This is a genomic window from Flavobacterium sp. ST-158, from assembly GCF_058309975.1.
Genome location: NZ_JBZEEN010000005.1, coordinates 115344 through 173014, shown reverse-complemented (window position 1 = coordinate 173014; position 57671 = coordinate 115344). Strand labels below are relative to the sequence as shown.

Genomic DNA, 57671 nt, shown 5'->3' with positions numbered 1-57671 from the left:
AAGGAAATGGTAAATTCTTAAAATTAACTGGGGCAACAGGAAATAATTTAAAAAATGTTTCTATCGAACTACCTCTAGGTAAAATGATTTGCGTGACTGGGGTTTCGGGTAGTGGAAAATCAACTTTAATTAACGAGACGCTCTACCCTATTTTGAACGCTTATTATTTTAACGGGGTCAAAAAACCACAGCCTTATAAAAAAATTGAAGGACTAGAACATATAGACAAAGTAATTGATATTGATCAAAGTCCAATAGGTAGAACACCTCGTTCAAATCCTGCAACTTATACAGAAGTATTTACCGAAATTAGAGCTTTATTTACTAAAACGCCCGAAAGTATGATTCGTGGTTACAAGGCAGGTCGTTTTAGTTTTAACGTAACTGGTGGGCGATGTGAAACTTGTCAAGGTTCTGGAGTACGCACGATTGAAATGAATTTCTTACCAGATGTATATGTAGAATGCGAAACTTGTCAAGGAAAACGCTTTAATAGAGAAACATTAGAAATTAGATATAAAGGAAAGTCAATTTCAGATGTATTAGAAATGACAGTGGACGAAGCCGTTCCTTTTTTTGAAAATATCCCGAAAATTTACCGAAAAGTAAAAACCATACAAGATGTGGGCTTAGGATATATCACATTAGGACAACAAAGTACCACACTTTCTGGTGGCGAGGCACAACGTATCAAATTGGCCGGAGAATTATCCAAAAAAGATACTGGAAATACTTTTTATATCTTGGACGAACCCACAACAGGTTTACATTTTGAGGACATTCGTGTACTGATGGAAGTAATTAATAAATTAGTTGATAAAGGAAACACAATCCTAATTATCGAACACAACATGGACGTGATCAAACTAGCCGATTATATTATTGATATTGGTCCAGAAGGTGGAAAAGGTGGTGGAACTGTCGTGGCTAAAGGAACTCCTGAGGAAGTTGCCAAAGTCAAGAAAAGCTATACTGCAAAATTCTTGAAAAAAGAGTTAGAATAACTGCTATCACTTAGAACATAAAAGAGCACGATTAAAAGTGGCTTAATCAATTTAAAAATTACAATTGATGAGTCACTTTTTATATTTTCTATAACTAAAATTATTTCATTATACACCTAATAAACTAAAAACACTTCTTAATTTTATATCTTTTCAAAGTCAAATATTTATCTTACAGAAAGTTATAACTCCCATGGAATTTGCCTTGAAAATTATAAGCTCTTATTATAGCTTTTATAAGTAAAAAGTCTTACTTTAGTAGTAAGACGTTCAAAGTAAAAATAGAAAAAACTAGACTTTAAATCTTTTGTTTATATGTAGAAATAGTACTAAACAACAGATTTAAATACCAAAAAAATAATTGTACTAAAAGAAATAGACGATGAGATTAGAAGATTTTGATAATGACGAAGAAAAAATAATCCAAGATAGACTAAAACAAAAAACGTGGAATGAAATTCGAACCAACGACAGTTGGGCAATTTTTAAAATCATGTCTGAATTTGTGAATGGTTATGAAAATATGGGACGCATTGGACCATGTGTTTCTATTTTTGGATCGGCACGTACCAAACCCGACAATAAATACTATCAATTAGCCGAAAAAATTGCTTTTAAAATTAGTAAAGCGGGTTATGGGGTAATTACAGGAGGAGGTCCAGGAATTATGGAAGCTGGGAATAAAGGTGCTCATTTGGGTGGAGGAACTTCTGTGGGACTCAACATTGAATTGCCTTTTGAGCAACATTTTAACCCGTATATCGACCATGATAAAAACTTAAATTTTGATTACTTTTTTGTTCGAAAAGTAATGTTTGTCAAATATTCGCAAGGTTTTGTTGTTATGCCTGGAGGTTTTGGAACCTTAGATGAAATGTTTGAAGCTATTACCTTAATTCAAACCAAAAAAATTGCTAAGTTTCCTATTATTCTTGTTGGAAGAAGCTATTGGTCTGGATTAATAGATTGGATAAAAACTGTTTTAATTGAACAAGAACAAACCATAAGTCCTGAAGATTTAAATTTGATAAAGATTGTTGATAACGAAGACGAAGTAGTAGAAGTTTTGGATACTTTCTACAAAAAGTACACTTTGAAACCCAATTTTTAAAAGCTGTTTTTTACAGCTTTTTTTTATTTTCATGTTCGATGTAAAATAAAAAATGTATATTGAAATGCTATTTAAAACCAAAGTTTCCCTTGAATACAACCTACAAAATTTTATTCTTCTTTGTTGTTTATTTTACTGCCGTAAATAGCAATTTCGCACAACATCACAACCATATCGTGGTGGATGTTGACACCGAAACGCATACATTAAACATCAAACAGGAAATAGATTTTTTTAATTCTTCCACCGATAGTATTTCAACAATTGTTTTAAACGATTGGAACCATGCTTATTCGGATGTACAAACTCCTTTAGCACTCCGTTTTTCGGACGAATTTTATCGTGGATTTCATTTGGCTAAAGCCGAAGAAAGAGGAAAAACCTATGATATTGCTATTTCTAACAAAGAGCATCCCTATTTTCTTTGGACAAGACCTAATGAACATCCAGATCTTATTAACGTAAAACTAGCCGAAAAACTAGGTCCAAACCAAAAAATCAACTTAAAACTAAGTTATAAAGTAAAAATTCCAAGTAATAAGTTTACCAAATTTGGTTATGATGAATTTGGCAATATGAATTTAAAATCCTGGTTTTTAACTCCTGCACGTTATGAAAATCATGATTTTGTAAAATATAGCAATGAAAACTTAGATGATATTGCAAATGCCATAACTGATTTTGATATTGAATTAAAAGTAGCACAAGATTTTGATGTCACTACCGACTTAGATACTACAGAAGAAATTAATAATGATGATTTTGCGGTTTACAAATTAAACGGTAAAAACAGAGTTGATTTTAGTCTTTTTATTGAGCCAAAATCAAATTTTACCGTTTTTAAAAGTGATAGCTTTGAAGTTTTAACCAATATTGATGGTGATAAAATTACACCAATAGCCCAGGCAGAAGCCATAGATTGCGTGGTTCGATTTGTTAAAAATTTAGTTGGCGATTATCCTTTTAAAAAAATTGTGGTTTCTCAAACTGATTACGAAAGAAATCCGTTTTACGGACTTAATCAATTGCCTTCGCTAATTAGACCTTTTTCGGATGAATTTACCTATGAGATAAAATTTTTAAAAACCTATTTAAATACTTTTCTAAACAATAGCCTTTATATTGATAATCGAAAAGAAAGCTGGATTCACAATGGAATTCAAGTTTATGTAATGATGAAATATATTGAAGAAAACTACCCCAACACAAAAATGTTAGGAAAAGCTGCTTCATTCAAACTATTAAAAAGCTTTAATCTTACCAACTTAGATTTCAACGAACAATACAGCTATTTTTATATGCTAATGGCTAGAAAAAACCTAGACCAACCATTAGGTGCTCCAAAAAATACTTTAATAAAATTCAACGAACAAATAGCTAGTAAATATCGCGCAGGATTAAGTTTGCGCTACTTAAATAGTTACTTAGAAAACGATGCTGTTTCGAAGAGTATTCGAGAATTTTATACTTCAAATCAAGAAAAACAGACCACTGCAGTAGAATTTGAAAATGAGCTAAAACAACAAACCAATAAAGACATTAATTGGTTTTTTAATACAATCATTAATTCCAGAGCGCTTATTGATTATAAATTTAATAAAGTAGAAAAAACCAACGATAGCATACAATTTTCATTAAAAAACAGAACTGGAATCAACGTTCCTATTCCTGTTTATGGCATTAACAAAAAAGAAATCGTTTTTAAAAAATGGATTGAACCTTCAAACAATGATAGCCTTTTTAGTGTAGCCCGAAATAATGCTTCAAAAATTGTATTGAATTATAAAAATGAAGTTCCCGAATACAATCTGAGAAACAACTGGAGATCATTAAAATCATTTTTTCCAAATAACCGCCCTGTTAAATTTGTATTCATGAAGGATTTAGAAGATCCTTTTTACAATCAACTATTGTATGTCCCAACATTAGAATACAACTTATATGATGGATTAATTCCTGGAATCAGGCTACATAACAAAACTATTTTAGATAAACCTTTTGTTTTTGACATCAATCCAGCCTATTCTACTAATGCCAAAACACTTTCGGGATCTGGAACTTTTAGCATTAATCAAAATTATCGTAATAGCAGACTTTATAATGTAAAATATTCCTTTTCAGGTTCATACTTTCATTACGCTCCAGATGCAACTTATACTAAATTTACTCCAAGTATACAATTACGAATTAGAGAAAATGATTTTAGAGACAATAGAAAACAATTAATTTATATTCGTCAAGCGCTTGTAAATAGAGAAAAAAGTGCAATAATCACTGATAATTCAACCGAAAACTATTCAGTTTTTAACGTTAAATATTTTAATACAAAAACAGAAGTTACACAGCATTTTAATTTCATTAGCGATATTCAATTTGCTAATAAATTTGGAAAAATAGCCGCCGAAGTTGAATACCGAAAACTCTTTGAGAATAATCATAAAATTAATTTTAGACTGTATGCCGGAAGTTTTTTATACGATAAAAATCAATCTGATTTTTTTAGTTTTGCCTTAGACAGACCTACCGATTATCTTTTTGATTATGGTTATTATGGAAGGTCAGAAGACAGTGGTTTTTTTAGCCAACAATTAATATTAGCCGAGGGCGGTTTTAAATCTAAATTAAAAACACCTTATGCTAATCAATGGATTACAACATTAAACGCAGGTTATAATATTTGGAATTGGATTGAAATTTATGGCGATGCAGGATTTATTAAAAACAAATACCAAAATCCTAATTTTGTTTTTGACAGTGGCATTCGATTGAATTTGGTAACCGATTATTTTGAATTATACTTTCCCGTTTATTCTTCAAATGGTTGGGAAATAAGTCAAAACAAATACAATGAAAAAATCCGATTTATCATTACTTTTTCCCCAAAAATACTTATTAATTTATTCAACCGAAAGTGGTTCTGAGTAAATCACTTAGTTTTTAACATTACAGAAAAAACATTATTTTGCATTAAAAATTATTTTTTAATAAAAAAACAAGTTTTTTTTTGAATAAAAACATCGATTTACAGGCAGTTTTTATTTTGATAGATTATGATAATAGCTAGTTTTTAAGTAAATTTGCGCCAAAGAATTATAATCTTTCAATTATGATAAAAGAACAAACCAATACTACATTGACATTTGAAGATTTCAAGACAGAAGTATTGAATGATTATAAGATAGCCATAACTAGTCGAGAATGCAGCCTTTTAGGACGCAGAGAAGTATTGACTGGTAAAGCAAAATTTGGAATTTTTGGAGACGGAAAAGAAGTGCCACAAATAGCAATGGCTAAGTTTTTCAAAAATGGAGATTTTCGTTCAGGCTATTATCGTGATCAAACTTTTATGATGGCCATTGGCGAATTGACGATAGCTAATTTTTTTGCTGGGCTATACGGTAATACTGACATCAAGCAAGAACCGATGTCGGCCGGAAGACAAATGGGAGGTCATTTTGTTACCCATAGTTTAAATGAAGATGGAAGTTGGAAAAAACTAACGCAACAAAAAAATTCAAGCTCAGATATTTCTCCTACAGCGGCTCAAATGCCACGTTTATTAGGTCTGGCTCAGGCTTCAAAAGTATATCGAAAACTAAATAATATTCCAAAACAAGATCATTTTTCAATAAATGGAAATGAAGTGGCCTGGGGTACAATAGGGAACGCCAGTACTTCAGAAGGAGTGTTTTTTGAAACTATAAATGCTGCTGGTGTATTACAAGTTCCAATGATTGTAAGTGTTTGGGATGATGAATACGGAATTTCAGTACATGCCAGACATCAAACTACGAAAGAAAACATCTCCGAAATCCTTTCTGGATTTCAACGCGATAAAAACAATGACGGAATTGAAATTATAACCGTAAAAGGTTGGGATTATTCTGATTTAATTTCAACTTACGAAAGAGCTTCAAGAATTGCCCGTGAAAAACACATTCCTGTATTAGTTCATGTTACAGAATTAACACAACCGCAAGGACATTCCAGTTCTGGTTCACACGAAAGATACAAAAGTACCGAGCGACTGAATTGGGAAAAAGAATTTGACTGTATCAGACAGATGCGATTGTGGATGATTGCTATCAATATCGCTTCGGCCGAGGAACTTAATGAAATTGAATCTACAATTAAAAAAGAAGTTTTAGAAGCAAAAAAAGCGGCTTGGACTTCATTCATAGCTCCTATTGTCGAAGAAAAAAATGAATTAGTAGGCATTTTAGAAAAAATTGCTTCTTCCAGTAAAAATAAGGAGCAAATTTTAAAGCTTTCAAACGCACTAAAAACAATTAAGGATCCTTTGAAAAAAGAGATTCTGGTTGCTGCCAGAAAATCACTGCGTTTACTTATTCATGAATCTCACAAAATAGAGTTAGCTGACTGGATTCAGAAATACTTTCAAAAAAACCAACCACTATTCAGTAATAATTTATATTCTGAGACTAAAAACAATATCTTTTCTGTAAAAGAAGTTGCACCTGAATACGAAGTTGATGCCAGAAAAGATACAGATGGCAGAATGATTATTCGTGATAACTTTGATGCTTTATTTTCTAAACATCCTGAAGTACTCATTTTTGGAGAAGATTCTGGAAATATAGGTGATGTAAATCAAGGTTTAGAAGGCATGCAGGAGAAATATGGAGAAACTCGCGTTGCCGATGTCGGAATTCGCGAAGCAACCATCATTGGCCAAGGAATTGGACTTGCCTTAAGAGGATTAAGACCCATTGCCGAAATTCAATATTTGGATTATTTATTATATGCTATTCAGATTTTAAGTGACGATTTAGCTTCTTTACTATATAGAACAGCTGGGAAACAAAAAGCACCATTAATCATTAGAACACGTGGTCATCGCTTAGAAGGTATTTGGCATTCAGGATCACCAATGGGAATGATTCTTAATGCCTTAAGAGGAATTAACATTTTAGTCCCAAGAAACATGACAAAAGCCGCTGGATTCTATAATTCTCTTTTAGAATGTGACGAACCTGCTTTAGTTGTTGAGTGCTTAAACGGTTATCGATTAAAAGAAAAAGCTCCATTAAATTTTGGTGAATTCAAAACACCTATTGGAGTTGTAGAAACTATTGAAACCGGAACAGATATTACTTTAGTTTCTTACGGTTCCACATTGCGATTAGTACAACAAGCTGCTAAAGAATTACAAGAAATAGGAATTAAATGTGAAATAATTGACATTCAGTCTTTAATTCCTTTTGATATAAACCATGATATTGTTAAAAGTATCCAAAAAACGAATCGTCTTTTAGTAATTGACGAAGATGTTCCTGGAGGTGCTTCGGCTTATATTTTACAAAAAATTATTGAAGAACAAGATGCTTATCAATATTTAGACAGCAAACCTCAAACTCTTTCAGCTCAAGAACACCGTCCTGCTTATGGAACAGATGGTGATTACTTTTCGAAACCATCTATTGAAGATATTTACGAGAAAGCCTATAGCATCATTTCAGAAGCTAATCCTACTCAATATCCAAAATTATATTAATATATAAAAAATCCCATCAAATAAATTTTGATGGGAATAATAAATAAAAAGTCCCGAATAATCGGGACTTTTTATTTACGCTTTATTTTTAATTACCAAACGGAAACCTTCACCGTGGATATTTAAAATTTCAACATCTTCATCTAATTTTAAATACTTTCTTAATTTAGCAATGTAAACATCCATACTTCTGGAAGTAAAATAATTATCATCTCTCCAAATTTTTGTCAATGCTAATTCTCTTGGCATCAAATCATTTTCATGAAGGATTAACATTTTTAATAATTCATTCTCTTTAGGAGATAGTTTTACAGGCTCTTCACCGGCATAACTTAAGAAACGTAACTTAGAATTCAAATGAAACTTTCCAATTGTGAATTCAAAAGGAACTTGCTCTGCTTTGACATCAGAAGCTTTTCTTTGAATAATTGCTTTGATTTTCATCAATAAAACTTCAGAGTCAAATGGTTTGTTTAAATAATCATCTGCTCCGGCTTTATATCCTTTTAAAACATCCTCTTTCATAGATTTTGCTGTAAGAAAGATAATAGGTACTTCGGCGCTTTTCTCTCTTATTTCTTTCGCTAATGTGTATCCATCCTTATAGGGCATCATTACGTCAAGAATACATAAATCATAAGAATCTTTTTTAAATTTTTCAAAACCTTCCATTCCGTTTTTTGCTAAGGTAACGTCAAAGTCATTTAGCATTAAATAGTCTTTAAGAACAGCTCCAAAATTTAAGTCGTCTTCTACTAAGAGAATTTTTTTATTTATATTTTCCATATACTAATTAATTAGAGGTAATTTTATAATGAAGGTACTTCCTTTTCCCTTTTCACTTTCTACATAAACATGTCCGTTGTGATCCTCAACAATTCTTTTTACATAAGCCAAACCTAAACCATGTCCTTTAACATTATGTAAATCACCTGTGTGCTCTCTATAAAATTTCTCAAAAACCCTTTTTTGAGCCACTTTACTCATTCCCAAACCTTGATCTTTTACTTTTATCAGAATCATATCTTTAATATTCTCTGTATAAATATCAATTATTGGTGCCTCAGGCGAATATTTTATTGCATTTTCTAAAATGTTCACAATCACATTCGTAAAATGCACTTCGTTGATTAAAACGGTGGTTCTTGCCGCATCAAAATGATTACTTATTTGCCCTCCTCTATCTTGCAAAATTAAATTCACATGTTCGATAGCATCATAAATCACTTCTTCTACATTACTAGAACCTTTTTCTATATCTAATTCTTTCTTTTCTAATTTTGAAATTCGCAATACATTTTCTACTTGTGCATGCATTCGCTTATTTTCATCCCGAATCATTTGCAAATACCTGAAAACTTTTTCTTTGTCTTCAATTATTTTTGGATTTTTAATTGCATCTAATGCCAGATTAATAGTAGCAATAGGTGTTTTAAACTCATGCGTCATATTATTGATAAAATCCGTCTTTATCTCTGAAATCTGACGTTGACGAATCAATTGATTTAACGCACTTGAATAAGCAATTAAAATAATTAACGTAAATACTATCGATAAGATTGTAATACTAACTAATTCTGATAATAAAAACTTTTTCTTATGTGGAAAAGTTAACAATAATTGATACTTTTCATTTCCTTCATTATCTGCAAATATTGGTATCGAATATGTTGCTTCTTTATCAAAATGGAAACCATCCGATTTTATTTTAGTTGGAAGATTCTTATTGTAAATTCCAAATTCAAATTTGGTATTTACTCCAAATACTTCTAATTCTTTCTTAATTAATTTTTGTAATGTTTCCTTCGAAACTCTTTCTTCTAAAGGCATTGCAGCTGCAATATCTTTAAAGAAAATTTCAAATTGAGCATTTCCAAGAATGTCTAAATTCCCCGATTTTTCAAATTTTTCATCAGGAATTAAACTTTGTTGTAAACTTGATTTATCAATAGAATTATTATTGTAAACCTCTGTTACCCTTTTTGAATTAAAATTTTTAAAACGTTCACTGCTAAATTTTTTATTAAACAAAGCAGATGAAATATTATAATCTTCAGAGATTATACTATTTGAGTAAATAATTGTTTTATTAGTTTTAGGATCCCTCTGTATGTAAGAAAACTCCAATAAATCATCTTTTCTAGGGATTTTTCCTGTACTATCTTTGTAATGATTATACCTATCATAAAATCTAAAAGCTTCTTGTTTTTCAAGTTTCTCAGCTACATTATCAATAACCTGAGTTACGTGATATCCAAATTGCTCATCATTATTTTTAAATGAAGTATTGAACCAATATACCTGAACGAGTATTATCCCTATCAAAGACAAACTCATTAATAAAACCAGAAATCTAAAAAACAATTTATTCATCAAAACAAAATTAACATTTTAACATTATAGTTGATAATGTATTAACCAAACATTAACACCTAGAACTCTTATTGCTTAATCGATAAAATTTTAAGAAAACTATCCATTTTTGCCTTTGCTAAGTTGACATCTATATTTTCAATTACAAAATCACTTTTAGAAATTCGTTGCTCGTCTGTCCATTGTGCTTTGATTCGTTTCAAAACATGTTCTCTTGTAGTATTATCTCTTTGCAAAACTCTAGATATTCTTATTTCTAAAGGGGCTATCACACTTACAATTGCATCAAAATCGATATAACTACCACTTTCAAATAAAATAGCCGATTCGTAAAAAACAAGTGGTGCTTCCTTATTTTTAGCCAGCCAAATATTAAAATCTTTTCTAACTGCCGGATGCACAATACTATTAAGTTTCTTTAATTGCTCTGGATTATTAAAAACAATTTTTGCCAATTTGGCTCGATTCAATTGATTATTATCAAATATCTCAATACCAAATTCTTCTTTAATAGCTTGCAAAACCTCATGCTCTTGCATTACTTTTCTACCTGCATCATCAGCTATGTAAACAGGAATTCCTAGAGTAGCTATGTAATTAGCTATTGTGGTTTTGCCACTTCCTATACCTCCTGTTAATCCTATAACTTTTGACATCATTATACTTTGAAAAATAATTCAGGAAAAGCTACTTCTGGCTTTTGTTTTAAAACAATTACTTTTATATAAGATTCTAAAAATCCAATGCCATATCCTAAAAATTGTTTCCAAACAGCCGTTACCGACAAATAACCTATTTTAATACTCCTATTTTGATAACTTGAAACTAAAAAAATCATAAAGAAATAAACACAATACAATTTAATCAAAAAATCGTAAGTAAACACTAACAAAGCAACTGAAAGTGCTAATCCAATAATAAATGCAGACGGAAAAAAGAAAGTCAATTTATTATATTGTGGATACCAACTGTTCAGTATTGGCCTTGCCTTACCAAATTTATTCACCTGAATAGAAAACTTATCCCAATCAATTCTTCTTTTATGATATACGTAAGCTTTAGAAAAAAGTTTTGTTTCAAAGCCTAAATTCCACAAACGAATTGATAAATCTGGATCTTCCCCCGGATGAATATTCCCGAATCCTTTAGATGCTTCAAAAGCTTTTCGGGAAATCCCCATATTAAAACTACGAGGTTGAAATTTCCCGATTTTTTCAGATCCACCGCGAATCCCTCCTGTAGTTAAAAAAGAAGTCATCGCAAAATTGATTGCTTTTTGAATATCTGAAAAACTATCTAAAGCTCTGTCTGGCCCTCCAAAACAATCTACATAATGAGACTTTAATGCTTTATCAACCTCAGTCAAATATTCTGCAGGAATAATACAATCGGAATCAAAGATGATAAAATAATCACCTTTAGCCACTTTCATTCCGTAGTTTCTTGAATCACCGGGACCTGAATTTTCTTTATAATAATACGAAATTGACAATTGGTTTTTATATTGCTGAACAACCTCTTCACATTTTACAGAAGAACCATCTTCTACAATTACAACTTCAAAAGCTTCTTTATAATCTAATTGAGACAAACTCTCTAAAAGTTCATCTACTTCATCAGGACGATTATACACAGGAATAATCAAGGAAAAATACATATTCTTAAAAAGGGTATTAATGATACAATATAAATGTAATTTTTTAACAAAGATAGGCTTTAAACAACAATACGCCTTAATTTCAAATGCTTTTTAGACATTCAAAATTAAGGCGCAGTTGTTAATTATAGTAGTAATACTTTATTAGTAAAATATTATTCAGCTATACTTTGAACCTGAACCATTTCATCAGCTTCTGCTTTATAATCTACTCCAGCCAAATCGAATCCGAATAAATTGTAGAAATCTTTTCTATATCCTTCTAAATCTCCTATTTCAGCAAGATTCTCGGTAGTAGCTTCTCCCCATAATTGAGCCACATTAACCTGAACATCTTCACGCATTTCCCAATCATCAATACGAATTCTTCCTTTATCATCTACAGGAACTTCCGAACCTGTAAATAATCTTTGTTGGTATAAACGCTGAATTTGCTCAATACAACCTTCATGAATTCCTTTTTCTTTCATTGTTTTGTACAATAAAGAAATATATAAAGGAATTACTGGAATAGCCGAACTTGCCTGAGTAACTAATGCTTTGTTTACCGAAACATAAGCTTTCCCATTAATATCCGCTAAACTATCAGAAATAGTAAAAGCAGTAGCCTCTAAATGATCTTTAGCACGGCCAATTGTTCCTTTTCTGTATACTGCTTCCGTAACTTCAGGCCCAATGTATGAATAAGCTACGGTTGTTGCTCCAGGAGCTAAAAGATTTTCTCCTTTTAAAGCATCCATCCACATGGACCAGTCTTCACCTCCCATTACAGCTATTGTATTCTCAATATCATCACCAGAACAAGGCTCAATAGTAACTTCAGAAACTTTTCCCGTATGAAAGTCTACTGTTTTATTTGAAAAAGTTGCTCCGATAGGTTTTAAAACTGAACGGTGTGTAACTCCCGTATTAGGATTAGTACGAACTGGTGAAGCTAAACTATAGATTACTAAATCCACCTGACCTAAATCAGCTTTGATTAAGTCTAATGTTTCCCTTTTTACTTCATTAGAAAAAGCATCTCCATTAATACTTTTTGCATATAAACCTGCTTTATGTGCTTCTTTTTCAAAAGCAGCAGAATTGTACCAACCCGGTGAAGCTGTTTTTCCTGGCATTGGTGGTTTTTCAAAAAACACTCCAATAGTTGCTGCATCAGAACCAAAGGCACTTGAAATTCTTGAAGCCAAACCAAAACCTGTAGAAGCACCAATTACCAGTACTTTTTTAGCACCATCAATAGCACCTTTTGATTTAACATATTCAATTTGATTTTTAACATTTTGCTCGCATCCAGTCGGGTGAGCTGTCAAGCAAATAAATCCTCTCATTCTAGGTTCTATGATCATAATGTATCAATATTATATTTTAATTATTTTTAAGCGAATACAACAACTTTATTCAGAAAAAGCTATTATTTTGGAAGGCAAATATAGGGCATTTTTTTAGTTCAACAAGGCCTTTGCGTGATTTAGAGCCGAATCGGAAATTACAGCTCCCGATAACATTTGCGCAATTTCGACCACGCGTTCTTCTTCTGTCAACAGTTTTAATTCTGATTGGGTATCATCATCAACGGTTGATTTAGATACTTTAAAATGAGCATCACCTTTAGCTGCTATTTGTGGTAAATGCGTAATAGCAAAAATCTGCATCGTGGCACTCATTCCTTTCATAATCTCTCCCATTTTTATAGCTATTTCACCAGAAACACCTGTGTCAATTTCATCAAAAATCAATGTAGGTAATTTAGAATATTGTGCTAAAATAGCTTTCACAGCCAGCATAATACGAGACATTTCTCCACCAGAAGCTACTTTTTTCAACAATCCAAAATCAGTTCCTTTATTGGCAGAAAATAAAAATTGTAATTCATCTTTTCCATTAGCAAAATAACTGTCACTTTGAGAAACTTCAATATTAAAACGCGTATTTGGCATTCCCAAAGTAGCCAAAATAGCAGCCATCTTCTCCGATAAAACCGGAATTGCTTCCATCCTTTTATTATGAATAGTAGTCCCTAATGCATCTAACTCATTCATTTTTTCAGCAATTGTTTGATTCAAAAGTGCAATTTCTTCTTCTATATTACCTAATTCAACTACTTCGTTTTCTAAGTTGGTTTGAATTTGCAATAATTCATCAACGGTTGCCACCTGATGTTTTTTTTGTAAATTATAAATCAATTGCAACTTCTGATTGGTTTGTTCCAACTGTTCTGGATCAAAAACAATTTTTTCTGAACAACGATTCATTTCATCTGAAATATCATCAAATTCAATTGCCAAACTAGTAATTCGCTCCAATAACTCTTGATATTCTGAAGAAAAAGTAGCGATTTTTAGTAGAGCCGTTTTTATTTCTTTTAAATTATTTAAAACACCAAATTGTTCTTCATTGGCAATAGCCAAAGATTTATCTATGGCTTCGCGAATACTTTCCACATTATTGAGTTTCTCAAAAATATTTTCCAATTCTTCCTGCTCCCCTGTTTTCAATTGGGCAGCTTGTAATTCATTCAATAAAAAAGTATGGTATTCTTTTTCTTTATTAGAGTCGCTTTGCTTTTTAAGTAAGCTATTCAATTTTGTCTTATCCGATTTATAACTTTTAAGAAGCGTTTGATAATCAGAAATAATTCCTGAATTTGCAGCAATAGCATCAATGATGTCAAATTGCACGTTTTCATCAGTCAATTCTCGGGTTTGCTGTTGCGAATGAATATCAATCAAAAACAATCCCAAATCCTGCAATTCCTGAAGATTTACTGGACTATCATTAACAAAAGCTCTCGATTTTCCCGAAGGCAGAATTTCTCTTCTAATAATTGTTTCAGCTTCGTAATCCAAATCATTGGCTTCAAAAAAAGCAGCCAAATTGTATTTTGAAATATCAAATTGAGCTTCAATAATACATTTTTCTTCTTTGTTTTTCAACGAAGTCAAATCGGCACGTTTTCCTAAAACTAAGCCCAATGCACCTAAAATGATAGATTTTCCCGCACCTGTTTCTCCTGTAATAATCGAAAATCCTTTTGAAAAATCAATAGTTAATTTCTCAATTAAAGCATAGTTTTTTATAGATAGTGCCGTAATCATTAATGATATTTATTATGAATTGTATGAAGTAATCGCTAAAAATAAAAAGAATTAAAATTTCAACATAGCCCATTTACTGGAATTCAATGGAGAAATTTTATTTAAATTATCAACTAAATCCGTAATCGATATACTAGGTCCACCTGAAAATACTGAAGTAATTTCATCTGATTTAGCATCAAAAAACACTCTCGTTAAATAGGCATTAGGTTTAGAATTGTATAATTTATTCAAAACTAATAAAGAGGATTTCATCTTTTCTTTTGCCGATTTTGTATTATCAGTCATCAAATCTAACCCTTGATGATAATCAAAAACCGTTTTTCTAATTTCAAGATATGTTGGCGACAATAAATCATTGATTAAAAAATATCTGTTTTGATTCCCATCTTGCTGACTCCAACCTCTATTATTACTTTGTTGTGCAACTGTTGCTATATTTTGTGCCGTTTGATAATAAGAATCACCTGATTTAAACTCAAAACTATCTCTGTCAAATCCTATAATTACATAACTGTAAAAAGAAATAACCGAAACTAAATTAGACTGAAAAGAATTAGCATTAAAAATCAAATTTTCAAATTCAGTATAAGTAAAAGTAAAATCCTTATCGTTTATATTTAGAACAGGTGTTTCATAAGATGAATTAAAAACAGGGCGTGAAGATTGTACTTGTATAGTAGCCGAAAATTGATCTGAATTATTCGAAAGTAAAGTAATATACATCGAACAGTTAATCTTTTCTTGTTGTTTATAACTTTGACCTGTCCAATCTGTTTTATTAACAAATTCATTCAAAGAAGTCTCTAATGTTTTGTATAGTTGCTGATTAGGATTACCCATCTTCTGAGCATTGACCGTAACTGTACAATTCAATTGTTGTGCTTGAACAAAACCAAAGCTTAATAACAAAAAAAATGCAATTATTTTATTCATAAAAATGGGCTATTACTTTATTTAATATATCGTCAGCAACCGCTTCTTTGGATTTTAACTCCATCGGTTCTATATTAAAATCTTTATCAATAAAAGTAACTTTATTGGTCATTTTTTGAAAACCAGCTCCTTCATCTTGCAAAGAATTTAAAACAATCAAATCTAAGTTTTTTTTCTGAATTTTAGCCTTTGCGTTCTCAATTTCATTTTCAGTTTCTAAAGCAAAACCGATTAAAAATTGATTTTTTTTACTTTCTCCCAATGACAATAAGATATCTTTTGTCTTTTCGAGTTCAATAACAAAATTATCTGCTGCTTTTTTTATTTTCTGCTCGGCAACTTTTTTAGGTTTATAATCCGCTACTGCTGCTGCTGCAATAGCCACATCAATAGTATTGTAATATTGATGACAGGCATCGTACATTTCTTGTGCTGACATAACTTTGATTACATTTATCAGAGCATGATTAGCTACACAATGTGTTGGACCAGAAACCAAAATAACGGAAGCACCTAAATTAGCAGCACTTTTTGCAATATCAAAACCCATTTTACCTGAAGAATGATTTCCAATAAAACGCACTGGATCTATTGCTTCATAGGTGGGGCCTGCAGTAATTAATATTTTTTTTCCTTTTAAAGGCAATTTACTTTCTAAATCAGCTTCCAGAAAAGCAATAATATTTTCTGGTTCAGCCATACGTCCTTCACCAGATAAACCACTGGCCAATTCACCGCTTTCAGCAGGAATTATGGCGTTTCCAAATTGAGCTAAAGCTTTAAAACTAGCAATTGTAGAAGGATGCTTGTACATATCTAAATCCATTGCTGGAGCAAAATAAACAGGACATTTTGCCGAAAGATAGGTTGCAATAAGTAGATTATCACATGTACCATTTGCCATTTTAGACAAGGTATTGGCTGTTGCTGGCGCAATAATCATCATATCAGCCCATAAACCTAATTCCACATGATTATTCCATTTTTCATCTTCATCATCTTGATTGAAAAAAGTGGAATAAACTGGATTCTTAGATAAGGTAGATAAGGTAAGTGGAGTTACAAAATCCTTAGAAGCAGGTGTCATGATCACTTGGACATGTGCACCTGCTTTTATAAAAAGTCGTACTAAAGACGCTGTTTTATAGGCGGCAATTCCGCCAGAAACACCTAGCAAAATCTTTTTACCGCTTAAAACTGACATAGTATCTTATTTGTTAGATTCTCTGTGATAGATTTTACCGTCTAACCATTCTTGCACTGCTAAAGCGTGTGGTTTTGGTAATTTTTCATAGAATTTAGAAACCTCGATTTGTTCTTTATTTTCAAAAACTTCTTCAAGACTGTCATTATATGTAGCAAACTCTTCCAATTTTTCAGTCAATTCTTTTTTAATTTCAGAATTGATTTGGTTTGCTCTTTTAGCCATAATGGTAATTGCTTCATACACATTTCCAGTAGGTTGTTCAATAAGCGTCTTATTATACGTTATTGTATTTACTGGAGCATTCGTCTTTTTTAAATCCATGACTTTATTTATTTAGTATATTTTTGTAATTCTTGTTCCACTCGAGCATACATTTCGTCTGCTTTTTCTTTGTATTTTGTATCAGCATTAAATTTAATTAAATTTTGATACGAAACTTTAGCAACATTCAATCGCTCTTCCATTTTAGAAGGTACACTATTAATTCCTAATTGGTACGCCGAATCTAATTTATAATACAAAGCATCTTCTTTGTATTTAGTTCCAGGATAATCAATAATAAAATTATCAAAAGCAACTATGGCTGATTTAAAATCAGAAATAGTATTATATCCTTTTGCGTTTTCGTAAACCTTTTTTTCAATCTTCTCAGACAATAATTTTGTTAAACCATTCGCCTCAACTAAATATTGTGAATTTGGAAAACGATCAATAAAAGCTTGCATTTTCTCTATAGCTTTGTAAGTATCTGCTTGATCTAAACTGTAAACAGGCGACAAAACAGCATAACTTTTAGCTCCTAAAAAGGAAGCTTCTTCTATTTTTACACTTTTTGGATATCCAGAAGCAAAACTTTCAAATTGATACGCTGCTAAATAATATTGTTTTGTTTTATAATATGACTGTGCATACATATAAAACAATTTCTCTGCCTGTGGTTTTCCTCTGAATTCAGGAGCTATTTGTTCAAAAAGACGAATTGCCTTAGTGTATTTAGCCTGTGCATACAAAGTATCTGCCATTGCAAATTTTTTCGAAACATCTTCGCTTTTCAAAGCTTTTTGATATTCATTACATGAACTAAAAAGAACAATTAGAAGCAATAAGGATATAATTTTTTTCATTTTTTTGTTTTTTTTCTAATACAAACCTTTTTAAAGCCTGTAAAAAATCATACCGAAGTTTCGGTGGCAAATTTAGTTATTAATTTAGCGACTACAAAATATTTCTTAGCTTAAAAAAATACTTGTAAAAAGCCTTTATCTATCTATTCTTTTGACAAATTCAGCAATGCGTTGTTGTAAATCTTCATCGACACAAACTAACGGTAAACGAACCGTATTGTCTGCAATTCCCAAAGTATGAAAAACCTGTTTGATACCCGCTGGATTTCCTTGTTCGAAAATCATATCAATACAATCCGATAACAAGTATTGTAATTTGAATGCCTCATCTACTTTACGATTCAATCCTAAACGAATCATTTCGGAGAAATCTTTTGGAAAACCTTGACCTATTACAGAAATTACTCCAGAACCTCCCGCCAATACAGTAGCTAAAGCCGTCATGTCATCACCAGAAATCACGTGGAAATCTTTTGGTTTGTCTTTCAACAATTGCATCGCTTGTACAATATCACCTGCCGCTTCTTTAATTGCTACAATATTTTTAAAATCATTAGCTAAACGCAAAACAGTTTTAGGTAGCATATTACTTGACGTTCTACCTGGAACATTATAAACAATTACCGGCACTGGAGATGCTTCGGCAACTGCTTTAAAATGTTGATAAATCCCTTCTTGAGAAGGCTTGTTATAATAAGGAGAAACAGAAAGAATGGCTACATAAGGCGACATATCTCTTGTTTTTAACTCCTCAACCACTTTCATTGTGTTATTTCCACCCACACCTAAAACCAAAGGCAAACGACCATTATTAGCCTCAATAACAGTTTGAATAACCAATTCTTTTTCAGCACTGGTTAAAGTTGCATTTTCAGCTGTGGTTCCTAAAATAACTAGATATTCAACGCCTCCGTCTACAGAAAAATTAACTATTCTTCTTAAAGCCTCTGTATCAATTGAAAAATCTTCTTTGAAAGGAGTCACTAGAGCAACACCTGTCCCTATTAATGATTGCATGTTTTTAGTTTATATTTTGTTTAATATTTTTAAATACCTAAATAATTCTTGAACAAAGACTTTATAATTATCCAAATTGGTATTAATAATAAAATTATTCAAGCGTTTGTCTATAGCTGAAAAACCAACTTTAAACTTAGCCTCAGACTCGCTAGTAACCAGCATTAAAATCGGCTTTTCAATATCATAATAACTCAAAAGCAAATCAAAATCTTTAGCCAAAAATGCATTCACATCTTGATTTTTTATCTGAGCTTTCCAATTTAAATGACTGGATTCTAATTTAGTTACCGCAGCAAAACTGATACTTGATTTGCTTTTATACAACAGCAATTCAATATTTTCTTTTGCAATTCCATTTGCCACCAATTCTTTAATTAATTCCTCAGTTTTAGCAAAATGGCTTCCATCTACAACAATTCCAATAGTTTTTATATTACCAGAAAACGAGCTACTCTTTACATCAAGTAAGCTGTTTTTCACTATTTTCTTTACCGAAAATCCTTTTAAGTAATTTAAAAACATAACTTATCTTTATTCGTAAACAAAATTAATTAATTAAGTTACACTATAGGTGGCAAATCTAAAAAAGTATAACGATGATTTGAAACTTTTTGTTAAATTCTTAACACTTAATTCGATAAACTTTCCACAATTTAAACTACAAAAAAATTTTAGTTAACAGTTATCATGCTCATAAATTCAGTTTCTGAAATAATTGGTATATTCAACTTATTGGCCTTCTCAAGTTTAGCAGGCCCCATATTATCTCCCGCAACTACAAAATCAGTTTTTAAAGAAATAGAACTTCCTACTTTTCCACCGTTATCCTCAATTGCATTTTTTAATTCGTCACGTGAAAACTGTGTAAAGACACCAGAAACCACAAAGATTTTACCTTGCAGCTTATTTGTAGCATTAAGATTTACTTTTTCCACTATTTCAAATTGCACACCGTAACGTTTCAAACGTTCGATGATAATATTATTCTCTACATTTTCAAAAAAATCAACCACACTTTGTGCAATGCGTTCGCCAATTTCATCTACTAAAATCAAATCCATCAATGTGGCTTTGCTTAATGCATCAATATTTTTATAATGTTTAGCTAATTTTTTAGCAACTGTTTCTCCTACATAACGAATCCCTAATGCATATAGTACACTTTCAAAAGGTATAGCCGTAGATTTCTGTACACCATTCACTAAATTCTCAGCCGATTTTTGAGCCATTCGCTCTAAAGGCAAAATCTGCTCTACCGTTAACTCATACAAATCGGCATAATTTTGAACTAAATTATTATTATAAAGTAAAGCCACAGTTTCCCCTCCTAAACCTTCAATATCCATTGCTTTACGCGAAATAAAATGCTGAATTCTACCAATAATTTGTGGTGGACAACCGTAAAAATTTGGACAATAATGATTGGCTTCGCCTTCATTGCGAACTAATTCTGTTTGACATTCCGGACAATGCGTTAGATATACTGTAGCCTGAGAATCTTCTGGACGCTTAGTCAAATCAACAGCAATAATTTTCGGAATAATCTCTCCTCCTTTTTCAACAAAAACAGTATCTCCTATCCTAATATCTAATTTCTCAATTTGATCCGCATTATGCAAAGAAGCCCTCTTAACAATGGTCCCCGCTAATTGCACCGGCTCTAAATTAGCCACAGGCGTGATTGCCCCCGTTCTTCCTACCTGATACGAAATCGAATTTAATTTAGTAGTCACCTGCTCGGCTTTGAACTTATAAGCCATTGCCCAACGTGGCGATTTGGCTGTATAACCTAATTCTTCTTGATACTGAATCTTATTTACCTTAACCACAACACCATCTGTTTCATAAGGTAAATTATGACGATGTGCATCCCAATAATCAATGAAGTCAAAAACCTCTTGTAAATTATTCGCCAATTTTACTTCTTTAGGCACTTTAAATCCCCAATTTCTTGCAGAAATCAATCCATCAAACTGAGAAGAAAAAGGTAATTTTTCACCTGTAACAAAATACAGCAAACACTCCAAAGGACGTTTAGCTACTTCAGCACTATCCTGTAATTTTAAACTTCCAGAAGCCGTATTTCTAGGATTAGAATACGGTGTTTCGCCAATTTCAATCAATTCTTGATTCATTTTTTCAAAACCTGCAAAAGGCAAAATAATCTCTCCTCTAATATCAAATTTTTCAGGATAATTTTCACCTTTCAAAAACAAAGGAATCGAACGAATTGTTTTAATATTATTGGTCACATCGTCGCCTTGAAAACCATCACCACGAGTTACTGCACGAACCAAATTACCGTTTTCATAAGTGATACTAATTGAAGCACCGTCGTATTTTAACTCACATGTATACTGCAAATCTACGTCTCCTAATACTTTTTGAATTCGAACCTCCCAATCCAATAAATCTTCTTTAGAATAAGAATTATCCAAAGAATACATTCGATGTGTATGTGCAACGGTTTGAAAATTTTTAGTAATCGTACCACCCACTCTTTGCGTTGGCGAATTAGCATCAAAATATTCCGGATGCGTATTTTCTAAATCTTGAAGCTCTTTTAACTTTATATCAAACTCATAATCAGATATCGTTGCATTATCCAGCACGTAATAATTATAGTTATGAAGATTTAACTCTTCTCTTAATTTTTGAATTGTATTTTGCACATCCATATATAAAAAAATTGGTCATTTTAGTCGCTGTAAACAGCCTACTAAAATAACCAATTTAAAAGAAATAACATTAAAAAATAAGTCTTAAAGTCAAAAGCCTTAAAGCCAAAACAAAATAACACGTTGCTTAAAAAAGCATTACATCATTTACAACATCAAGATATTTTATATTACAACTTTTATGATTCTATAATTGAATTTATCTGTTGAAACAATTGTCCATCACTTAAAAAAGCACCTTGCTGAATTAATGAAAAAAGCGAACTATTTCTCTCTTCAGTAAACACCTTTTTCCCTACCTTCATTTCAATAGTATCGGTAAACATATTATCACTCAACCATTGCAAACCATCCTTCGTTAAAAAATCAACTTCAGGAACTAATGATTTTAAAACAATCGATTTTACTTCAGTTTCAAAAGCCTGAAAAAGGAAAATATGATTTTTAGAAAAATGCTCTAAATATTCTGCTTTAGACAAAACACCTTCCCAAATCAAATCAGAAAAAACATCTAGTTCCTGCTCAGCAACTTCCGGTTTTTCTACTTTAATCTTATCCCATTCTGCTTTATCAATAGACTGAGTGGCTAAAAAATTAGTAAATTCTGGATGCAATTCTTCAAACTGCTCTTTTGTTAATCGGGAATATTTCATATCATTACAAGGAACGAAGCAATACCGTTCCAAATTATTAAAAATTAAAAAAAAGATGAGATTGCTTCGTTCCTCGCAATGCCATCAAACAAAAAAATCCCGATTCGCATCGGGATTTTAAATATAACTATTTTGAAATTATGCTTTTTCAGCAACAATTTCGTATGGTAAATCAATGATAACATCTCTGTGTAATCTTACAGTAGCTGAATATTTTCCAGTACGTTTAACAATTCCACTAGTGATAAATTTTCTATCAATAGATTGACCTGCATTTTCTAAAGCCGCAACGATGTCAATATTTGTGATTGAACCAAATAATTTTTCACCACCTGCTTTTGCAGAAATTTTAATTTCAAGAGCTTTTAAAGTTTCAGCTAATGCTTTAGCGTCAGCAACTATTTTAGCTTCTTTGTGCGCTCTTTGTTTTAGGTTCTCAGCCAATACTTTCTTTGCAGAAGCAGTAGCTAATTGAGCAAATCCTTGAGGGATTAAATAATTACGACCGTATCCGTTTTTTACAGTTACTACATCGTCTTTAAATCCTAAATTTTGAACGTCTTGTTTTAAAATCAATTCCATGTTGTTGTCCTTTGTTATAGAAGTTAGCCCGCCGTGGCGAGGCAACAACTGTTGTTTTTATATTATTTTAATAAATCAGCCACATATGGCATTAAAGCTAAGTGACGCGCTCTTTTTACAGCTACAGACACTTTTCTTTGGTATTTTAATGAAGTTCCTGTTAAACGACGCGGAAGAATTTTCCCTTGCTCGTTAACGAATTTCAATAAGAAATCAGCATCTTTATAATCGATGTATTTGATTCCAGATTTTTTGAAACGACAGTATTTTTTAGTCTTGTTAGTTTCTATGTTTAAAGGAGTAAGATATCTGATATCTCCGTCTTTTTTTCCTGAAGCAGATTGTTGTAATGTTGCCATGATATTTAAGCTTTTTGAGATTTAAGTTTTGCTCTTCTTCTTTCAGCCCAAGAGATAGCATGTTTGTCAAGACTTACAGTTAAGAAACGCATAACTCTTTCGTCACGTCTAAATTCAGTTTCAAATGCCAAAAGAACTTCTCCTGATACTTTGAATTCAAACAAATGGTAAAAACCAGATTTTTTGTTTTGGATTTCGTAAGCCATTTTTTTCAGACCCCAATCCTCTTTAGCTACCATTTCTGCCCCTCTACTAGTAAGAAAATCTTCAAATTTGCTTACTGTTTCCTTTACCTGAACATCAGATAAAACGGGATTTAAAATGAAAACAGTTTCATAATGATTCATAAAAATTAATTTAAATGTTAAATTGGCTGCAAAAGTAATTATTTATTTCTAAAAACCAAACCTTAATTTATTTTTTATCGATGTAATGCACTTTTCTTCGGTGTAATGCAAAAAAAACCGATTAAAATTAGTTATTTTAAAAAAATGTAGTTATTTTTACACAACCAAATCTTAAATTCAACATTTATGAAACTTAATTGTGTCGTAGTAGATGATAGTTCGATACAACGAATGATCATCGCAAAGTTAGTCAATAATCATCCTAATTTACATTTAGTGGGTGATTTTTCAAATGCAATTGAAGCAAAAAGTTGCATGTCTGTACATACTGTAGACTTAATATTTCTTGATATAGAAATGCCTGTAATTAGTGGTTTTGATTTTTTAGATGGACTAAAAACCAAACCACAAATTATTTTCATTACTTCTAAAGCAGAGTATGCTCTAAAAGCCTTTGATTATGATGCCACTGATTATCTACAAAAACCTATAGCTGTAGATCGTTTTAGTGCATCTGTAAAAAGAGCAATTGATTTGCATTTATTAAGACAAGACACTAAAGAAGAAGAAGGAGAACATATCTTCATTAAAAGTAATTTGAAAAAATTAAAAATCTACACTTCAAGAATCAAATGGATTGAAGCTTTTGGAGACTACGTAAGAGTAGTTACCGAAGACGACAGCAACTTGGTTCTTTCTACTATGAAATCTTTTGAAAATGATTTATCGAAAAAGAAATTTGTACGTGTTCATAAGTCCTACATTATAAACATAGACAAAGTAGAACGATTCAATAGTAAATTTGCTGAAATAGGGAATACAAAAATTCCTTTGAGTAGAAACAAAAAAGAAGACTTAATTAAAGCGTTATCTGTTGCTTAATAAAAGTCAACATTTATAGCTACTTTTATAGCTCTATATTGTACCACATTATCAAAACTATTCAATATTTTTTGAATAGTTTTTTTTGTGCTTACAATGGACACATTATGCGGGATTTTAATCATAATGGTTCTAATGTATTCATTTCTAATTCTATTAATAGCCGGTTCTTCAGGACCCAAAACAGGAATTCCCACCAAATGTTGTGATAAAACTTGATACAACCACAATGAACCTTCTTTTAATTTTTCAAACTCTCGGTGTTTTAAACTCAATTTGACAATCCTAAAATAAGGTGGGTATTTGTAAATTTGGCGATCATACAGCTGTTCTTTATACATAGCCATATAATCATTATTAGTTACTTGTTGTATGGTATTATGTTCTGGATTATAGGTCTGAATGACTACTTTTCCTTGTTTTTCGGATCTTCCTGCTCGTCCTGCAACCTGAGTCATGGTTTGATAACTTCTTTCAAAAGCTCTAAAATCTGGATGATACAACATATTGTCAGCATTCATAATACCCACCAAACTTACGTTATCAAAATCTAATCCTTTAGCAAGCATTTGCGTACCTACCATAATATCTATTTCCCGATTTTTGAAACTATCAATGATTTTTTCGAATCCAAATTTACCTCGAGTCGTATCTTGATCCATTCTTCCTATTTTCCGTTCTGGAAAAAGCTGAATTAATTCTTGTTGAATTTGCTCCGTCCCAAAACCTTTAGTAGTTAAATCAATACTTGAACAACTATAACAACGACTAGGTTTAGCAATAGAATAACCACAATAGTGACAGCGCAACTGATTTTTATGTTTGTGATAGGTTAAACTAACATCACATTGCTGACATTGCGGTACGTGTCCGCAAGTCATACATTCTAATAAAGGAGAATAGCCTCTCCTATTTTGAAACAAAATAACCTGTTCCCCTAAAGACAATGCAGCAGTAATTTCTTCTATTAAAACATCACTAAAATGTCCTGTCATTCTTTTACGGAAGTATTTATCCTTTAAATCGACCAATACAATTTCGGGCATCATGACATTTCCGTAACGCGCTTTGATTTCTACTAAACCATATTTATCAACAGATGTATTATAATAGGATTCTAAACTTGGCGTAGCCGAACCCAACAGAACTTTAGCTTTAAAAAAACTTGCTAAAACCACCGAAGCATCACGGGCGTGATACCTAGGTGCAGGATCTACTTGTTTAAAAGTCTGTTCGTGTTCTTCATCAACGATTATAAATCCTAAATCAAAAAAAGGCAAAAACAAAGCCGAGCGCGCTCCAATAACAATTTGCGCTTTTTCGGAATTTTGCAACACCTGATTCCAAACTTCCACTCGCTCATTATTATTATATTTGGAATGAAAAACAGCCACTTTGTTTCCAAAATGCGCTTGCAATCGGGTTACTAACTGTGTGGTCAACGCAATTTCTGGCAATAAATACAAAATCTGTTTACCCTCAAACAGATAATCTTCAATCAGCTTAATATAAATCTCTGTTTTTCCGCTCGAAGTTACTCCGTGCAACAAACACACTTCTTTTTCCTGGAAATTTGTTTTTATTTCTTCAAATGCTTTTTGCTGTGCCAAACTTAATTGCAACAAACCATCATTAGATTCTCCCGTAAAATTTACTCGATCTACTTGAATCAAATAATCTTCAAAAATTTCTTTATCAATTAAAGCTTTTACAACAGCAGAAGTTGAACCAGAAGCCTCTACCAATTGCTTTACCGAAATTGGCTTTTTCTTCTCTTTGGCACTCAACTGAAAATAAGTGAGCACAATTTCTTTTTGTTTGTTGGCATTTTTTAAAACATCCAATAACTCACTTAATCCATCATTGGATTCATATTTAGGATGCAAACGAATGTATCGAACCAATTTGGGCTTGTAACTTTCCTGCATTTCATCCTGCAATACCACAGCATTTTTATCTATTAGTTTTTGAATAATGGGAAAAACATTCTTTTTATTCAAAATCCCAATAACATCTTGGACTTTTAAAGAAGATTGCTGCTGCAAGGCTTGATAAATCAAAAATTCATCGTCTGAAAGTAAACTTTCATCAACAAATCCTCCTGCTTTTTGGGTAATTATAGTTTCGTTTTCTAACAACAAAGCACTTGGCATCGCACCACGATACACATCGCCAATGGCACACATATAATAAGAAGCAATCCATTGCCAATGTTTGATTTGATTTTCGGTAACAATTGGTTTTTCATCTAAAATCTGATGAATTTCTTTAGCTTCGTATAAGGTAGGTTTGTTTTGATGCAAATCTATAGCTAAAGCCGTGTAAATTTTACTTTTCCCAAAAGGCACAGCTATACGCATTCCTTTTTGAATATAATTATATTCAGCTTCAGAAACACTATAAGTAAAGGTTTTAGCAAGCGCCAACGGTAAAATTACTTCAACAAAATACATGATAAACAAACGATAAGGTTAAACGGCAATTTAGAAGAAAATTTAAAATCATTACTTAACTCTTTGCCAATATTGTGTTCGGCCGAATAATGAAATTCCAATATAACCACGAACTTTTAATTTATCTTTTCCTTCAAGGGTGATAAAACACTGGTATAATTTTCCGTTTTTAGGATCTAATATTTTACCGGAATTGTATTCTTTTCCATCTCTAGTTAATCCCTTTATAACAACTAATCCTAGAATAGGCTTATTCGTGTCGTCACCTGAACATGCTTTACAAAAATCGTTTTTATGTACAACATCCAAAATCTCTATTACTTTTCCATAAATCTTCCCTGATTTTTCATAAATCTCAACAATAGATTTAGCTTCGCCTGTTTCATCATCAATTGTTTTCCAATTTCCCAAAATACTTTTGTTTTGAGAATAGAAAACACAACTAATAAATAACACTAAAACAGTTATATACTTTTTCATAATTTATTTTAAACTAAAAATAACAGCAAAACCAATCGATTATTTGGTTAAACCAATATTTTCTTTTCTCTTTTTTAATTTATTAATCACCTCGTTGAGTTCAAAACCAAGTAACAAAATCATACAGTTAATCCAGATGTAGAACATAACAATCAACAAAGTACCAATAGAACCATAAAGTTCATTGTATTTAGAAAATCGGATAACCCAAACTCCAAAAAAATAAGACGTAATAATAGTTAAAATGGTTGTAAACACAGAACCTATAGAAATGAAAGAGCGGTTTTCCTGATTTTTAGTTCCAAATTTAAACAGTACCGATGTGGTAATTAAAATCATTAATATTAGAAATGCATAACGTCCCATAACCATCAACGGAATCTTTTCGCTTAAAAAATCTCTTGCATTAAGTTTTTGAATAAAAACCTCAAAAACAACAATTATTGCCACCGTAAGAATCAGTAAAAAAGCTAAAAACAAAGACATACCAACAGCCACAAAATACTGATGAAAAAAACCTCTTTTGACTAAGACATGTTTGGAATTTTCAAATCCTCCTAAAATTGCATTCAATCCATTGGCCATCAAAAAAACGGACAATAAAAATCCTGAAGAAACTAAACTGGAATGACTGTTATGCAGAATATCATTTATAATGTTTTTGATTGCATAAAAAGTATTTGGCGGAACACCATCGGCTACAAATTTTAAAAAATCATCCTGAAAACCATCTATTGGAATAAAAGGAATAAGATTCAAAATAAACAGTGCAAATGGAAACAAAGCCATAAAAAAACTAAAAGCAATAGCACCAGCACGGTTTGACAAAGCACCTTCCGTTAATCCTATAACATATAGTTCTAATAAATCATACAAAGATAATCCGCTAAGCCAATTCAATTTTACTTTTTTTGACCAATTGACAAAATTGCGTAATAAAGGTATTTTCTTAAGTCTTTCTTCTATTTCTACTGACATTAATTATCTTTTTTAAGCAATTATTCGATTGCTTTTAAACTCAAATCCATATTATAAATAGAATGCGTCAAAGCTCCCGAAGAGATGTAATTCACGCCACATTCTGCATAAAGTCGGATAGTATCTTCGTTAATATTTCCTGATGATTCAGTCAACGAAGCATCTCCAATAAAAGCAACAGCTTCTCGAGTCATATCATAATCAAAATTATCTAATAGAATACGGTAAACACCTCCAGCTGCAACAATCTGTTTTACTTCATCCAAATCTCTAGCTTCAACAATAATTTTTAAATCGCGACTGGTTTCTTTCAAATAAGCTTTGGTTTTAGCTATCGCCAATGCAATTCCACCAGCAAAATCAATGTGATTGTCTTTTAACATCACCATATCATACAATGCAAAACGGTGGTTCTCTCCTCCTCCAATCTTTACAGCCCATTTCTCAGCCACACGGAAACCTGGTGTTGTTTTACGCGTATCTAAAATTTTAGTATTGGTTCCTGCTAATAATTGTACATAACTATTGGTTTTTGTAGCAATGGCCGACATGCGTTGCATAGAATTCAAAACCATTCTTTCTGCTTTCAAAATAGATTGCGAACTTCCTGAAACATGAAAAACCACATCTCCAAATTTTACCGGAGTTCCATCTTCGATAAAAGTATCAATTTCCAAATTAGCATCCACATATTTAAAAATCATTTTAGCAAATTCGACTCCCGCTATTATCCCATTATCTTTTACTAAAAGTTTGGCTTTCCCTTGTGCTGATGCAGGAATACAAGCTAAAGAGCTATGATCTCCATCCCCTACATCTTCTCTAATGGCGTTTGCAATTAATAATTCTAACTCGTTTTGAAATTGTGCTTCGCTAATCATTTTTACTACAAATTTATATCTTGCTAAAGTAGGACATATTTTGTGGAATAGAAAATTTGTTTCTACAATATGGATTTATAATACAATCTGTTCTTTTCTTTCAAAAAGCTTCAAAAAATAGCAAAACATATTCTCGTATTTATAAAATAAACAACTACTTTTTTATATCAAATAATCAAACCTGCAATAAAACAGTTACAATGCTAATAATGAATTAATTGCATAAATAATTATATGATAAATATTTGTTAATTTTACAGTAAACACTTCACAAATAACTTCTAACTTAATAATCCATACTATGAAAAAAGCTTTAAAGATTATTGGAATTATTGCTTTATTACTAATTGCTATCCTACTAATAGGTTTTGTTTACATCAATGCAAATGGTATTCCTGAATACAAAACAATACCATTGGATTACAGCGCAAAAAGTGATTCTATTTCAATTGAAAGAGGAAAAAAATTAACCACACTACTTTGTGCTAATTGCCATAAAAATAACGAAACCGGAAAACTCACAGGCACATTAATGAAAGAAGCTCCTTCTGAATTTGGTGAGATTTACTCTCAAAACATCACCCAAGACAAAACCTATGGAATAGGAAACTGGACCGATGCCGAAATTTTGTATTTATTAAGAACAGGGGTCAAAAAAAATGGTCAATATGCTCCGCCTTATATGGCCAAACTACCAACAATGGCTGATGAAGATATAAATGCCATTATTTCTTTTTTAAGATCCGATGATCCAATGGTAACGGCAGATGCAACACCAGACACTCCTTCAAAACCTTCTTTTTTAACCAAACTGCTTTGCCACGTTGCTTGGAAACCCTTTCCAATGCCTACAGAAAAAATAATCTTACCAGATTCTACTCAAACTATCGCATTAGGAAAATATCTAGCAAATAACCTAGAATGTTTTTCTTGTCATTCAGCAGATTTTAAAACCAATAATTTTCTAAAACCTGAATTAAGCAAAGGATATTTTGCTGGAGGAAACAGCCCTTTAGATGCTGAAGGAAGAGTCAAAAAAACACCTAATCTAACACCTGACAAAGAAACAGGAATTGGCAACTGGACAAAAGAACAATTTATTAAAGCAGTACGCTTTGGAATAGTTGATGGTCAAAATGCGCTGACTTATCCAATGATTCCTTTCACTCAATTAACCGATTCTGAAGTAGCTGCAATCTATGAATATTTAAAAACAATTCCTCCTATCAAAAACAAAGTAGAAAGATCTATTTATGAATAAAATGATTTATTTCAATTAATTAAAAAACTAAGTTTTTGAACTATACAAAAGCTTAGTTGCTTTTGTATAAATTTTCAAAAAAGTCAATTACAACAAGGATTTATGTATTATATTTGATACAAAGAATCCTATATAATGTCCGAAACGATAAGCCAAAAAGAACATACAGAACTTATTGAGTTAGTATCTCAATACATTGACTTAAGTGTCACTCCTTTCAGCAAACCTGAAAGAACTGTAGTGAGAGTAGACAAACGTAATCCTATGTACGGAGGAAAAGGCATTGTGTATTTATTACAAATGTTTAACGAAGATGAATTAACCAATAACCGCATTGGTGCTTATATGGTTTTTAAAAACAAAGGAGATGAAGCAGGATTTCATACCCATGGAACACGACATGAAGAAGAACTTTATATTGTTATGCATGGCGAAGGCGAATACACTGAAATGACGAAAAAAGAAGGTATTGTCAGAAAAAAAACACTTAAAAAAGGAAGTATTACCGCAATGAGTGCCGAAGGATTTCATTCTCTTATCAATACCACCGACGAAATTTTGATTGTTTTTGTTATTACGACCAATAATCCCAAATAAACCAAAAACTATAGTTTATGCCAATAAAGCTGTATCCTACTATATTTGAAAAATCAACTTTAAGATTTTTATTAAAAAATTGTTTTTCAATTTTTATGTTTTTCACCTTATTCTTTTCTATTGTGGCTCATGCCCAAAAAGATACTATCAATAAAAAAACAGATTCTATAAATGCTATAATCATTCAAGATTTCAACAAAAAACTAAATTTAATTGAAGCCCAACGCATTAGTGATTCTTTAAAGAAAATAGCCTTAGAAGATGAATTAAAATCTTTAAAAACAACAGACAATCTTAAAAAAGCAGCTTTACAAAAGCAATTATTGGCACTTCGCGAACAAGATTCCATAAGAATTGCTGAGAAAAAAGCACAAATCAACTCCTTACGAAAAACAGTAAAAGGCCATGTTGTAAACGGATTTTTTAATGATACTTTATTCATCATTTACAATAAACTGGGGAGCTTTTCGGCCAAAGATCGAGCCAATGCTATCCGTGAAAGAATCATCTCTCTGGCTGAAGAATTTGGTTTTAATTCTAAATCGATCAAAATAGTCGAAGCCGAAACTACCTTAGACATCGTAAAAGGAGAAAACATTATTATGAGTGTTTCAGAAAACGATGCCATCTGGAATAACACTACAAAATCGGCTTTAGCACAGCAATACAAAATGATTATCACTAATGCTATTTTAAAATACAAACAAGAAACCAGTTTAAGTACTTTAGCAAAAGAAATTGGGCTCGCTTTATTGGTTATTTTTATTATTTTTTTCTTAATCAAATACATCAAAAAATTATTTCTGTGGTTAGCAACCAAAATCAAAAAAGAAGAAAATAATCGAATCAAAGGAATAAAAATTAGAAACTTTACGCTATTTGATGCGCACCAACAAGTTAATGCTTTACTCAATGTCAACACTTTTCTAAAATGGGTATTTATTGCTCTAATCGTTTATATAGCCCTTCCAATTTTATTTGGAATTTTCCCTTGGACTAAGGATTTTGCAGGAATTCTTTTTGGATACATCCTAACACCATTAAAAAAAATAGGCCTTGGTTTTTGGAATTACTTGCCTAATTTAATCACCATTTTAGTGATCATTTTTGTCTTTCGATACGTACTTAAAGGAATTCACTTTTTAAAAACGGAAATTCAAAAAGGTAATTTGGAAATCCCCGGTTTTTATGCAGATTGGGCAAACCCAACCTATCAAATCATTAGAATTATTGTATTGGCTTTTATGATTGTGGTTATTTTTCCATACCTTCCTGGAAGCAATTCTCCTGTTTTTCAAGGCGTTTCTGTCTTTTTAGGATTCTTATTCACTTTTGGTTCTGCTGGATCACTTTCAAATATTGTTGCTGGTTTGATTCTTACCTATATGCGTTTGTTCAAAATTGGTGACCGTGTTAAAATTGGTGAAGTAACAGGCGATATTATCGAAAAATCATTATTGGTTACCCGAATCAGAACCATTAAAAATGAAATTATTTCGATTCCAAATTCCACCGTAATGAATAGTCACACCATCAATTACAGCAGCGATGCACCAGAAAAAGGTTTAATTATTCACTCAACGGTAACAATTGGCTATGATGTGCCTTGGAAAAAAATGCACGAAACCTTAATTGAAGCTGCAACAAGAACCGAATTAATTTTGCCAGAGCCAAAACCTTTTGTATTACAAACCAGTTTGGATGATTTTTATGTTTCGTATGAAATCAATGCTTATGTAAAAGAAGCTAACAAACAAGCTGTTATCTATTCTAATTTACACCAAAACATTCAAGATGTTTGTAACGAAAATGGTATCGAAATCATGTCGCCACATTATCGTGCTGCTCGCGATGGAAGTCAAACTACGATTCCCGAAAATTATTTAGACAAAGATTACAAAGCACCTCCTTTTAATTTCAAAATAAATAAAGAGGACTAATTATAAAAAATAAAATCCTCGGAAGTGTATTAATCACTTTCGAGGATATAATTAGAAGGTGTTTTACCTAAATGTTTTTTAAACATAAAAATGAATGCGCTTGTGGTTTCATAACCTAAATCAAAGGCAATTTCTTTTACCGATTGTTTTTCCCCCAATCTTTTTATAGCTTCCAGTAATTTTAATCGAATACGCCAATCACTAAAATTCATTCCTAATTCTTTGATGAATAATCTGGATAAAGTTCGGCTACTCATACAAGAAATCTCAGCATAATAATCTATCGTATATTTACTGGCCACATCATTTAGCAAAAGCTGCACTACTTTACTCAATACCGAATGATTGCTTGTGGGCAAAAAAGTAGCACTGGGTTGAATTAAAGCCAATTCGTCCAAAAAAACATCCATAATTCTTCGTTGTGAGGCACTAATTACATCACTACTTTCAAATGAAATGATTTTAAACAATAATTGTTTTAAAAAAACCGAAATATCAAATGAAAATGTAGTTGAGGGAAGTTCCGCAGTAAATGATGGATCTATAAAAACGCTATATAAATTGACGTCTTTTTGAAAAGAAACCTGATGTTCTATTTCTCCTGGAATCCACAATCCCTGTAACGGATTTACGACCCAAATTTGATTCTCAACAACAACATTCATCACACCATTGGTTGCATAAATCAATTGTGCTCTAGGATGCGCATGCGAAACACAAACTGCATTGGTTACTTTTTCGGTATAACCAACAACGGGTAAATCGGGATTAATTTGAAATCCGTAATCCACAAGACGATATGTCTGATAATCGTTATTCATTGTCCAAATATAGTGATTAAGACATTATTTTTTATTAGCAACTTTGTATAAAATAATTCAGCTACTATTATAAAAGAATATTATAATTAAAAAACAACTCATGGAAAACGTTAAAACACATCCAGAAATAGTCCAAAAAACCATCTATACGATACTTTTTACTATTAGTTTTTCTCACTTTATTAATGATTTATTACAAGCCGTAATCCCATCTGTATATCCTTTATTCAAAGAAAAATTCAATCTTAACTTTGCTCAAATTGGATTGATAACTTTGACCTATCAGCTTACCGCATCCATTTTACAACCCTTTGTAGGCATGTATACAGATAAAAATTCTAAACCCTATTCGTTAATGATAGGGATGAGTTTTACTTTATTAGGCTTGTTCTTTGTTTCTATAGCTCCTAGTTTTTACTTTCTCTTAGTTGCTGTTGCTTTAATTGGAATTGGCTCTTCTATTTTTCATCCTGAATCTTCCAGAGTAGCACATTTAGCTTCGGGTGGCAAAAAAGGATTAGCACAATCTATTTTCCAATTGGGAGGAAATGCAGGAAGTGCTATTGGCCCCTTATTGGCTGCTCTAATTGTAATTCCTTTTGGACAATCTTATATCATTTGGTTTTGTCTTATTGCTTTAATAGGAATTTCAGTTTTGTACAAAATAGCCATCTGGTACAGTGGGCAACTGACTTTGAAACAGCAAAATAAAATAGCTCCCGAAAAAATAACAACACAACATTTATCTAAAAACAGAATTACATTCTCTTTAATCATTTTACTTATTCTAATATTCTCAAAATATTTTTATTTAACGAGCATTACCAGTTATTACACCTTTTTCTTAATCGACAAATTCCATGTTTCCATACAGGAATCACAAATTTATTTATTTGCCTTTTTAGGTGCGGTTGCAGCAGGAACTTTAATTGGTGGACCATTAGGTGATAAATTTGGAAGAAAATATGTGATATGGATTTCTATTTTAGGCGCTGCTCCTTTCACCCTTTTATTGCCACATGTTTCTTTATTTTGGGTTGGAATTATATCTGTACTTATTGGATTAATCATCTCCTCTGCTTTCTCGGCCATTCTGGTTTATGCCACCGAATTATTACCAGGAAAGGTTGGCTTAGTAGCTGGTTTATTCTTTGGATTTGCTTTTGGAATGGGAGGTTTAGGCTCAGCTGTATTAGGAAAACTAGCCGATGAAACCAGTATAACTTATGTGTTTAATGTTTGTGCATTTCTTCCTTTATTAGGTGTTTTCACAGGATTTTTACCTAACATCGAAAATAAAAAGACCGTTTAGTTCTTTACCACAAATTCGCATTTTTGTAGTATTCAAACAATATTATAATTGCGAATTTGTGGTTTTTCTAAAAAACCAAAACTTGTTCGTTATCTTTGTCGCTTCGAAAATCATACAAAATGAATATCAAACTTCTCGCTATAGGTAAAACTGATAATATAGCATTGCAAAGCTTAATTGATGATTACACCAAACGTTTGTCTTTTTATATCAAATTTGATTTGGAAATTATTCCTGACATCAAGAATGTAAAAAACTTATCGGAAAACCAACAAAAAGAAAAAGAAGGCGAATTGATTCTGTCAAAAATTGGTCCCTCTGACCAATTGATTTTATTGGATGAGAATGGAAAAAACTTTTCCAGCGTGGGATTTTCAGAAGAATTACAAAAGAAAATGAATTCAGGAATTAAAACTCTGGTTTTTGTTATTGGTGGGCCTTATGGTTTTTCGGAAACAGTTTATGCTAAAGCACAAGGAAAAATTTCACTTTCTAAAATGACTTTTTCGCACCAAATGGTTCGTTTATTTTTTATTGAACAATTGTACCGTGGTTTTACCATTTTAAGAAACGAACCTTATCACCATCAGTAAAACCAGTAATTGGCGCAAATAGTGGTTATTTGCCTTACTTGTTATTTATAAATTCAAATGTTCTTTTACTTTTAAAAAAATATGATTTGTATTTTTCAAAGATTTTATATGATTAATTAAATCAGTTTCTGAGTTTATTGAATTTAAAATTGGTATTAAATTTTCTTGAATTTCTGTTTCAATAATTTTCTGTCGATTTACAAAACATATATTATTCTCCAAATCGAAGCCTTCAGATTGATTGAGTCTAGTGCTTACATGCATTAATACTCCGTTAAAATTCAAGTTTTGCAAATTGTACCCAAAGTTTACATAATAAAGATTACTGAAATTTGATTTTTGAAGATGAACAACTTTCTCTATTTCAGGTGTCTGAAATTTCCAAAAATTACCTTTTCTTTTAAAACCTTGCTCTTTTAAATATACATTAAAAATATTTTTAAATTCTTCATTTGTCATATCTTAAATATTTATTTTAACATGGCATATAACACCAAACTCTAATTAACAAACTCATAAGGAGCAATAGGATTTACATTATACAAATCAAATTTTCGCAACAAGATTTTATTTTCAATGTATTCTCCGTAGGACATATTCTTATCAAACTGAACTACAATTCGAGGTTTCAAAATAAACTGAATACTAAAAAACTCCTGTAACAAATCGGCTTTTTTTACATGTTTCCCATTTAAAGAAACCAGATCACTGCTTTTTTTAAAATAAATAACAAAGTCATTATTTTTAGGTTTCCCCATTGTATAATTCACTTTTGTAAAAGGTAAAAAAGCCAAATTTTCTTTTACCGTATCTGCATAAGCATAGAAATTCTCGGCTTTCTCATTTTTGTGTGCTTTTTCTTGACGCTTTTTTTCTTGCAGTTGCATCACTTCGGGAATCACTAATTTTAAAGGTAATCTCCTATCAATATTAAAAATCCAATTGGTCGTAATAATACTATTTTTTCGATTGACTTCTGCCAAAGTATCTTTTTCACTTACTCTGAAAAAAATATAAATGGGCGAATGATCCTGAACATCACTAACCACTGTAGTATCTGATTTTGGCAATAATATATCTTCTTTATTTCCACAAGAAAGAAACAACAACCCAAGAATAAGACTTAAATATTTCATTATTACTAGTTCAATTTTTGAAATAATTTTACACATTCAACAGCTTCTGCCACATCATGAACTCTTAAAATTTGAGCCCCTTTAGTCAATGCAATTGTATTTAAAAAAGTAGTTCCGTTCAAGGCTTCTTCGGCACTAATCCCTAAGGTTTTATGAATCATTGATTTTCTGGAAATCCCAATTAATAACGGTAAATCTAAATTATGAAATAATTCTAATTTTTGCATAACTTCATAATTCTGCTCAATTGTTTTTGCAAAACCAAAACCTGGATCCACAATCAAATCATTAATCCCTAAGCTTCTGGCTTTGCTTATTTTTTCAGAAAAATACAATAAAATTTCTTTTATAATATCATCATATTGGGTTAAACTTTGCATGCTTTGTGGCGTACCACGCATGTGCATCATGATGTAAGGCACATTGTATTTTGCAATCACTTCCATCATTTTATCATCTAAATTTCCAGCAGATATATCGTTAATAATAGCAGCACCATTTTCGATACAAGCACTAGCCACATTACTTCTAAAAGTATCTATAGACAATAAAATATCCGGAAAATGTTTCAACAACAACTGTACTACAGGAACAATTCGGCTGAGTTCTTCTTCCTCCGAAACAAACTCGGCACTGGGTTTACTGGAATAAGCGCCAACATCAATAAATGTGGCTCCTTCGTCAAGCATTTTTTGAACTTTAGCAATAATTTGATCATCACTAGAATACTTTCCTCCATCAAAAAAAGAGTTGGGTGTAATATTCAAAATCCCCATCACTTTAGGCTGCGATAAATCAATCAGTTGTCCTTTGCAATTAATTGTCATTTTTTAATCTTTGTTTAAAGTAGAATCCTTTTAAAATTTATCCCTATTTTTGAGAAAATTTTAGACAAATATACATCAATAATGAAGAATACTTCTCAAGAATACGATAAGGTAATTGAAATTTGTCGTTCCTTATTCGTGAATAAAATGCAAGATTATGGAAGTGCTTGGCGTATTTTACGTTTGCCTTCTTTAACCGATCAAATTTTTATCAAAGCCCAGAGAATTCGTAGTTTACAAGAAAACGAAGTTCGAAAAGTTGATGAAGACGAATCGGGTGAATTCATCGGAATTATCAATTATTCTATCATGGCTTTAATCCAATTAGAATTGGGCGTTGTAGACCAACCGGATTTAAACACTGCAAAAGCCACTGCTTTATATGATGCAAAAGTAAAGTTAACCAAAGATTTAATGGAAGCTAAAAATCATGATTACGGCGAAGCTTGGCGCGATATGCGTGTGAGTTCTTTGACCGATTTGATTTTGCAAAAATTACTTCGCGTGAAGCAAATTGAAGACAATAAAGGAAAAACAATCGTATCTGAAGGTATTGATGCCAATTACCAAGACATGATTAACTATTCTATTTTTGCTTTAATTTTAATGGGTTTTGCCAATAAAAAATAACATTTTATGAAGAATATCATTACGCAGTTTTCAAGAATATTTGTTGGAATATTATTTATCATTTCAGGTTTAATTAAACTGAATGACCCAGTAGGTTTCTCTTACAAATTGGCCGAATATTTTAGTGAACCTGTATTTAACTTGCCTTTTTTAGTACCTTTCTGCTTGTCATTAGCGCTATTTTTGGTTATTGTAGAAGTGCTTTTAGGAATCATGTTACTCATTGGTTACAAACCTAAATTTACCATTTGGAGTTTATTGTTAATGATTGTATTTTTTACTTTCTTGACTTTCTATTCCGCCTACTTTGATGTAGTAAAAGATTGTGGTTGTTTTGGAGATGCATTACACCTTACGCCTTGGCAATCATTTACTAAAGATCTAGTCCTTTTATTCTTTATTCTAATATTATTTATCAATAAAAAATTAGTAAAACCATTATTCAGTAAAGGAACTCAAAATCTAATAGCAGCTTTAGGGATGACTGCTGCTATTTTTATGGCATATCATGTACTAAACCATTTACCTATTATTGATTTTCGTCCATACAAAGTAGGAACTAATATTCAAAAGGGAATGGAAATTCCTGAAGATGCCCCACAAGCTGTAGTAGAAATGACTTTTATTTATAAAGTAAATGGAGTTAACAAAGAATTTAGCGAAAACGACTTGATGAATCTTCCCGAAGGTGCCGAATTTGTAGACAGAAAAGATAAGGTAATAACTGAAGGCTATGTACCTCCTATTCATGATTTTACTATGATGAAAGATGGTTCTGATTATAAAGATGAATTACTTTTAGAACCTAAACTATTAATGATAGTAACTTATGATTTGGCTTTATCCGCCGAAGAAGGAATGCAAAAATTAGCAGCCTTAAATAAAAAAGCTACTGCAAAAGGCTATAAAGTAATTGGTATTACCAATTCTTCAGAAGAAGCAATTGCAAAAGCACAAAAAAAATACCATCTAAATTTTGATTTTTATACTTGTGATGCCACTGCATTAAAAACCATTGAAAGAGCTAATCCAAGTATCGTAATTTTAGAAAAAGGTACTGTAAAACAAAAAGTACATTACGAAGATATTAGTGATTTAAAACTGTAAAAAGTAAAAAGCTCATCGGTGCATAAAAGGCATTTATGAGCTTTTTTTATGTATAATTTGAACTTAAAAAAAGCTAAAAAGGGCGTTTATTTCACCATTTTAACAGAAAAACACTCAATTTTAGTTCACTAAATAAAGAAAATCAAAACAACTATTACGTTTTCATTTATCTTTTTATAACTTATAATACTGTATTTGTTATTTTATTAAAGAATATTTAAAAAATAACAATCTAGAAACAGCAATCAAATTGTTTATTTTAACTTTGTTACAATGAAAAACATGAAAATAATAATTGCTTTTTTACTGGTTTTGATCACTATTTCTTTTTCTAAAATAAATACTTCCAAAACTGAATTTTCTAAAAAAGCTTTATCTGAAACGGTATTAAATACTAATGGAGAGCAAATTGCTTTTGAAGCAATTTTATCAAAATTTAAAGGTAAAAATGTAGTCATTGAAGTCTGGGCTTCTTGGTGTGGGGATTGTGTGAAAGCAATGCCAAAAATGAAAGAATTACAAACAGCTCATCCCGAAACTGCTTATGTTTTTATTTCAATGGATAAAACCGTTGATAAATGGAAAGCTGGAATTGAAAAACATCAATTACAAGGAGCGCATTTTATGGCAAATGACCAAATGAGTGGCGTATTTGCAAAAGCGATTGATTTAGATTGGATTCCGAGATACATTATTATTGATAAAACAGGAAAGATTGTATTGTACCGTGCCATTGAAACTGATTTTGACCAAATTAACAGTACTCTAAGTCAATTAGAAAAAGAATAATTTACAGCATAATAAAAAAACAAAATTCAAATATAACACTACTAAAATGAGAAAAAAGATTGTAGCAGGAAACTGGAAAATGCACAAAAATGCCGCACAAACTAGCGAATTATTAAGTGAATTAATTGCAAAAGTACCTGCAAACACTACAGCACAAGTAATTGTGGCTCCTACATTTGTAAACTTAGCTGCAGCTGTAAACCAATTAAAAGGAACTAACATTAGTGTTTCGGCACAAAACGTTCACCAAACTGAAAGTGGTGCATTTACAGGAGAAATTTCTGCTGACATGTTAACAGGAGTTGGTGTAAACACAGTTATTTTAGGTCACTCTGAGCGTAGAGCTATTTTCCATGAAACAGACGCTTTAATTGCTGATAAAGTAAACACTGCTTTAAAACACGATATGACTGTTATTTTTTGCTTTGGTGAAGAATTAAAAGACCGTCAATCAAACAATCACTTCAACATTGTTGAAAACCAATTGAAAGACGGATTATTCCAAATTGATGCTAAATCTTGGGATAAAGTTGTTTTAGCTTACGAACCGGTTTGGGCTATTGGTACAGGTGAAACTGCTTCTCCTGAGCAAGCTCAAGAAATGCACGAATTCATTAGAGAAACAGTTCTTAAAGCTTACGGAAAAGAAATTGCTGAAAATGTTACTATTCTTTACGGAGGTTCAGTAAAACCAGAAAATGCTAAAGAAATTTTCGGAAAACCAGATGTAGACGGAGGTCTTATTGGTGGAGCTGCTTTAAAAGCGGATGATTTTGTTGCAATTGTAACAGCAATCTAAAAAAACAATTCTATATACAGAAAAGCGATAATTCATTTTATCGCTTTTTTTATTTTTCTGATTTTCATAAAAGAGAAATACTACCTTTGCAAAAAATTAAAACAATTATGTCAAATATTTATATCGCCTACCATTTTAGCATTGAACCAAAAGAACTGGGTTCTGAAATTTTAATTGCCGAATTAGGCGAACTTGCTTTCGAGAGTTTTACCGAAACAGAAACCGGAATATCCGCTTTTGTTCAAAAAGATTTATGGGACGAAATGATTCTTGAAAATGTAAATATTTTGCACTCAGAAGAATTTGAAATTGATTATTCTTTTGAAGAAATTGATCAGGTAAACTGGAATGAAGAATGGGAAAAAAACTTTGAACCTATTGATGTAGATGGAAGATGTCATGTTCGCGCTCCTTTTCATCCAAAAACAAATGCAGAATTTGATATTCTAATTGAACCCAAAATGAGTTTTGGTACAGGTCATCATGAAACAACACACATGATGATTCAGCATTTATTAGAAATGGATGTCACTGGAATGAAAACCTTAGACATGGGTTGCGGAACCGCTATTCTTGCTATTCTTGCCGAAATGAAAGGTGCTCAACCTATTGATGCTATTGATATTGACAATTGGTGTTATTTAAACTCTATTGAAAATGCTGAGCGTAATAATTGTAAAAACATTAGTATTTATGAAGGCGATGCTTCTTTATTAAAAGATAAAAAATATGATTTAATTATTGCCAACATTAACAGAAATATTTTGTTGAACGATATGCAAACGTATGTCGATTGTTTGAACCCAAAAGGAACTTTGTTACTAAGCGGTTTTTACAATGAAGACATCCCTTTTATTGATGCTTCCTGCACAGAAAAAGGTTTGACTTATGTTAAAAAATTCGAAAGAAACAACTGGGTTTCACTAAAATACGTAAATTAGTACTCTGTTTATAATCAATGATTAAAGTACAAAAATAGAACACAATGAGTACTAAAGAAAAAATTAGAGAAAGAGTAAGCGTACAAGAAGTCACGGCTAAAAACAATGAAATTATTGTTTACAATGACGATGTAAATACTTTTGACCATGTAATTGAAACCCTAATGCGTGTTTGCCAGCATACACCAGAACAAGCCGAACAATGTTCGTTAATTGTTCATTACAATGGAAAATGTACAGTAAAAACAGGCCCTTTAGACAAATTAAAACCGCAATGCACCCAGCTTTTAGAAGCTGGTTTAAGCGCCGAAATAATTTAATAAACTACAAAATTTACCCAATTTTTAAAGCATTCGTCAAAGCGAATGCTTTTTTTATAGCACTATTTTTTTTACCATGAAGTTAATTAAGAAAATTTAGGCTTAAAGTGTTTTTAAATTCCTTAATTAACTTCATGGTTTAAACCTTTTTTTTTCACACAATTAGCTGTAAAATCGTTTTTTTAATGAGGCAATTTATCTTTTAAAACTCCATAAAGAAAAGTTCCAATAATTGCACCTAAAAGCACTACGATAACACTTGTAAAACCTGCTCCAATTAAAATAAATATAGGCCCTGGACAAGAGCCTACTAAAGCCCATCCTAATCCAAAAATTATTCCACCTAAAACATAACGAGCAGTTGATGGTTCTTTATCGGCAATACGGATTGGAGTTCCTGTACTGTCTTTTAACTCATATTTTTTAATGATTTGAATACCAATAACTCCTGTTAAAACAGCAACCATAATAATTCCGTACATGTGGAAAGATTGAAATTGAAACATCTCATAAATGCGGTACCAAGAAACAGCCTCTGATTTTGTTAAAACAATTCCGAAAACAAATCCAACCAAAATAAATTTTATTAATTTCATATTTAAATATTTATTGTTTTTTATAGGTAATATGTAATTCGCATATAACCAATTGGTAATTTCAACCAATTTTAGTTTATGCTCATTTCATATTTTATACAATTAAAGGTAAAATAAAATGAGCCATAATTAATCCGCCAATAAAAAATCCTATTACGGCTTTTAAAGATGGAAGTTGCAAATTGCTCAATCCCGAAATAGCATGTCCTGAAGTACAACCACCAGCATAACGGGAACCAAATCCAATAAAGATTCCTCCAATAATCAAAATTAAAATTGCTTTTGGAGAAGTAAAAACTTGATTAGAAAACAAGGCATCTGGCATTAACTTTCCTTGTGGCGCATCAATTTGCATCGATTGAAGCATTTCTATTGTGTCAGGATTGATGGACACATTAGAAGAATCACTCAAATAATGTGTAGCCACAAAACCGCCCAACATAGCTCCTGCCACTACAGCAAGATTCCAACGTTGAGACTTCCAATCCCAATCAAAAAAAGAAACTCTTTTTCCGGCGCCAGCCATACTACACAAAGTTCTTAAGTTGGAAGACATCCCAAATGACTTTCCAAAATAAGTCAGAATTAGCATTACTAAGCCGATTAGAAACCCCGAAACATACCATGTCCAGGTGTGATAAATTAATTCCATATTTATTACTTTTTTTGGCAAAGTTAGTCAGTTCGTTTTCATTTGAATGTGAGAAAAGTTACAGAAGTCCAAAAAAAAAATTCAATTTTCAAAAAAAAGTAAAAAAACACTATAAACTTTGAAGTTCTCAATATCTTTGTAAGACTATTAAGAGTACCATTATTTCAAAATGAATTCAATTTTATGAAATCACAATTAATAAAAATCTTCCGAAAACAAATACAAGAAAACAAAAAGCTAATATTCTTTATAGTATCTAAGAAAATAATTTTAGCAATAGCTTTATTATTCTTAAGTAGTTCATGTATCAGTACCAAATCAACTTTGAAAAACGTAGATAATAACGCTCCTATTCCCAAACTTTCTAAAAACAACACTTTTATTATTACCGAATACAGTAAAGACAAAAAATACGGTTACAATAAAGACTATCCTATTAATATTTTTTATTACAATACTTATAACGAACAATTAAACGAAGAACGTTTTTTGAATGCTTTAGCTGGTCCAAAAGGTGAAAAAATCACCTATACTAAAATAGAAAGTTGTTGTCCATTTCCTTCCAAAAGAACTGCAATGGGTGCTGGTTTTTTGAATGTGTATGAAATTCGTTGGGAAGGTCAGAAAAAACCAATTACTTTATATCTTAATATTTACGAAAAAGGATTCTTAATGTGTCCAATGGGACTTTCTATTAAAAAGTAAAAACACTAAACTACAATATCGATATAGTAGTTATTTTTTAGGTTTTAACACCAAAAAAAATCAAAAATCAAATCTCTAAATTGCAAATCATAACTACCTTTGCAATCACAAAAAATCACCTATGAACATACAAAATATTCCTCAAATTAAGCATACCGAAAGTGGTAATTTCTTCTTACTTTCAGGTCCATGTGCCATCGAAGGAGAAGAAATGGCCATGCGTATTGCCGAAAAATTAGTTGGCATTACAGATAAACTTCAAATTCCTTACGTTTTTAAAGGTTCTTTTAAAAAAGCCAATCGCTCAAGAATTGATAGTTTTTCAGGAATTGGAGATGAAAAAGCTTTAAAAATCCTTCGAAAAGTTTCTGAAACTTTTCATGTCCCAACTGTAACTGACATCCATACCAATGAAGATGCAGCTATGGCAGCACAATATGTAGATGTACTACAAATTCCAGCATTTTTAGTGCGTCAAACTGATTTAGTTGTGGCTGCTGCCAATACCGGAAAAACAGTCAACTTGAAAAAAGGACAATTTATGAGTCCTGAAAGCATGAAACATGCGGTACAAAAAGTATTGGATTGCAACAATCAAAACGTAATGATTACCGATCGTGGAACTATGTTTGGATACCAAGATATGATTGTTGATTTTAGAGGAATCCCGACCATGCAACAATATGCTTCAACCGTATTGGATGTAACACATTCACTTCAACAACCTAACCAAACGGCAGGTGTAACTGGTGGTCGTCCGGATATGATTGAAACCATTGCTAAAGCAGGAATTGCAGTAGGCGTAGACGGAATCTTTATTGAAACACATTTTGATCCTGCTAACGCCAAAAGTGATGGTGCTAACATGTTACATTTAGATTATTTTGAAGATTTAATGACCAAATTAGTAGCCATTAGAAAAACCGTAAATACATTCTAATTCAAAATTTTAAATACAATTCCGTGAAAAAATTATTTACTGCTGCTGTTGTAGCATTGTTATTCACAAACTGTCTTAGTGCTCAAGAAGAAATAAAAGTACAAGAAAAATACACTGCTCATAATAAAGGAAAATTCTTCATCTCTTGGGGAGGTAATCGTGATAGTTACTCCAAATCAGATGTAACTTTTAGAGGAGATGGATACAAATTTACCGTTGAAGATATGGTCTCTCATGACAAACCAAAAGGTTGGCATGTAGACTATGTAAATCCTGGAAACATGACTATTCCTCAAACTAACTTCCGATTGGGGTATTTCTTTAGTGATCATTACAGCGTGACTATCGGTTTGGATCATATGAAATATGTAATGACACAAAATCAAATGGCCAAAGTTACGGGTAATATTGCTATTGGTTCTGATTTTGATGGTACATACAATCATACTTTAACCGAAATGACTCCTGAGTTTTTAAAATACGAGCATACGGACGGATTAAATTATATCCACACAGAAGTTTCTCGTTTTGATGATATTTCAAAACTATTTAAACTTCCTAATACTGATAAAGTACAGATTAACTTAACAGAAGGTCTTGGTGCCGGACTTTTGTATCCAAAAACCAATACTACCTTGTTAGGAAAGGAACGCCACGACGATTTTCATGTTTCTGGTTATGGAATATCTGCAAAAGCAGGATTAAATTTTACTTTCTTCAAACATTTTTATATTCAGGGAGAATTAAAAGGCGGTTATATCAACATGCAGGATATTCGTACAACACAAAGTCCAACTGACAAAGCAGCACAGGATTTTTTCTTTTTCCAAAGAATTATTGCTTTTGGAGGAATATTCAAAATATAAATTAAGTTCTTTAATAAGAGATTTGTACTTCAACAAATCTCTTATTATTTAGAAATACTCTATTTAATAGTCAAATGAAATAGTAATTTATTTTATCCGTAATTTAACATTTTGATAAAATCAATTATTTTATAAAAAATACTCCCCAAGTCTTTTTTAAAAACCTATTTATTTTACACTATTTATAATTAGTAAAAAATTATGACTAAAAATAGAGAAGATAACTTTGCACAAGACTTTGAGGTTTTTAATAATTTTGAAAAATTTTTCAATATTTCTCACGATTTGTTTTGTATTGCGGGCTACGATGGATATTTTAAAAAAATAAACCCCGCTGTTTCTAAACTTTTAGGATATTCTGAAGAAGAATTATTAGCAAGTCCTATTAATAATTTTGTCTATCAAAACGATAAAGAAAAAACAGATTTAGTTAGAAATGAATTAAAAAAACAAGTTCCTTTGTTTGGTTTCGAAAACAGATATCTAACTAAAAGCGGACAAATAGTTTGGCTTTTATGGACTTCCATACCTGTTGAAGAAGAAAAAAGAATTTATGCCGTTGCAAAAAATATTACTCACAAAAAAGAACTGGAACAGGAACGAAAATTACATTTAAAAAGACTTACTGAAATCAACAATGAGTTCAAACAACTCAGCTATTCCACAGCTCATGATTTAAGGTCTCCCGTAAACAATATGCTTTCTATTTTTGAATTAATGGAAACTGATGACATAAAAAATGAGGAAACTTTGGAATATATCAATATTCTAAAAAGTACCACTGACACTTTAAAAGAAAACCTTAACGAGTATGTTAAAATTCTTAATTCTAAAAATCAGAGTAATTCTCAATTAGAAGAAATTGATTTATATAGTACTTTAAATGAAGTTTTAATTTCAATCAATTCATTAATAGAAAATTCGCAAACAACCATAAACGTTGATTTTTCAAAAAAAGACACAATCTATTTTAATAAATCTTACCTAAAAAGTATTTTTTTAAATTTAATTACAAATGCCATAAAATACGCAAAACCGAATTGTTTAACAACAATATCGATTCATTCTGAAATTAAAGGCAATAATACTCAATTAATTATTTCTGATAACGGTATTGGATTTGACTTAGAAAAGGTGAAAGATAAAGTTTTTGGATTGAATCAAACTTTCAACTATCATAGTGACAGTAATGGTATAGGACTATATTTAGTGCATAATTATATTACTAATCTTGGAGGAACTATTAGCCTTGAAAGTAAAGTTAATGAAGGAGCTACTTTTACAATAGCCTTCAAAAATTAAAAAATAAAGCTTCTTTTTTAAGAAGCTTTATTTGTAAAAAACTAATTCAAAATCAAATCATATACCTGATTGGCTATTTCTAATTCTTCGTTAGTTGGAATCACTAAAATTTTAGCTTTTGAATTTGAAGTATTAATTTCTCTAATTTCCGAAGAACGGATTTCATTTTTAGCCTGATCCAATTCGATTCCTAAAAATTCCATTTCATTACAAACTGATTTTCTAATATATGAGGAGTTTTCACCAATTCCTGCGGTAAAAATGATTGCATCTACTCCATTCATGACTGCAGCATAAGAACCAATATATTTTTTAATTCGATATACATTCATGTCAAGAGCTAATTGGCAATTTAAATCTCCCTTTTCAGCATTAGCTTGAATGTCTCTCAAATCGCTATAACCGGTAAGTCCCAGCATACCACTTTTTTTCAACAATAAATCGTTTACTTCATTTACAGAATAGCCTAAAGAATTTATCATATAAAAAATCACCGACTGATCGATATCTCCAGAACGAGTTCCCATAATTAATCCACTAGATGGAGCAAAGCCCATAGAATGATCGACGCTTTTACCATCTTTTATTGCGGTAATACTACATCCATTCCCTAAATGAATGCTTATTATTTTTGACTCCTTTTTACCTAAATAATCTATGGCTTGTTCTGAAACATATTTATGACTTGTACCGTGAAAACCATACAATCTAATTTTATTTTCTGTCAAAAATTGGTTAGGAATGGCATATTTATAAGCTATTTCAGGAATAGTTTGATGAAAAGCAGTATCAAAAACAGCAACCTGTGTGGCTTTTTCAAATATTGAAGAAGCTACATTTATGCCTTCCAAATGGGCTGGATTATGTAAAGGAGCCAATCCAAAAAGTTGTTTTATTTTATATTTTACATCTTCATCAATAACAACTGTTTTAGAAAAAGTTGCACCACCATGTACTACCCGATGTCCAACAGCATCTATCTCTGATTTGCTTTTTATAACCCCTACTTCATCATCCGTTAAAAGTTGTGCTATTTTTTCTAATCCAATTTTATGATTAGGAATTGGCAAAATCTCTTCCAGTTTAACCTTATTGGTTTTATACACTAAGTTAGAAGTCTCTAGTCCTATTCTATCAATCAATCCACTACAAATCACCTCTTGAGACGGCATCTCGATTAATTGGTATTTTATAGATGAACTTCCTGAATTTATGATAACTATTTTCATTTTTCTTAAAAGATTAAAAAATTGAAATATTAATCTTTAAATCATTAAATACTTCAATCTTTAAATTAAAATTACAATCCCTGCGCCTGAATAGCTGTAATCACGACCGTATTAATAATATCATCTACGGTACAACCACGACTTAAATCGTTTACTGGTTTATTCAACCCTTGTAACATTGGACCAATGGCTAAGGCTCCAGTTTCTCTTTGTACGGCTTTATACGTATTGTTTCCTGTATTCAAATCGGGGAAAATCAATACGCTTGCCTGTCCAGCTACTTCTGAATTTGGCATCTTGCTTTGACCTACTTCCATATCTACAGCTGCATCATACTGAATAGGTCCTTCAATTTTTAAATCAGGGCGTTTTTTCTTTACAATTTCGGTGGCAGTTCTTACTTTTTCAACCTCATCCCCTTTTCCAGACGAACCTGATGAATACGACAACATAGCCACTTTAGGTTCAATACCGAATGCCAAACTGGAATCGGCAGAAGAAATGGCTATTTCGGCTAATTGTTCGGCTGTTGGATTAGGATTGATGGCGCAATCACCAAAAATGGAAACTCTATCTTCCAAACACATAAAAAATATGGACGACACCACACTGGAATTCGGTTTGGTTTTAATGAATTGCAAAGCAGGCAAAATGGTGTGTTGCGTGGTATGAGCAGCTCCTGAGACCATTCCGTCGGCATGACCTTTGTAGACCATCATTGTTCCAAAATAAGACACGTCTTCCATTAAATCCCTAGCCATTGCCATAGATACATTCTTGTTTTTTCGAAGTTCATAATAAGTACTTACATAATCTTCATAATACGGAGATTCAATAGGAACTATAATGTTTACTTTCGAAAAATCAAATGTAATTCCTAACTCGGTAACTTTTTGCTCGATTTGTTTTTTATTTCCAATAATTGAAATATCGACCACGTCCATAGCTAATAATCGTGAAGTAGCAATAATAATTCTGTCGTCATTTCCTTCCGGTAAAACAATATGTTTTCGATGTTGTTTGGCTCTTTTTACCAAATTGTACTGAAACATTTTAGGTGTCATTCCATCCGCCTCAAAAGCACTTAATTTATTGGCCAGTTCATCTAGATTTATATATTTCTCGAAAGTACTAATAGATGTTTCTATTTTGTGTTTATTCTCGGCATAAATTTTAGATTGAATAGAACCTATTTTATTAGTAATGCGATAGGTTCCTCCTTCTACCGAAATAATGGGTACCACACTATGCAAACCTTCAATTAATTTTAAAATAGTATCTTCAGGCAAAATATTTCCTGTTAGAACAATTCCTGAAATCGACGGATAATTAGCCGATTCATTAGCTTGTAAAGCTCCTAAAATAATATCAGCTCTATCTCCTGGAGTAATCACTAGGGCATTTTCTTTAAGGTGTAATAAATAGTTGCGCAACTGCATGGCACCCACACTATAATTTCCTACTTCATTATTAATAAAATCTTTCCCAAAAAGAACTTTAGCATCCAATTCTTCCACAATTTCCTTTACTGTAGGATTGTTCAAGCTAGAAACTACTGGAATAGCACTTACCAAAACTTCTTTTGGTAAAACACTACGCAAACCTTCTTCTGCTAATTGTAAATTCTCCGGTTGAATTTTATTCGCTATAAAAGCTAAAACTTCGACCTCTTTATTTTTGAAAGAATCATAAGCCAGATATTCTCCATCCAAGAATTCTTCTAAGGTTTTCCCAACACCCGAACCGACAATGATGGCGGGAATACCTAAATTTTTAGCAATCAAGACATTCATATCTAATTCGATTGCCGTTCCTTCACCACTGAAACTGGTTCCTTCCACCAAAACAAAATCAAAACGTTCTTCTAAACGTTTGAATTTTTCAATAATCAAGTCCAGAACATCACCAATTTTTCCCTTATTTTTTTTCTTGATTAACTGACTTTTGGTGATTGCAAAGGCATCATCAAAAGAAATGTCCAAACCAAAATAAGAAATAACAGTTTCGATATGGTTATCTAATTTTCCGTCTTCAAAATCTTCGATAATAGGTCTAAAATAGCCCACTTTAGCCGTTTTACCAATCAGCATACTCATTAATCCCAGCGTGATAATCGATTTACCACTATTACTTTCTGAAGTAGCGATATAAATTGCTTTGTTCATTATATTGACTTTTATATTCTATTTATTTTAGTTTTAAAACCATTTAATTTTTTTAAAATAAGCTATCATTCCTAATACCAATAAAAACATAACTCCTATGATTACAAAATAACCATAATGGTAATTCAATTCTGGAATGTATTCAAAATTCATCCCGTAAATTCCAGCCAGAAAAGTCAAAGGAATGAATATAGCCGAAACGATCGTTAGCGTTTTCATAATTTCATTCATCTTATGTCCTTGAGACGAAAAAAAGAAATTAGACGCACTTTCGAGCATTCCCATATCTGATTCTATTTGTTCTAATAATTCTAAACTTTTTTGATGCAATCGGGAAAAATACACATAGGAATCTTCCTCAATTACATTGCAGATAGAATCTTCTTTTAAACTTTTAATTCCTGTCAAAGAATCACGCAATGGAACAATGGAACGCTTTAAAAAATTAAAATTATCTCGGTGTTTTTCTATTCGTACCAAAATATTAGGATCGGCACTTCTTTTAGATAACATCAATAATTCTTCTACTTTATCTTCTTCATTTTCGATAGTGATATAAAAATTTTCAATAACGGCATCCAAAAGCAAGTACAACAAATAATCTGTTTTTTTGGCTCTCACCACACCGGTTTTAGTTCGAATACGTTCCCGAATATGAGTAAAAAAATCACTGCGCTTTTCCTGAAACGAAATCAACACATTCTCTTTTATTAAAAAACTAATTTGCTCCACACTGATATTATCTGAATTTTCGGTTGGCAAAATAGATTTTATATTAAAAAACAAACTCTCAATATTAATCTCAACCTTAGTTCTTCGCGTTGTATTTAAAATATCCGAAAGCAAAAAATTACCAATATCAAAAAACACACCTATTCCTTCTACAATATTTATATCGTTCAATCCATGTAAGTTTAGCCAATTATTCTTAGATAAATCTATACTTGTTTTTAAATCAGCTAGTACTATATTTTGATTTTCTATTAAAGAAGATTCATCATACACAAATAGCTGCATTTCCGACTCTGAACGCTTATGCCTTCCCGTATATTCCAATGGGTTAGCTTGTACTTTTCTGGCTTTTTTATATTTTATTTTTCTCATACAAAAATCATTTAATAGTAATATTACAAAAAACTTTTGGCAAAGAAGAACAACTTAACATTTTTAAAACATGAATTAACACTGACAAAAGTAATTTGAAAAGCCGTTTTGTTTTATGAGATAAATCATTTTTTAATATAATTATTCAGCTTTAATAATTCAATTTCAAAAAAAGACATAAAAAAACCGAGCCATTTCTGACCCGGTTTTATCTTAATACTAATTTCTTAGTACTAAAATTATTTTACTTCTTCGTAATCTACGTCTTGAACGTTGTCACCTTCAGCTTGTGGTTCAGCAGCAGCTTGACCTTGCTCTCCTTGAGCATACATAGCTTCAGTAGCAGTTTTCCAAGCAGCATTTACATTATCTAAACCTTTTTGGATAGCAGCAATATCTTGAGATTGGTGTGCCATTCTTAATTCAGTTAAAGCAAATTCGATAGCTGTTTTGTGCTCATCTGTTAATTTATCTCCTAACTCTTTCAATTGAGATTCAGTTTGGAAGATAGTACTGTCAGCTTCGTTCAATTTTTCAGCTCTTTCTTTAGCTTGTCTGTCAGCATCAGCATTAGCTTCAGCATCTTTTTTCATTTGTTCGATTTCTTCAGCAGTTAAACCAGAAGAAGCTTCGATACGGATATCGTGAGATTTTCCAGTTCCTTTATCTGTAGCAGAAACTTTGATGATACCATTAGCATCAATATCAAAAGAAACCTCGATTTGTGGAACTCCTCTTGGTGCTGGCGGAATACCATCTAAGTGGAAACGACCAATTGTTTTGTTATCAGCAGCCATTGCTCTAGCACCTTGCAATACGTGAATTTCAACAGATGGTTGAGAATCAGCAGCAGTAGAGAATACTTGAGATTTTTTAGTTGGGATAGTAGTGTTAGCTTCGATAAGAACAGTCATTACACCACCCATAGTTTCGATACCTAAAGATAATGGAGTAACGTCAAGCAACAATACATCTTTTACATCTCCAGAAAGTACACCACCTTGGATAGCAGCACCGATAGCTACAACCTCATCAGGGTTAACACCTTTAGAAGCTTTTTTACCAAAGAATTTTTCAACTTCTTCAACGATTCTTGGGATACGAGTAGAACCTCCAACCAAGATAACTTCGTCGATATCAGAAACTGTTAAACCTGCATTTTTCAACGCTTTAGCAACTGGTGCCATAGAACGTTTTACTAATGAATCAGTCAATTTCTCAAATTGAGAACGAGATAATTTTTTAACTAAGTGTTTTGGTCCAGAAGCCGTAGCCGTTACGTATGGTAAGTTGATTTCAGTCTCTGCAGAAGAAGATAATTCAATTTTAGCTTTCTCAGCAGCTTCTTTAATACGTTGTAATGACATTGGGTCTAAACGCAAGTCAATTCCTTCTTCAGCTTTGAATTCGTCAGCTAACCAGTCAATGATTACGTGGTCAAAATCATCACCTCCTAAGTGAGTATCACCATCAGTAGACAATACTTCAAAAACTCCGTCTCCTAATTCAAGAACAGAGATATCAAAAGTACCTCCACCTAAATCGTAAACAGCAATTTTTTGATCAGTTCCTTTTTTATCTAATCCATAAGCTAATGCAGCAGCAGTAGGCTCATTGATGATACGCATTACTTTCAAACCAGCAATTTCTCCAGCTTCTTTAGTAGCCTGACGTTGCGCATCGTTAAAGTATGCAGGAACAGTAATAACTGCTTCAGTAACTGTTTGACCTAAATAGTCTTCAGCAGTTTTTTTCATTTTTTGAAGTGTCATTGCAGACAATTCTTGAGCAGTGTATAAACGACCGTCAATATCCACACGTGGAGTATTGTTGTCTCCTTTTACTACACTGTAAGGAACTCTTTTTGCTTCTTCAGTAATTTCAGCAAAAGTGTGTCCCATAAAACGTTTGATAGAAGCAATAGTCTTAGTTGGATTAGTTACTGCTTGTCTTTTTGCAGGATCACCCACTTTAATTTCTCCACCTTCAACAAAAGCGATGATAGATGGTGTAGTTCTTTTTCCTTCTGCATTAGGAATAACAACTGCTTCACTACCTTCCATTACAGAAACACAAGAGTTGGTCGTACCTAAATCAATTCCGATTATTTTACCCATTTTTAATATATTTAATTTTTATTATATACTCGATTTAATAACTCATGGTGCATAAGTCAATCTTTATGCCAAGATAAAAGCCTGCGGTAAATTGACATAAATAATTTAAATTGACACAAAACTACTGACAAGATGACATTTCCAACTAACTGACAGAACTGCAAAATAAATTTTAAAACTGTCATAATCTTAATTTAGCAGCTATTTCCCGCTTTCCGCTTTATCTTTATGTTCTTAAAGAAAGAACATAAAGGATGCCGCTGCTATCGGGGCTGGAAATAAAGAATCATTTTAACAATAAAAAAACTAAAACTGTTTTCACTTTTATTATTTTTAAAGTCTAAAAATCTCATTATGCTAAACATCAAAACCGATCTAAAACTACTTACCACTATAATTCTAATTCTCTTATTTACCTTTATTCTAGGAGCCATTATAGATAGAATACTAAAACGTTTTTTATATAAAGGATTAGAACACAAAGATTTTGATGTAACTGGATTCAAGTTTTTAAAACACCTTATCATTACCGTTATCTACATTCTTGGAGTTTCGTTTGCTCTGATTCAAATTCCCGAATTCAAAATCATCGGACATTCTTTATTAGCTGGTGCTGGAGTACTTTCGTTAATTGCGGGTTTAGCTTCGCAACAAGCATTAAGCAATATAATGAGTGGAATATTTTTAGTGATTTTTAAACCTTTCCGCATTAATGATCGTATTACTATAAATAACTTTACTGGAATTGTAGAAGATATTAACCTTAGACAAGTTGTTTTGAAAGATGTAGAAAACAACCGAATTATTATTCCTAATTCGGTCATCAGTAACGGAATCATATTAAACACAAATATGCAGGATACCAAATGCTGCAAAGCTATAGAAATTGGTATCGGTTACGAATCAGACATTGAAAAAGCTTTGGCTATTATGCAGGAAGAGGTAAGCAAACATCCTTTATTTATTGACACTAGAACACCCGAAAATATTCTTAACAATGCACCTTTAGTAGTGGCTAGAGTAGTTGCCTTGGCAGATTCGAGTGTCAATTTAAAAGCTTGGGCTTGGACCAAAAATCACAGTGACGGATTTATTATGTATTGTGATTTACTCCAAAGCATCAAAAAACGCTTTGATCAGGAAGACATTTCAATTCCTTTTCCGCAAAGAGAGATTACAATAAAAAAATAACAATTAGAGGTTTCTATCAAAAGTTAAAACTCGATAAAAAATGATTGCTTTTTATAAGCTATATTTGAAAACCTAAAAATTTAAAAATATGTTTACCATAGAACAAATCAAAGCAGCACATGCCAAAGTAAAATCAGGTGCTGATTTCCCTCAATACATTCAGGATTTAATTCAGTTGGGCGTACAAGGTTACGATACCTTTGTGCACGACGGTCATGTAGAATATTTTGGAAAAGACAATTGTAGAGCAGCTGCAACTGACACTTATAACGGCATCAACATTGCTCCTTCGGCTAACAAAGAACGTTTTATAGAATTCTTAGTAATGCATCAAGACGGTCAAACCGATTATCTTACTTTTTGCAACCATGCCGCACAATGTGGAATTGCCAAATGGAGTGTGAACATCATCGAAATGACCTGTACCTACTATGACAGTGCTGAAAATCCTATTCTGATAGAAAAAATTCCGGAGTAAAACTATTCAGAAACACATATAAAAACGGATTTAAGAGATTCCCATAATTTTTTTATATCTGTAAAAATCCGTAACATCAGTCAATCTGTGGGCTATTTTAAACTATTTCATTAAAACTCAAAAAGCAAACATGAAAAAAACGCTTATTGCTCTTTTTAGTATTTGTAGTCTTGGTAATTATGCCCAGACACATTCGATAAAAAACTCACCAAAACTGAGTGAAGCCGACCCCGACAGTGTAGGAATGTCTAGCGAAAGATTAGCTCGTATTGACAACATGCTGAATAAAGCAATTGCCGATTCGGAAATTCCAGGTGCTGTTGCCTTAGTGGCACGACATGGAAAAATTGTTTATCTAAAAGCCTTTGGAACTGCCGATAATGCTAATTCAAAAGACTTAAAAACCGACGCTATTTTTAGAATTGCTTCCCAAACCAAAGCAATCACAACTACTGCAATCATGATGCTTTGGGAAGAAGGCAAATTCAAACTGGACGAACCAATTGCAAAGTATATTCCTGAATTCAAAAATGCACAAGTTTTAGATAGCGTGTATCCCAATGGGAAATATACCACTAAACCTGCCAAAAGAGAAATCACCATTCGCGATTTAATTACACATACCTCTGGAATTGGCTATGGCCAAATTGATAGTGATCCGCGTTTCAAAAAAATCTATCAAGATGCCGGCGTAACCGATTTGTTTACTACTAATAAAATTACCATTGCCGAAAGCATTAAAAAATTAGCCAAGTTACCATTGCATCATAATCCTGGCGAGAAATTCACTTATAGCGAAGGTCTAGATGTTATTGGCTATTTTATTGAAATCATGTCAGGTATGCCAATGGATGAATATTACAGAACTCATATTTTTGAACCTTTAGGAATGAATGACACCTATTTCTATTTGCCCAATTCCAAAGCTAACCGACTGGTTACTGTTCAAACCAAAGAAAAAGGAAAATGGATTCCTTTTCCAAATACTTTTTACGACACCAATTATCCAATAACTGGAGCTAAAAGCTTTTTCTCTGGCGGTGCTGGATTGTCAAGCACTGCTAAAGACTATGCTACTTTCCTTCAAATGTTTTTGAATAAAGGAGAATTAAACGGAATTCGATTATTAAGCAGAACCACTGTTCAATTTATGTTGAGTAACCAAATTGGAGAAATTTGGGCAAATAGTGATGCCAGTCACGGATTAGGTTTTAGAATCTTAAATCAAATGGGACAAAATTTAGGCGGACAAGGTAGCACAGGAACTTTTAACTGGGGCGGTTATTTTAATACCCAATATTTTGCCGATCCTGAAGAGGAATTAATTGGAATCATATTAAAACAAACTCAAAAAACATCTGATGATACGGGTTGGAAATTCCAACTCCTAACAGAACAAGCCATTGATGATTAATTACAATACAAAGTTCACAAAAAGCGGTTTCTATCAATAGAAATCGCTTTTTTAATTATCTAAAAGCATGTTAAAAACAAAATGATATAACAACATTATAAATTCTAATTCCCTAAATTTACGAGAACTTAGAAATGTAAAAACAAAATATTAAGACAACAACATGACCTCTTTTAACAAAATTTTATCTTTTCGTTGGGCGGATTTAGACCCTAATTTTCATGTACGCCATAGTGTTTATTACGATTGTGCAGCCCAACATAGAATGGAAATTTTAGAAAGTCTTGGACTAACCCTAAAAGCATTCCAGTCACAGCATTTTGGCCCTGTCCTTTTTAGAGAAGAATGTATTTTTAGAAAAGAAATTAAACTTAACGACACCATAACCATTCATACTAAAATAGCTAAAATGAGAGCCGATGCCGCTCGTTGGTCAATTTCACATGAATTTAGAAACGAAGACAACCTACTTTGCGCTACCTTAACCGTTGATGGTGCTTG

55 protein-coding genes (2 of these 55 cut by a window edge) are annotated in these 57671 nt (G+C 31.8%); 24 read left to right on the top strand and 31 right to left on the bottom strand.

Annotation, left to right across the window (positions count from 1 at the left end; genetic code table 11):
- The 4 genes from uvrA to AC4FRF_RS09665 form a co-directional block, all read left to right on the top strand.
- On the top strand, positions 1-1004 hold the final stretch of the coding sequence (gene uvrA / locus AC4FRF_RS09680) for an excinuclease ABC subunit UvrA (RefSeq protein WP_491159295.1). It extends 1828 nt beyond the left edge of the window; the window shows 1004 of its 2832 coding nt (coding positions 1829-2832); the start codon falls outside the window, past its left edge; its stop codon occupies positions 1002-1004.
- 382 nt (positions 1005-1386) lie between these two features.
- A complete protein-coding gene (locus AC4FRF_RS09675; protein WP_491159294.1) occupies positions 1387-2115 on the top strand; it encodes an LOG family protein in 729 nt (242 codons plus the stop codon).
- Positions 2116-2204: 89 nt separating this feature from the next.
- Positions 2205-5036 (top strand): aminopeptidase, encoded by a 2832-nt coding sequence (locus AC4FRF_RS09670; RefSeq protein WP_491159293.1) that lies wholly within the window; start codon positions 2205-2207, stop codon positions 5034-5036.
- Between the two features lie 185 nt (positions 5037-5221).
- Positions 5222-7630: an alpha-ketoacid dehydrogenase subunit alpha/beta gene (locus AC4FRF_RS09665; RefSeq protein ID WP_491159292.1), complete on the top strand. Its 2409-nt coding sequence runs from the start codon at positions 5222-5224 to the stop codon at positions 7628-7630.
- A gap of 75 nt (positions 7631-7705) precedes the next feature.
- Here AC4FRF_RS09665 and AC4FRF_RS09660 read toward each other — a convergent pair whose 3' ends face one another.
- From AC4FRF_RS09660 to rpsF, 17 genes are all read right to left on the bottom strand, one after another.
- Positions 7706-8416: a response regulator transcription factor gene (locus AC4FRF_RS09660; protein WP_491159291.1), complete on the bottom strand. Its 711-nt coding sequence runs from the start codon at positions 8414-8416 to the stop codon at positions 7706-7708.
- A gap of 3 nt (positions 8417-8419) precedes the next feature.
- Positions 8420-10003 carry a sensor histidine kinase gene (locus tag AC4FRF_RS09655; RefSeq protein WP_491159290.1) on the bottom strand — a complete coding sequence of 528 codons (1584 nt, stop codon included), beginning with the start codon at positions 10001-10003 and terminating at the stop codon, positions 8420-8422.
- Positions 10004-10071: 68 nt separating this feature from the next.
- A complete protein-coding gene (gene coaE / locus AC4FRF_RS09650) occupies positions 10072-10659 on the bottom strand; it encodes a dephospho-CoA kinase (RefSeq protein WP_491159289.1) in 588 nt (195 codons plus the stop codon).
- 2 nt (positions 10660-10661) lie between these two features.
- On the bottom strand, positions 10662-11660 hold the full coding sequence (locus AC4FRF_RS09645) for a glycosyltransferase family 2 protein (protein WP_491159288.1): 999 nt from the start codon (positions 11658-11660) through the stop codon (positions 10662-10664).
- 155 nt (positions 11661-11815) lie between these two features.
- On the bottom strand, positions 11816-13009 hold the full coding sequence (gene fabV, locus AC4FRF_RS09640) for an enoyl-ACP reductase FabV (RefSeq protein WP_491159287.1): 1194 nt from the start codon (positions 13007-13009) through the stop codon (positions 11816-11818).
- 96 nt (positions 13010-13105) lie between these two features.
- Positions 13106-14758: a DNA repair protein RecN gene (gene recN, locus AC4FRF_RS09635; protein WP_491159286.1), complete on the bottom strand. Its 1653-nt coding sequence runs from the start codon at positions 14756-14758 to the stop codon at positions 13106-13108.
- A 51-nt stretch (positions 14759-14809) separates the two neighbouring features.
- A complete protein-coding gene (gene porD / locus AC4FRF_RS09630; RefSeq protein ID WP_491159285.1) occupies positions 14810-15694 on the bottom strand; it encodes a type IX secretion system protein PorD in 885 nt (294 codons plus the stop codon).
- Positions 15687-16898: a bifunctional phosphopantothenoylcysteine decarboxylase/phosphopantothenate--cysteine ligase CoaBC gene (gene coaBC, locus AC4FRF_RS09625; RefSeq protein WP_491159284.1), complete on the bottom strand. Its 1212-nt coding sequence runs from the start codon at positions 16896-16898 to the stop codon at positions 15687-15689. The genes porD and coaBC overlap by 8 nt, the downstream gene beginning before the upstream one ends.
- Positions 16899-16904: 6 nt before the next feature.
- Positions 16905-17222, bottom strand: coding sequence for a DNA-directed RNA polymerase subunit omega (locus AC4FRF_RS09620; protein WP_035657230.1), 318 nt, complete (start codon positions 17220-17222; stop codon positions 16905-16907).
- A gap of 8 nt (positions 17223-17230) precedes the next feature.
- Complete coding sequence (locus tag AC4FRF_RS09615; RefSeq protein WP_491159283.1) at positions 17231-18025, bottom strand: outer membrane protein assembly factor BamD; 795 nt, start codon at positions 18023-18025, stop codon at positions 17231-17233.
- 135 nt (positions 18026-18160) lie between these two features.
- Positions 18161-19042, bottom strand: a complete 882-nt coding sequence (dapA, locus tag AC4FRF_RS09610; RefSeq protein ID WP_491159282.1) for a 4-hydroxy-tetrahydrodipicolinate synthase — start codon at positions 19040-19042, stop codon at positions 18161-18163.
- 9 nt (positions 19043-19051) lie between these two features.
- Positions 19052-19567, bottom strand: coding sequence for a DUF6913 domain-containing protein (locus AC4FRF_RS09605; RefSeq protein ID WP_491159281.1), 516 nt, complete (start codon positions 19565-19567; stop codon positions 19052-19054).
- A gap of 149 nt (positions 19568-19716) precedes the next feature.
- Complete coding sequence (gene ligA / locus AC4FRF_RS09600; RefSeq protein WP_491159280.1) at positions 19717-21723, bottom strand: NAD-dependent DNA ligase LigA; 2007 nt, start codon at positions 21721-21723, stop codon at positions 19717-19719.
- A gap of 179 nt (positions 21724-21902) precedes the next feature.
- The gene (locus AC4FRF_RS09595) at positions 21903-22376 is read right to left on the bottom strand and encodes a DUF6495 family protein (RefSeq protein ID WP_491159279.1); all 474 of its coding nucleotides are present in this window, start codon (positions 22374-22376) and stop codon (positions 21903-21905) included.
- 138 nt (positions 22377-22514) lie between these two features.
- Positions 22515-22958 (bottom strand): 50S ribosomal protein L9, encoded by a 444-nt coding sequence (gene rplI / locus AC4FRF_RS09590; RefSeq protein ID WP_491159278.1) that lies wholly within the window; start codon positions 22956-22958, stop codon positions 22515-22517.
- A 62-nt stretch (positions 22959-23020) separates the two neighbouring features.
- A complete protein-coding gene (rpsR, locus tag AC4FRF_RS09585) occupies positions 23021-23317 on the bottom strand; it encodes a 30S ribosomal protein S18 (RefSeq protein ID WP_007138295.1) in 297 nt (98 codons plus the stop codon).
- Between the two features lie 5 nt (positions 23318-23322).
- Positions 23323-23664, bottom strand: a complete 342-nt coding sequence (gene rpsF / locus AC4FRF_RS09580; RefSeq protein ID WP_071185910.1) for a 30S ribosomal protein S6 — start codon at positions 23662-23664, stop codon at positions 23323-23325.
- Between the two features lie 186 nt (positions 23665-23850).
- Between rpsF and AC4FRF_RS09575 the strand changes: the two genes are divergently transcribed.
- Positions 23851-24546: a LytR/AlgR family response regulator transcription factor gene (locus AC4FRF_RS09575; protein ID WP_491159276.1), complete on the top strand. Its 696-nt coding sequence runs from the start codon at positions 23851-23853 to the stop codon at positions 24544-24546.
- Here the strand turns inward: AC4FRF_RS09575 and priA are convergent.
- The 4 genes from priA to nadC are packed head-to-tail and all read right to left on the bottom strand — an operon-like array spanning position 24543 to position 29338.
- Positions 24543-26999 carry a replication restart helicase PriA gene (priA, locus tag AC4FRF_RS09570; RefSeq protein ID WP_491159275.1) on the bottom strand — a complete coding sequence of 819 codons (2457 nt, stop codon included), beginning with the start codon at positions 26997-26999 and terminating at the stop codon, positions 24543-24545. The two genes, AC4FRF_RS09575 and priA, sit on opposite strands and share 4 nt — an antisense overlap.
- Positions 27000-27050: 51 nt before the next feature.
- Positions 27051-27479 (bottom strand): DUF2147 domain-containing protein, encoded by a 429-nt coding sequence (locus AC4FRF_RS09565; protein ID WP_491159274.1) that lies wholly within the window; start codon positions 27477-27479, stop codon positions 27051-27053.
- Between the two features lie 39 nt (positions 27480-27518).
- Entirely contained in the window at positions 27519-28457 is a 939-nt protein-coding gene (locus AC4FRF_RS09560) for a YihY/virulence factor BrkB family protein (protein WP_491159273.1), read from the bottom strand.
- A 20-nt stretch (positions 28458-28477) separates the two neighbouring features.
- Positions 28478-29338: a carboxylating nicotinate-nucleotide diphosphorylase gene (gene nadC, locus AC4FRF_RS09555; protein ID WP_491159272.1), complete on the bottom strand. Its 861-nt coding sequence runs from the start codon at positions 29336-29338 to the stop codon at positions 28478-28480.
- Positions 29339-29639: 301 nt separating this feature from the next.
- On the opposite strand from nadC, the gene AC4FRF_RS09550 reads away from it, so the two are divergent.
- The 3 genes from AC4FRF_RS09550 (at position 29640) to AC4FRF_RS09540 (ending at position 33136) form a co-directional block, all read left to right on the top strand.
- Positions 29640-30599 (top strand): cytochrome c, encoded by a 960-nt coding sequence (locus AC4FRF_RS09550; protein WP_491159271.1) that lies wholly within the window; start codon positions 29640-29642, stop codon positions 30597-30599.
- Between the two features lie 135 nt (positions 30600-30734).
- Entirely contained in the window at positions 30735-31196 is a 462-nt protein-coding gene (locus tag AC4FRF_RS09545; RefSeq protein ID WP_491159270.1) for a cupin domain-containing protein, read from the top strand.
- 95 nt (positions 31197-31291) lie between these two features.
- The gene (locus AC4FRF_RS09540) at positions 31292-33136 is read left to right on the top strand and encodes a mechanosensitive ion channel family protein (RefSeq protein WP_491159269.1); all 1845 of its coding nucleotides are present in this window, start codon (positions 31292-31294) and stop codon (positions 33134-33136) included.
- Between the two features lie 29 nt (positions 33137-33165).
- Here AC4FRF_RS09540 and AC4FRF_RS09535 read toward each other — a convergent pair whose 3' ends face one another.
- Positions 33166-33957, bottom strand: coding sequence for an AraC family transcriptional regulator (locus AC4FRF_RS09535; RefSeq protein WP_491159268.1), 792 nt, complete (start codon positions 33955-33957; stop codon positions 33166-33168).
- 100 nt (positions 33958-34057) lie between these two features.
- On the opposite strand from AC4FRF_RS09535, the gene AC4FRF_RS09530 reads away from it, so the two are divergent.
- Positions 34058-35269, top strand: coding sequence for an MFS transporter (locus AC4FRF_RS09530; RefSeq protein ID WP_491159267.1), 1212 nt, complete (start codon positions 34058-34060; stop codon positions 35267-35269).
- A gap of 119 nt (positions 35270-35388) precedes the next feature.
- Positions 35389-35862: a 23S rRNA (pseudouridine(1915)-N(3))-methyltransferase RlmH gene (rlmH, locus tag AC4FRF_RS09525; RefSeq protein ID WP_491159266.1), complete on the top strand. Its 474-nt coding sequence runs from the start codon at positions 35389-35391 to the stop codon at positions 35860-35862.
- A 45-nt stretch (positions 35863-35907) separates the two neighbouring features.
- On the opposite strand, the gene AC4FRF_RS09520 is transcribed toward rlmH, so the two are convergent.
- Genes AC4FRF_RS09520 through folP form a run of 3 tightly spaced genes read right to left on the bottom strand, consistent with a single transcriptional unit; the run spans position 35908 to position 37825 of the window.
- Positions 35908-36321, bottom strand: coding sequence for a DUF4304 domain-containing protein (locus AC4FRF_RS09520; protein ID WP_491159265.1), 414 nt, complete (start codon positions 36319-36321; stop codon positions 35908-35910).
- Positions 36322-36362: 41 nt separating this feature from the next.
- Positions 36363-36998 carry a hypothetical protein gene (locus tag AC4FRF_RS09515; RefSeq protein WP_491159264.1) on the bottom strand — a complete coding sequence of 212 codons (636 nt, stop codon included), beginning with the start codon at positions 36996-36998 and terminating at the stop codon, positions 36363-36365.
- 5 nt (positions 36999-37003) lie between these two features.
- Entirely contained in the window at positions 37004-37825 is an 822-nt protein-coding gene (gene folP / locus AC4FRF_RS09510; protein ID WP_491159263.1) for a dihydropteroate synthase, read from the bottom strand.
- Positions 37826-37906: 81 nt separating this feature from the next.
- Here folP and AC4FRF_RS09505 point away from each other — a divergent pair, with 81 nt between their 5' ends.
- The 6 genes from AC4FRF_RS09505 (at position 37907) to AC4FRF_RS09480 (ending at position 42411) form a co-directional block, all read left to right on the top strand.
- The gene (locus AC4FRF_RS09505) at positions 37907-38455 is read left to right on the top strand and encodes a DUF1599 domain-containing protein (RefSeq protein ID WP_491159262.1); all 549 of its coding nucleotides are present in this window, start codon (positions 37907-37909) and stop codon (positions 38453-38455) included.
- 6 nt (positions 38456-38461) lie between these two features.
- On the top strand, positions 38462-39562 hold the full coding sequence (locus AC4FRF_RS09500; RefSeq protein ID WP_491159261.1) for a BT_3928 family protein: 1101 nt from the start codon (positions 38462-38464) through the stop codon (positions 39560-39562).
- 282 nt (positions 39563-39844) lie between these two features.
- A complete protein-coding gene (locus AC4FRF_RS09495) occupies positions 39845-40351 on the top strand; it encodes a TlpA family protein disulfide reductase (RefSeq protein WP_491159260.1) in 507 nt (168 codons plus the stop codon).
- Between the two features lie 46 nt (positions 40352-40397).
- Positions 40398-41150 carry a triose-phosphate isomerase gene (gene tpiA / locus AC4FRF_RS09490; protein WP_439228433.1) on the top strand — a complete coding sequence of 251 codons (753 nt, stop codon included), beginning with the start codon at positions 40398-40400 and terminating at the stop codon, positions 41148-41150.
- Between the two features lie 107 nt (positions 41151-41257).
- Positions 41258-42091: a 50S ribosomal protein L11 methyltransferase gene (gene prmA, locus AC4FRF_RS09485; RefSeq protein WP_491159259.1), complete on the top strand. Its 834-nt coding sequence runs from the start codon at positions 41258-41260 to the stop codon at positions 42089-42091.
- 44 nt (positions 42092-42135) lie between these two features.
- Positions 42136-42411, top strand: coding sequence for an ATP-dependent Clp protease adaptor ClpS (locus AC4FRF_RS09480; protein ID WP_491159258.1), 276 nt, complete (start codon positions 42136-42138; stop codon positions 42409-42411).
- A 182-nt stretch (positions 42412-42593) separates the two neighbouring features.
- On the opposite strand, the gene AC4FRF_RS09475 is transcribed toward AC4FRF_RS09480, so the two are convergent.
- A complete protein-coding gene (locus AC4FRF_RS09475; RefSeq protein WP_491159256.1) occupies positions 42594-43007 on the bottom strand; it encodes a DUF6691 family protein in 414 nt (137 codons plus the stop codon).
- Between the two features lie 94 nt (positions 43008-43101).
- A complete protein-coding gene (locus AC4FRF_RS09470; RefSeq protein ID WP_491159255.1) occupies positions 43102-43659 on the bottom strand; it encodes a YeeE/YedE family protein in 558 nt (185 codons plus the stop codon).
- A gap of 183 nt (positions 43660-43842) precedes the next feature.
- Here AC4FRF_RS09470 and AC4FRF_RS09465 point away from each other — a divergent pair, with 183 nt between their 5' ends.
- The 4 genes from AC4FRF_RS09465 to AC4FRF_RS09450 all read left to right on the top strand — a co-directional run bounded on the left by AC4FRF_RS09465 (position 43843) and on the right by AC4FRF_RS09450 (position 47472).
- The gene (locus tag AC4FRF_RS09465) at positions 43843-44364 is read left to right on the top strand and encodes a 2-dehydro-3-deoxyphosphooctonate aldolase (protein ID WP_491159254.1); all 522 of its coding nucleotides are present in this window, start codon (positions 43843-43845) and stop codon (positions 44362-44364) included.
- A gap of 121 nt (positions 44365-44485) precedes the next feature.
- Entirely contained in the window at positions 44486-45304 is an 819-nt protein-coding gene (gene kdsA, locus AC4FRF_RS09460) for a 3-deoxy-8-phosphooctulonate synthase (protein WP_491159253.1), read from the top strand.
- A 23-nt stretch (positions 45305-45327) separates the two neighbouring features.
- Entirely contained in the window at positions 45328-46170 is an 843-nt protein-coding gene (locus AC4FRF_RS09455) for a hypothetical protein (protein WP_491159252.1), read from the top strand.
- A 201-nt stretch (positions 46171-46371) separates the two neighbouring features.
- Positions 46372-47472, top strand: a complete 1101-nt coding sequence (locus tag AC4FRF_RS09450) for a PAS domain-containing sensor histidine kinase (RefSeq protein WP_491159251.1) — start codon at positions 46372-46374, stop codon at positions 47470-47472.
- A gap of 41 nt (positions 47473-47513) precedes the next feature.
- On the opposite strand, the gene AC4FRF_RS09445 is transcribed toward AC4FRF_RS09450, so the two are convergent.
- From AC4FRF_RS09445 to dnaK, 4 genes are all read right to left on the bottom strand, one after another.
- Positions 47514-48701: an acetate/propionate family kinase gene (locus tag AC4FRF_RS09445; RefSeq protein WP_491159250.1), complete on the bottom strand. Its 1188-nt coding sequence runs from the start codon at positions 48699-48701 to the stop codon at positions 47514-47516.
- Between the two features lie 71 nt (positions 48702-48772).
- Positions 48773-50866, bottom strand: coding sequence for a phosphate acetyltransferase (gene pta / locus AC4FRF_RS09440; RefSeq protein ID WP_491159249.1), 2094 nt, complete (start codon positions 50864-50866; stop codon positions 48773-48775).
- A gap of 33 nt (positions 50867-50899) precedes the next feature.
- Positions 50900-51970: a magnesium/cobalt transporter CorA gene (corA, locus tag AC4FRF_RS09435; RefSeq protein WP_491159248.1), complete on the bottom strand. Its 1071-nt coding sequence runs from the start codon at positions 51968-51970 to the stop codon at positions 50900-50902.
- A 239-nt stretch (positions 51971-52209) separates the two neighbouring features.
- A complete protein-coding gene (gene dnaK, locus AC4FRF_RS09430; protein ID WP_491159246.1) occupies positions 52210-54087 on the bottom strand; it encodes a molecular chaperone DnaK in 1878 nt (625 codons plus the stop codon).
- Between the two features lie 354 nt (positions 54088-54441).
- On the opposite strand from dnaK, the gene AC4FRF_RS09425 reads away from it, so the two are divergent.
- From AC4FRF_RS09425 to AC4FRF_RS09410, 4 genes are all read left to right on the top strand, one after another.
- Positions 54442-55278: a mechanosensitive ion channel family protein gene (locus tag AC4FRF_RS09425; RefSeq protein WP_491159245.1), complete on the top strand. Its 837-nt coding sequence runs from the start codon at positions 54442-54444 to the stop codon at positions 55276-55278.
- An 88-nt stretch (positions 55279-55366) separates the two neighbouring features.
- Positions 55367-55756, top strand: coding sequence for a DUF1398 domain-containing protein (locus AC4FRF_RS09420; RefSeq protein ID WP_491159244.1), 390 nt, complete (start codon positions 55367-55369; stop codon positions 55754-55756).
- 130 nt (positions 55757-55886) lie between these two features.
- Positions 55887-57170 (top strand): serine hydrolase domain-containing protein, encoded by a 1284-nt coding sequence (locus AC4FRF_RS09415; RefSeq protein WP_491159243.1) that lies wholly within the window; start codon positions 55887-55889, stop codon positions 57168-57170.
- Between the two features lie 163 nt (positions 57171-57333).
- Positions 57334-57671, top strand: the 5' portion of a protein-coding gene (locus AC4FRF_RS09410) for an acyl-CoA thioesterase (RefSeq protein WP_491159242.1). Its footprint extends 100 nt past the window's final position; 338 of the gene's 438 nt are visible here — the first part of the coding sequence; its start codon is at positions 57334-57336; the stop codon falls past the right edge of the window.

Coding starts and splice junctions, on each gene's coding strand:
- corA (WP_491159248.1), bottom strand. CDS start 51,970: ATGAGAAAAATAAAATATAAAAAAGCCAGAAAAGTACAAGCTAACCCA.
- AC4FRF_RS09615 (WP_491159283.1), bottom strand. CDS start 18,025: ATGAAAAAAATTATATCCTTATTGCTTCTAATTGTTCTTTTTAGTTCA.
- AC4FRF_RS09665 (WP_491159292.1), top strand. CDS start 5,222: ATGATAAAAGAACAAACCAATACTACATTGACATTTGAAGATTTCAAG.
- AC4FRF_RS09605 (WP_491159281.1), bottom strand. CDS start 19,567: ATGTTTTTAAATTACTTAAAAGGATTTTCGGTAAAGAAAATAGTGAAA.
- AC4FRF_RS09660 (WP_491159291.1), bottom strand. CDS start 8,416: ATGGAAAATATAAATAAAAAAATTCTCTTAGTAGAAGACGACTTAAAT.
- pta (WP_491159249.1), bottom strand. CDS start 50,866: ATGAACAAAGCAATTTATATCGCTACTTCAGAAAGTAATAGTGGTAAA.
- fabV (WP_491159287.1), bottom strand. CDS start 13,009: ATGATCATAGAACCTAGAATGAGAGGATTTATTTGCTTGACAGCTCAC.
- folP (WP_491159263.1), bottom strand. CDS start 37,825: ATGACAATTAATTGCAAAGGACAACTGATTGATTTATCGCAGCCTAAA.
- AC4FRF_RS09530 (WP_491159267.1), top strand. CDS start 34,058: ATGGAAAACGTTAAAACACATCCAGAAATAGTCCAAAAAACCATCTAT.
- AC4FRF_RS09535 (WP_491159268.1), bottom strand. CDS start 33,957: ATGAATAACGATTATCAGACATATCGTCTTGTGGATTACGGATTTCAA.
- AC4FRF_RS09675 (WP_491159294.1), top strand. CDS start 1,387: ATGAGATTAGAAGATTTTGATAATGACGAAGAAAAAATAATCCAAGAT.
- AC4FRF_RS09480 (WP_491159258.1), top strand. CDS start 42,136: ATGAGTACTAAAGAAAAAATTAGAGAAAGAGTAAGCGTACAAGAAGTC.
- AC4FRF_RS09565 (WP_491159274.1), bottom strand. CDS start 27,479: ATGAAAAAGTATATAACTGTTTTAGTGTTATTTATTAGTTGTGTTTTC.
- AC4FRF_RS09545 (WP_491159270.1), top strand. CDS start 30,735: ATGTCCGAAACGATAAGCCAAAAAGAACATACAGAACTTATTGAGTTA.
- AC4FRF_RS09465 (WP_491159254.1), top strand. CDS start 43,843: ATGAAATCACAATTAATAAAAATCTTCCGAAAACAAATACAAGAAAAC.
- rplI (WP_491159278.1), bottom strand. CDS start 22,958: ATGGAATTGATTTTAAAACAAGACGTTCAAAATTTAGGATTTAAAGAC.
- AC4FRF_RS09500 (WP_491159261.1), top strand. CDS start 38,462: ATGAAGAATATCATTACGCAGTTTTCAAGAATATTTGTTGGAATATTA.
- AC4FRF_RS09595 (WP_491159279.1), bottom strand. CDS start 22,376: ATGAAATATTCCCGATTAACAAAAGAGCAGTTTGAAGAATTGCATCCA.
- AC4FRF_RS09470 (WP_491159255.1), bottom strand. CDS start 43,659: ATGGAATTAATTTATCACACCTGGACATGGTATGTTTCGGGGTTTCTA.
- porD (WP_491159285.1), bottom strand. CDS start 15,694: ATGAATAAAATAATTGCATTTTTTTTGTTATTAAGCTTTGGTTTTGTT.
- AC4FRF_RS09425 (WP_491159245.1), top strand. CDS start 54,442: ATGCTAAACATCAAAACCGATCTAAAACTACTTACCACTATAATTCTA.
- dapA (WP_491159282.1), bottom strand. CDS start 19,042: ATGCAATCATTAATAGGGACAGGTGTTGCTCTAGTGACTCCTTTCAAA.
- AC4FRF_RS09415 (WP_491159243.1), top strand. CDS start 55,887: ATGAAAAAAACGCTTATTGCTCTTTTTAGTATTTGTAGTCTTGGTAAT.
- AC4FRF_RS09505 (WP_491159262.1), top strand. CDS start 37,907: ATGAAGAATACTTCTCAAGAATACGATAAGGTAATTGAAATTTGTCGT.
- AC4FRF_RS09620 (WP_035657230.1), bottom strand. CDS start 17,222: ATGGATTTAAAAAAGACGAATGCTCCAGTAAATACAATAACGTATAAT.
- prmA (WP_491159259.1), top strand. CDS start 41,258: ATGTCAAATATTTATATCGCCTACCATTTTAGCATTGAACCAAAAGAA.
- AC4FRF_RS09560 (WP_491159273.1), bottom strand. CDS start 28,457: ATGTCAGTAGAAATAGAAGAAAGACTTAAGAAAATACCTTTATTACGC.
- AC4FRF_RS09575 (WP_491159276.1), top strand. CDS start 23,851: ATGAAACTTAATTGTGTCGTAGTAGATGATAGTTCGATACAACGAATG.
- AC4FRF_RS09450 (WP_491159251.1), top strand. CDS start 46,372: ATGACTAAAAATAGAGAAGATAACTTTGCACAAGACTTTGAGGTTTTT.
- rlmH (WP_491159266.1), top strand. CDS start 35,389: ATGAATATCAAACTTCTCGCTATAGGTAAAACTGATAATATAGCATTG.
- AC4FRF_RS09515 (WP_491159264.1), bottom strand. CDS start 36,998: ATGAAATATTTAAGTCTTATTCTTGGGTTGTTGTTTCTTTCTTGTGGA.
- priA (WP_491159275.1), bottom strand. CDS start 26,999: ATGTATTTTGTTGAAGTAATTTTACCGTTGGCGCTTGCTAAAACCTTT.
- dnaK (WP_491159246.1), bottom strand. CDS start 54,087: ATGGGTAAAATAATCGGAATTGATTTAGGTACGACCAACTCTTGTGTT.
- AC4FRF_RS09550 (WP_491159271.1), top strand. CDS start 29,640: ATGAAAAAAGCTTTAAAGATTATTGGAATTATTGCTTTATTACTAATT.
- kdsA (WP_491159253.1), top strand. CDS start 44,486: ATGAACATACAAAATATTCCTCAAATTAAGCATACCGAAAGTGGTAAT.
- tpiA (WP_439228433.1), top strand. CDS start 40,398: ATGAGAAAAAAGATTGTAGCAGGAAACTGGAAAATGCACAAAAATGCC.
- recN (WP_491159286.1), bottom strand. CDS start 14,758: ATGATTACGGCACTATCTATAAAAAACTATGCTTTAATTGAGAAATTA.
- nadC (WP_491159272.1), bottom strand. CDS start 29,338: ATGATTAGCGAAGCACAATTTCAAAACGAGTTAGAATTATTAATTGCA.
- rpsR (WP_007138295.1), bottom strand. CDS start 23,317: ATGGCAACATTACAACAATCTGCTTCAGGAAAAAAAGACGGAGATATC.
- AC4FRF_RS09495 (WP_491159260.1), top strand. CDS start 39,845: ATGAAAATAATAATTGCTTTTTTACTGGTTTTGATCACTATTTCTTTT.
- coaE (WP_491159289.1), bottom strand. CDS start 10,659: ATGTCAAAAGTTATAGGATTAACAGGAGGTATAGGAAGTGGCAAAACC.
- rpsF (WP_071185910.1), bottom strand. CDS start 23,664: ATGAATCATTATGAAACTGTTTTCATTTTAAATCCCGTTTTATCTGAT.
- AC4FRF_RS09520 (WP_491159265.1), bottom strand. CDS start 36,321: ATGACAAATGAAGAATTTAAAAATATTTTTAATGTATATTTAAAAGAG.
- AC4FRF_RS09540 (WP_491159269.1), top strand. CDS start 31,292: ATGTTTTTCACCTTATTCTTTTCTATTGTGGCTCATGCCCAAAAAGAT.
- ligA (WP_491159280.1), bottom strand. CDS start 21,723: ATGGATGTGCAAAATACAATTCAAAAATTAAGAGAAGAGTTAAATCTT.
- AC4FRF_RS09655 (WP_491159290.1), bottom strand. CDS start 10,003: ATGAATAAATTGTTTTTTAGATTTCTGGTTTTATTAATGAGTTTGTCT.
- coaBC (WP_491159284.1), bottom strand. CDS start 16,898: ATGTCAGTTTTAAGCGGTAAAAAGATTTTGCTAGGTGTTTCTGGCGGA.
- AC4FRF_RS09475 (WP_491159256.1), bottom strand. CDS start 43,007: ATGAAATTAATAAAATTTATTTTGGTTGGATTTGTTTTCGGAATTGTT.
- AC4FRF_RS09420 (WP_491159244.1), top strand. CDS start 55,367: ATGTTTACCATAGAACAAATCAAAGCAGCACATGCCAAAGTAAAATCA.
- AC4FRF_RS09445 (WP_491159250.1), bottom strand. CDS start 48,701: ATGAAAATAGTTATCATAAATTCAGGAAGTTCATCTATAAAATACCAA.
- AC4FRF_RS09645 (WP_491159288.1), bottom strand. CDS start 11,660: ATGTATTTTTCCTTGATTATTCCTGTGTATAATCGTCCTGATGAAGTA.